This window comes from Runella sp. MFBS21 (assembly GCF_029433105.1).
Lineage (GTDB): Bacteria > Bacteroidota > Bacteroidia > Cytophagales > Spirosomataceae > Runella.
Window position 1 is genome coordinate 689,116 of the sequence record NZ_JARNTW010000002.1, and the last position, 42,510, is coordinate 731,625.

The 42,510-nt window shown below is 46.3% G+C and carries 64 protein-coding genes (1 of these 64 only partly in view); 6 read left to right on the forward strand and 58 right to left on the reverse strand.

Translation table 11 applies throughout. From position 1 onward, the window contains the following. The 17 genes from P1X15_RS07065 to P1X15_RS07145 all read right to left on the reverse strand — a co-directional run. Positions 1–159, reverse strand: the 5' end (the start) of a protein-coding gene (locus P1X15_RS07065; protein WP_277337441.1) for a tape measure protein. Its footprint begins 3,822 nt before the window's first position; only the first 159 of its 3,981 coding nucleotides appear in the window; its start codon is at positions 157–159; its stop codon lies beyond the left edge, outside the window. Between the two features lie 68 nt (positions 160–227). Continuing rightward, positions 228–755 carry a hypothetical protein gene (locus P1X15_RS07070; RefSeq protein ID WP_277337442.1) on the reverse strand — a complete coding sequence of 176 codons (528 nt, stop codon included), beginning with the start codon at positions 753–755 and terminating at the stop codon, positions 228–230. Continuing rightward, positions 752–2,752, reverse strand: a complete 2,001-nt coding sequence (locus P1X15_RS07075; protein WP_277337443.1) for a DUF5977 domain-containing protein — start codon at positions 2,750–2,752, stop codon at positions 752–754. Before P1X15_RS07075 ends, P1X15_RS07070 begins: the two co-directional genes overlap by 4 nt. After that, positions 2,736–3,197 carry a hypothetical protein gene (locus P1X15_RS07080; protein ID WP_277337444.1) on the reverse strand — a complete coding sequence of 154 codons (462 nt, stop codon included), beginning with the start codon at positions 3,195–3,197 and terminating at the stop codon, positions 2,736–2,738. The genes P1X15_RS07075 and P1X15_RS07080 overlap by 17 nt, the downstream gene beginning before the upstream one ends. A 91-nt stretch (positions 3,198–3,288) precedes the next feature. After that, positions 3,289–4,254, reverse strand: coding sequence for a hypothetical protein (locus P1X15_RS07085; protein WP_277337445.1), 966 nt, complete (start codon positions 4,252–4,254; stop codon positions 3,289–3,291). A gap of 41 nt (positions 4,255–4,295) precedes the next feature. Then, positions 4,296–5,111 (reverse strand): hypothetical protein, encoded by an 816-nt coding sequence (locus tag P1X15_RS07090; protein WP_277337446.1) that lies wholly within the window; start codon positions 5,109–5,111, stop codon positions 4,296–4,298. Beyond that, positions 5,108–5,548: a D-Ala-D-Ala carboxypeptidase family metallohydrolase gene (locus tag P1X15_RS07095; protein ID WP_277337447.1), complete on the reverse strand. Its 441-nt coding sequence runs from the start codon at positions 5,546–5,548 to the stop codon at positions 5,108–5,110. Before P1X15_RS07095 ends, P1X15_RS07090 begins: the two co-directional genes overlap by 4 nt. Next, positions 5,523–5,981 (reverse strand): hypothetical protein, encoded by a 459-nt coding sequence (locus tag P1X15_RS07100; protein ID WP_277337448.1) that lies wholly within the window; start codon positions 5,979–5,981, stop codon positions 5,523–5,525. The genes P1X15_RS07095 and P1X15_RS07100 overlap by 26 nt, the downstream gene beginning before the upstream one ends. Positions 5,982–5,998: 17 nt before the next feature. Next, on the reverse strand, positions 5,999–6,298 hold the full coding sequence (locus P1X15_RS07105) for a hypothetical protein (RefSeq protein WP_277337449.1): 300 nt from the start codon (positions 6,296–6,298) through the stop codon (positions 5,999–6,001). Then, positions 6,282–6,530, reverse strand: coding sequence for a hypothetical protein (locus P1X15_RS07110; RefSeq protein ID WP_277337450.1), 249 nt, complete (start codon positions 6,528–6,530; stop codon positions 6,282–6,284). Before P1X15_RS07110 ends, P1X15_RS07105 begins: the two co-directional genes overlap by 17 nt. Next, positions 6,527–8,800 (reverse strand): hypothetical protein, encoded by a 2,274-nt coding sequence (locus tag P1X15_RS07115; RefSeq protein WP_277337451.1) that lies wholly within the window; start codon positions 8,798–8,800, stop codon positions 6,527–6,529. The genes P1X15_RS07110 and P1X15_RS07115 overlap by 4 nt, the downstream gene beginning before the upstream one ends. A 20-nt stretch (positions 8,801–8,820) precedes the next feature. Then, on the reverse strand, positions 8,821–9,798 hold the full coding sequence (locus P1X15_RS07120) for a DUF6712 family protein (RefSeq protein ID WP_277337452.1): 978 nt from the start codon (positions 9,796–9,798) through the stop codon (positions 8,821–8,823). After that, positions 9,795–9,992 carry a hypothetical protein gene (locus tag P1X15_RS07125; RefSeq protein ID WP_277337453.1) on the reverse strand — a complete coding sequence of 66 codons (198 nt, stop codon included), beginning with the start codon at positions 9,990–9,992 and terminating at the stop codon, positions 9,795–9,797. The genes P1X15_RS07120 and P1X15_RS07125 overlap by 4 nt, the downstream gene beginning before the upstream one ends. Further along, positions 9,989–11,320, reverse strand: a complete 1,332-nt coding sequence (locus P1X15_RS07130; protein ID WP_277337454.1) for a hypothetical protein — start codon at positions 11,318–11,320, stop codon at positions 9,989–9,991. The genes P1X15_RS07125 and P1X15_RS07130 overlap by 4 nt, the downstream gene beginning before the upstream one ends. After that, positions 11,320–11,589 (reverse strand): hypothetical protein, encoded by a 270-nt coding sequence (locus P1X15_RS07135; RefSeq protein ID WP_277337455.1) that lies wholly within the window; start codon positions 11,587–11,589, stop codon positions 11,320–11,322. The genes P1X15_RS07130 and P1X15_RS07135 overlap by 1 nt, the downstream gene beginning before the upstream one ends. A 229-nt stretch (positions 11,590–11,818) precedes the next feature. Further along, positions 11,819–13,429 carry a hypothetical protein gene (locus P1X15_RS07140; protein ID WP_277337456.1) on the reverse strand — a complete coding sequence of 537 codons (1,611 nt, stop codon included), beginning with the start codon at positions 13,427–13,429 and terminating at the stop codon, positions 11,819–11,821. After that, a complete protein-coding gene (locus P1X15_RS07145) occupies positions 13,422–13,949 on the reverse strand; it encodes a hypothetical protein (protein ID WP_277337457.1) in 528 nt (175 codons plus the stop codon). The genes P1X15_RS07140 and P1X15_RS07145 overlap by 8 nt, the downstream gene beginning before the upstream one ends. A 279-nt stretch (positions 13,950–14,228) precedes the next feature. Between P1X15_RS07145 and P1X15_RS07150 the strand changes: the two genes are divergently transcribed. Then, positions 14,229–14,603: a hypothetical protein gene (locus P1X15_RS07150; RefSeq protein ID WP_277337458.1), complete on the forward strand. Its 375-nt coding sequence runs from the start codon at positions 14,229–14,231 to the stop codon at positions 14,601–14,603. Positions 14,604–14,661: 58 nt separating this feature from the next. Here the strand turns inward: P1X15_RS07150 and P1X15_RS07155 are convergent, their stop codons facing one another. From P1X15_RS07155 to P1X15_RS07320, 34 genes are all read right to left on the reverse strand, one after another. Next, a complete protein-coding gene (locus P1X15_RS07155) occupies positions 14,662–15,231 on the reverse strand; it encodes a hypothetical protein (protein ID WP_277337459.1) in 570 nt (189 codons plus the stop codon). Beyond that, positions 15,224–15,397, reverse strand: coding sequence for a SymE family type I addiction module toxin (locus tag P1X15_RS07160; protein ID WP_277337460.1), 174 nt, complete (start codon positions 15,395–15,397; stop codon positions 15,224–15,226). The genes P1X15_RS07155 and P1X15_RS07160 overlap by 8 nt, the downstream gene beginning before the upstream one ends. A gap of 67 nt (positions 15,398–15,464) precedes the next feature. After that, positions 15,465–15,623 carry a hypothetical protein gene (locus tag P1X15_RS07165; protein ID WP_277337461.1) on the reverse strand — a complete coding sequence of 53 codons (159 nt, stop codon included), beginning with the start codon at positions 15,621–15,623 and terminating at the stop codon, positions 15,465–15,467. Further along, a complete protein-coding gene (locus P1X15_RS07170) occupies positions 15,620–15,802 on the reverse strand; it encodes a hypothetical protein (RefSeq protein WP_277337462.1) in 183 nt (60 codons plus the stop codon). Before P1X15_RS07170 ends, P1X15_RS07165 begins: the two co-directional genes overlap by 4 nt. Then, positions 15,799–16,050, reverse strand: a complete 252-nt coding sequence (locus P1X15_RS07175) for a hypothetical protein (protein ID WP_277337463.1) — start codon at positions 16,048–16,050, stop codon at positions 15,799–15,801. Before P1X15_RS07175 ends, P1X15_RS07170 begins: the two co-directional genes overlap by 4 nt. A 142-nt stretch (positions 16,051–16,192) precedes the next feature. Continuing rightward, positions 16,193–16,993: an N-6 DNA methylase gene (locus P1X15_RS07180; protein WP_277337464.1), complete on the reverse strand. Its 801-nt coding sequence runs from the start codon at positions 16,991–16,993 to the stop codon at positions 16,193–16,195. A gap of 48 nt (positions 16,994–17,041) precedes the next feature. Next, on the reverse strand, positions 17,042–17,731 hold the full coding sequence (locus tag P1X15_RS07185) for a hypothetical protein (RefSeq protein WP_277337465.1): 690 nt from the start codon (positions 17,729–17,731) through the stop codon (positions 17,042–17,044). Positions 17,732–18,145: 414 nt separating this feature from the next. Then, on the reverse strand, positions 18,146–18,286 hold the full coding sequence (locus tag P1X15_RS07190) for a hypothetical protein (protein WP_277337466.1): 141 nt from the start codon (positions 18,284–18,286) through the stop codon (positions 18,146–18,148). Continuing rightward, positions 18,286–19,080 (reverse strand): hypothetical protein, encoded by a 795-nt coding sequence (locus P1X15_RS07195; RefSeq protein ID WP_277337467.1) that lies wholly within the window; start codon positions 19,078–19,080, stop codon positions 18,286–18,288. Before P1X15_RS07195 ends, P1X15_RS07190 begins: the two co-directional genes overlap by 1 nt. Further along, the gene (locus P1X15_RS07200) at positions 19,008–19,622 is read right to left on the reverse strand and encodes a hypothetical protein (RefSeq protein ID WP_277337468.1); all 615 of its coding nucleotides are present in this window, start codon (positions 19,620–19,622) and stop codon (positions 19,008–19,010) included. The genes P1X15_RS07195 and P1X15_RS07200 overlap by 73 nt, the downstream gene beginning before the upstream one ends. A gap of 17 nt (positions 19,623–19,639) precedes the next feature. Continuing rightward, positions 19,640–19,942: a hypothetical protein gene (locus tag P1X15_RS07205; RefSeq protein ID WP_277337469.1), complete on the reverse strand. Its 303-nt coding sequence runs from the start codon at positions 19,940–19,942 to the stop codon at positions 19,640–19,642. Continuing rightward, the gene (locus P1X15_RS07210; protein ID WP_277337470.1) at positions 19,939–20,610 is read right to left on the reverse strand and encodes a hypothetical protein; all 672 of its coding nucleotides are present in this window, start codon (positions 20,608–20,610) and stop codon (positions 19,939–19,941) included. The genes P1X15_RS07205 and P1X15_RS07210 overlap by 4 nt, the downstream gene beginning before the upstream one ends. A 28-nt stretch (positions 20,611–20,638) precedes the next feature. Continuing rightward, entirely contained in the window at positions 20,639–20,869 is a 231-nt protein-coding gene (locus tag P1X15_RS07215) for a hypothetical protein (protein WP_277337471.1), read from the reverse strand. A gap of 194 nt (positions 20,870–21,063) precedes the next feature. After that, entirely contained in the window at positions 21,064–21,348 is a 285-nt protein-coding gene (locus tag P1X15_RS07220; RefSeq protein ID WP_277337472.1) for a hypothetical protein, read from the reverse strand. Between the two features lie 160 nt (positions 21,349–21,508). Further along, positions 21,509–21,775 (reverse strand): hypothetical protein, encoded by a 267-nt coding sequence (locus P1X15_RS07225; protein ID WP_277337473.1) that lies wholly within the window; start codon positions 21,773–21,775, stop codon positions 21,509–21,511. Between the two features lie 53 nt (positions 21,776–21,828). Next, positions 21,829–22,374, reverse strand: coding sequence for a hypothetical protein (locus tag P1X15_RS07230; protein ID WP_277337474.1), 546 nt, complete (start codon positions 22,372–22,374; stop codon positions 21,829–21,831). A 76-nt stretch (positions 22,375–22,450) separates the two neighbouring features. Continuing rightward, positions 22,451–23,452 carry a hypothetical protein gene (locus tag P1X15_RS07235; RefSeq protein WP_277337475.1) on the reverse strand — a complete coding sequence of 334 codons (1,002 nt, stop codon included), beginning with the start codon at positions 23,450–23,452 and terminating at the stop codon, positions 22,451–22,453. A 33-nt stretch (positions 23,453–23,485) separates the two neighbouring features. Beyond that, positions 23,486–23,884, reverse strand: a complete 399-nt coding sequence (locus tag P1X15_RS07240) for a hypothetical protein (protein ID WP_277337476.1) — start codon at positions 23,882–23,884, stop codon at positions 23,486–23,488. Between the two features lie 15 nt (positions 23,885–23,899). Then, positions 23,900–24,778, reverse strand: coding sequence for a S49 family peptidase (locus tag P1X15_RS07245; RefSeq protein ID WP_277337477.1), 879 nt, complete (start codon positions 24,776–24,778; stop codon positions 23,900–23,902). Between the two features lie 130 nt (positions 24,779–24,908). Further along, on the reverse strand, positions 24,909–25,280 hold the full coding sequence (locus P1X15_RS07250; RefSeq protein WP_277337478.1) for a DUF1353 domain-containing protein: 372 nt from the start codon (positions 25,278–25,280) through the stop codon (positions 24,909–24,911). Continuing rightward, positions 25,277–25,594: a hypothetical protein gene (locus tag P1X15_RS07255; protein WP_277337479.1), complete on the reverse strand. Its 318-nt coding sequence runs from the start codon at positions 25,592–25,594 to the stop codon at positions 25,277–25,279. The genes P1X15_RS07250 and P1X15_RS07255 overlap by 4 nt, the downstream gene beginning before the upstream one ends. Positions 25,595–25,596: 2 nt before the next feature. Next, the gene (locus P1X15_RS07260; protein ID WP_277337480.1) at positions 25,597–26,412 is read right to left on the reverse strand and encodes a hypothetical protein; all 816 of its coding nucleotides are present in this window, start codon (positions 26,410–26,412) and stop codon (positions 25,597–25,599) included. A gap of 5 nt (positions 26,413–26,417) precedes the next feature. Beyond that, on the reverse strand, positions 26,418–26,981 hold the full coding sequence (locus P1X15_RS07265; protein ID WP_277337481.1) for a hypothetical protein: 564 nt from the start codon (positions 26,979–26,981) through the stop codon (positions 26,418–26,420). Between the two features lie 119 nt (positions 26,982–27,100). Beyond that, positions 27,101–27,568, reverse strand: a complete 468-nt coding sequence (locus P1X15_RS07270; protein ID WP_277337482.1) for a hypothetical protein — start codon at positions 27,566–27,568, stop codon at positions 27,101–27,103. A 135-nt stretch (positions 27,569–27,703) separates the two neighbouring features. Continuing rightward, a complete protein-coding gene (locus P1X15_RS07275) occupies positions 27,704–27,961 on the reverse strand; it encodes a hypothetical protein (protein ID WP_277337483.1) in 258 nt (85 codons plus the stop codon). After that, positions 27,948–28,364 carry a hypothetical protein gene (locus P1X15_RS07280; RefSeq protein WP_277337484.1) on the reverse strand — a complete coding sequence of 139 codons (417 nt, stop codon included), beginning with the start codon at positions 28,362–28,364 and terminating at the stop codon, positions 27,948–27,950. The genes P1X15_RS07275 and P1X15_RS07280 overlap by 14 nt, the downstream gene beginning before the upstream one ends. 3 nt (positions 28,365–28,367) lie before the next feature. Next, positions 28,368–28,682: a hypothetical protein gene (locus P1X15_RS07285; protein ID WP_277337485.1), complete on the reverse strand. Its 315-nt coding sequence runs from the start codon at positions 28,680–28,682 to the stop codon at positions 28,368–28,370. Between the two features lie 44 nt (positions 28,683–28,726). Beyond that, the gene (locus P1X15_RS07290; protein WP_277337486.1) at positions 28,727–29,125 is read right to left on the reverse strand and encodes a DUF3127 domain-containing protein; all 399 of its coding nucleotides are present in this window, start codon (positions 29,123–29,125) and stop codon (positions 28,727–28,729) included. A 285-nt stretch (positions 29,126–29,410) separates the two neighbouring features. Further along, positions 29,411–32,173, reverse strand: coding sequence for a BT4734/BF3469 family protein (locus P1X15_RS07295; protein WP_277337487.1), 2,763 nt, complete (start codon positions 32,171–32,173; stop codon positions 29,411–29,413). A gap of 125 nt (positions 32,174–32,298) precedes the next feature. Beyond that, positions 32,299–32,508: a hypothetical protein gene (locus P1X15_RS07300; protein ID WP_277337488.1), complete on the reverse strand. Its 210-nt coding sequence runs from the start codon at positions 32,506–32,508 to the stop codon at positions 32,299–32,301. Continuing rightward, positions 32,495–32,905, reverse strand: a complete 411-nt coding sequence (locus tag P1X15_RS07305) for a hypothetical protein (RefSeq protein WP_277337489.1) — start codon at positions 32,903–32,905, stop codon at positions 32,495–32,497. Before P1X15_RS07305 ends, P1X15_RS07300 begins: the two co-directional genes overlap by 14 nt. Continuing rightward, positions 32,889–33,023, reverse strand: a complete 135-nt coding sequence (locus P1X15_RS07310) for a hypothetical protein (protein ID WP_277337490.1) — start codon at positions 33,021–33,023, stop codon at positions 32,889–32,891. Before P1X15_RS07310 ends, P1X15_RS07305 begins: the two co-directional genes overlap by 17 nt. Further along, on the reverse strand, positions 33,007–33,288 hold the full coding sequence (locus P1X15_RS07315) for a hypothetical protein (RefSeq protein WP_277337491.1): 282 nt from the start codon (positions 33,286–33,288) through the stop codon (positions 33,007–33,009). The genes P1X15_RS07310 and P1X15_RS07315 overlap by 17 nt, the downstream gene beginning before the upstream one ends. Positions 33,289–33,412: 124 nt before the next feature. Continuing rightward, the gene (locus tag P1X15_RS07320; protein WP_277337492.1) at positions 33,413–33,772 is read right to left on the reverse strand and encodes a hypothetical protein; all 360 of its coding nucleotides are present in this window, start codon (positions 33,770–33,772) and stop codon (positions 33,413–33,415) included. Between the two features lie 67 nt (positions 33,773–33,839). Here P1X15_RS07320 and P1X15_RS07325 point away from each other — a divergent pair, with 67 nt between their 5' ends. Then, a complete protein-coding gene (locus P1X15_RS07325) occupies positions 33,840–34,283 on the forward strand; it encodes a helix-turn-helix domain-containing protein (RefSeq protein WP_277337493.1) in 444 nt (147 codons plus the stop codon). Between the two features lie 106 nt (positions 34,284–34,389). Further along, entirely contained in the window at positions 34,390–34,818 is a 429-nt protein-coding gene (locus P1X15_RS07330) for a hypothetical protein (RefSeq protein WP_277337494.1), read from the forward strand. Positions 34,819–35,053: 235 nt separating this feature from the next. Here the strand turns inward: P1X15_RS07330 and P1X15_RS07335 are convergent, their stop codons facing one another. Both P1X15_RS07335 and P1X15_RS07340 read right to left on the reverse strand, forming a co-directional pair. Beyond that, positions 35,054–35,749, reverse strand: coding sequence for a hypothetical protein (locus P1X15_RS07335; RefSeq protein WP_277337495.1), 696 nt, complete (start codon positions 35,747–35,749; stop codon positions 35,054–35,056). Next, entirely contained in the window at positions 35,742–36,269 is a 528-nt protein-coding gene (locus P1X15_RS07340; RefSeq protein WP_277337496.1) for a hypothetical protein, read from the reverse strand. Before P1X15_RS07340 ends, P1X15_RS07335 begins: the two co-directional genes overlap by 8 nt. Before the next feature lie 179 nt (positions 36,270–36,448). Between P1X15_RS07340 and P1X15_RS07345 the strand changes: the two genes are divergently transcribed. After that, a complete protein-coding gene (locus P1X15_RS07345) occupies positions 36,449–36,892 on the forward strand; it encodes a T9SS type A sorting domain-containing protein (protein ID WP_277337497.1) in 444 nt (147 codons plus the stop codon). Between the two features lie 288 nt (positions 36,893–37,180). Here the strand turns inward: P1X15_RS07345 and P1X15_RS07350 are convergent, their stop codons facing one another. Then, on the reverse strand, positions 37,181–38,413 hold the full coding sequence (locus P1X15_RS07350; protein ID WP_277337498.1) for a hypothetical protein: 1,233 nt from the start codon (positions 38,411–38,413) through the stop codon (positions 37,181–37,183). A gap of 712 nt (positions 38,414–39,125) precedes the next feature. On the opposite strand from P1X15_RS07350, the gene P1X15_RS07355 reads away from it, so the two are divergent. Then, positions 39,126–39,389 carry a hypothetical protein gene (locus tag P1X15_RS07355; protein WP_277337499.1) on the forward strand — a complete coding sequence of 88 codons (264 nt, stop codon included), beginning with the start codon at positions 39,126–39,128 and terminating at the stop codon, positions 39,387–39,389. Positions 39,390–39,440: 51 nt separating this feature from the next. Here the strand turns inward: P1X15_RS07355 and P1X15_RS07360 are convergent, their stop codons facing one another. From P1X15_RS07360 to P1X15_RS07370, 3 genes are all read right to left on the reverse strand, one after another. Then, a complete protein-coding gene (locus P1X15_RS07360) occupies positions 39,441–39,779 on the reverse strand; it encodes a hypothetical protein (RefSeq protein WP_277337500.1) in 339 nt (112 codons plus the stop codon). A 139-nt stretch (positions 39,780–39,918) separates the two neighbouring features. Then, entirely contained in the window at positions 39,919–40,134 is a 216-nt protein-coding gene (locus tag P1X15_RS07365) for a hypothetical protein (protein ID WP_277337501.1), read from the reverse strand. Positions 40,135–40,277: 143 nt separating this feature from the next. Beyond that, positions 40,278–40,691, reverse strand: a complete 414-nt coding sequence (locus P1X15_RS07370; RefSeq protein WP_277337502.1) for a hypothetical protein — start codon at positions 40,689–40,691, stop codon at positions 40,278–40,280. A gap of 478 nt (positions 40,692–41,169) precedes the next feature. On the opposite strand from P1X15_RS07370, the gene P1X15_RS07375 reads away from it, so the two are divergent. Beyond that, positions 41,170–41,577, forward strand: coding sequence for a DoxX family protein (locus tag P1X15_RS07375; protein WP_277337503.1), 408 nt, complete (start codon positions 41,170–41,172; stop codon positions 41,575–41,577). A gap of 151 nt (positions 41,578–41,728) precedes the next feature. Here P1X15_RS07375 and P1X15_RS07380 read toward each other — a convergent pair whose 3' ends face one another. Further along, positions 41,729–42,277: a hypothetical protein gene (locus P1X15_RS07380; protein ID WP_277337504.1), complete on the reverse strand. Its 549-nt coding sequence runs from the start codon at positions 42,275–42,277 to the stop codon at positions 41,729–41,731. Positions 42,278–42,510 lie beyond the last annotated feature (233 nt).

The window sequence follows — 42,510 nt, forward strand, 5'->3', positions numbered from 1 at the left end:
CATTTCCTTCCAAGTTTCACTGCCTTTTTCTCCGTTTAGCTCCATCAGGCGCAATTCGGAGTTGATGTCTTTGAGTCCCTTTTGGAGACCGTCGATGGTTTCGGCTGACTCATCCCCAAGGATTTCGAGCCTTAACCGGGCTACTTCTTCTAATGTCATGGCTGTATACGCAAAAAGGTACGGTGGCAAATTGCACCGTACCTTTTGGGTATGACAGGACAAGAATTTTAGCCTAGAGCGGCTTCTTTCATGGCTTGGAGGAGGAAGCCTTGTGCATGGTCGAGCATCCGGCGCCGCATCACATTCATGAAATCAGCTTTGGTGCGATTGTACCAAGTGTGTTGGGCTTTACGCCTGACAATGGGTACTTTTTTTCTAGCTTGGATGATTTGACGAGCTATCCGCCTAGCTACATTGATAGTAGTAGGTATTTCGCCATATTGATAGCCCGGCACGTAGGCAAAACGATCAATTCCTACTCTGTTGACGTACTCTTCAATCGCTTCTAAGGGCATGGGAGCTAAATAGTTGAGGACTTTCATGTCCTTAAAACGCCCGTAGCCTCGAAACTCAATCACACCCGCAACCGACAATTGTCCGGCTGTTTGGATGATTTGGTACTCAAAACTATTTCGGAGGTCACCGCTCAGGACGATACCTGAGCGTTCGACGGCTTTTTGGAAGTAGCCAATGGCCTCCCGCGTGATTTCTTCGGCCAAATCGGTGGCTTCTTTTTGCAGTTCTTGGCTTATCATAGCAGTTCTCCAATGATGATGAGGTTAGGATCGCCCCAATTGACGGTAATGTTGGCAATGCGATAGGTCTGGTTGCCCGACAAAGGGCCACTGTCAAAGCCTTTGGACGGGATTCGGAGGCGGAAAGTGGAAAAAGGCGTCGATGAATAAGCGACCCTAATGTCAATATTATAGGTTCCAGCATTCAGGCCCGTGGCGGCGTAGCGTACCGTTGGGGCATTGTAGCTGGTGTTGGTGATAGGTTCGTCGGAGCCTATCAAAACGGCAAAAATGGGATTAGTGGCCGCGTCGGGGCAAGCATTGGTCAAACCCAGCGGAATAGCCGTGGCGGTGATACAAGTGCCGTACAGGTTGGCATTGTCTTGGGTGTCGAGGGCGTTGGCCGCGCTCTGCGCTTTGGCGTTGGCATCGGCTTGGCTCACCTCTGAGCCGTATGAATTGGCCGCTACCGTAATGGTCCATTTGCCTCCTACTTTACCCGCCGTGCAGTTGTTACGTTTAAAAACGGACTGTTGGCTAATGGCCACGTTTTTGAACGTAGTAGTAGAGGCGGCACAATCGGCACTGTCCCAAGTGGGGATGTAGCCTTCGGTACCAGCGGTGTTGGCTTTTTGGATACGGGGTTTGACATCCTCACCCGTATCAGTATAGTATTGGACCAGCAAACCGTACCTTTTTTTGCCGTTTCGCAATCCGGTAGATTGGTTCAGCTCACAAGCCGGGGCGTCGCCTCGCCAACCCGTGGGTCGAGCGGGAGCGGCGGCCAAAGTGGGTAATTGACTATAGGACCGCTCACTATTGGTATAGCGGAATGTGAGGGTACGAGGAACGAGCTTTTCGCGGTCATCGTCGGCAAGGTAGGTGTCATTGACCAAGGTGAGCGGAAGATAGGCCCGTTCGGTGACCAGGAAAATTTGCTCGGCAAAAAACAGTTCCTGCCAGTACTGACGCAAGGCCGCGTTTTGGTAGCGGCCATAGCCCACGGCGACCGAAATCTCACGCTCACCCGTGACGCGATTGATGACGCGTTCGGCCACTTGGGGTAAGTACTCATAGCCCCGAAACTGTTCGGCGGTTTCGCGCTGGACCTTCAGGGTTTCGGTACCGTCGCCATAACAGTCAAGGGTATCCCACATTCCAAGGCTATTTTGGAAGAGGAAAAAACGGACGTTTTTGGTGTAACGGCGGTCAATCAGATAGGTACGTTCTTGCGAAAGGCGTTCATTGTTTTCGTTGGAAACCCATACCGTATATCTAATGACGGGCTTGTTGGCGGCATTGAGACGGTTGTGTAAGTTGAGCTGAGTGGGTCCCACGGGGATATTGTAAACGGCCATTGCCGCGATGTTGGCTAAGGTTTTGGCCGTAATGGTTTCACTCGACCAATCTTCGTAGGTGATTTCGACGCGTAATCGCAGCTCCGAGGGGCTAGGGCTGAAATTGGTAAGAAAACCCAAAAATTCGGGTTGGTTAGGCCGAATCATCACCGCGTTGGGTTTCCAAGTAAGAAACGCGCGGTTGGCTCCTAGATAGGCCGTAAAAAAGCGGTCTTTGTAGGAGCTGTAATAGCTATCCTCAAAGCCACCCCGAAACACAAAGGAGGACGGTAGGAGGTTTTCGTTAATGAGGGTGTTACCATTTTTTCGGATAGCCTTGGTGTAAAATGGCAATACGACGGCTTGGCAGAGGGTGATTTCGTCGATTCCGAAAGGGGGCACGGTGCTTTCGAGCAATCCATGCAGCAGCTCTTGGATTTCGAAATTAGCACCGGGTAAGGTGGTGATACCCGCCAAGGTAGTAGGCGGCTCCTCGCTTGCTTCGAGGGTCGTGAGCAGCTCAAAACTCCCTTGGTAAAACTCCGGGGCAAAGACCTGAAGATAATAGCGGAGCTGGGAACGGTTGGGATAGGCAACGGGGTCGGTGGCATCGACGTTGATGACGATGGGCAGTTTGGAGAGCTGCAAATCTAAGTGAGTGAGGTTAGCTAAGTAGTCCATTGGCGGTAAATCTAAGTTCAAATTCTAGTCTCCAGCCCCAATGGTCGCCTGCCCATCCACGGTCAACGGCGGTTTTTTTCATGCCGCTAATCGTGCAATCGAGGACGCCCTTGGCGCGGTTGTCTTGACGCATTTTTTTCTGAAGGGCCTGCAAAAGTCGCATGGCATTGATTTCGGTTTGTACCTGAGCGGAGCGGTCGTCGAGGGGAGCCGAGCCGATGACGCTGATGCCGCCGTAGTAAGCTTCGATGAGCTGCCCGGCGCCGTTGTCTTCGGAGATGATTTCGGGTTGTTCGAGCCAGACAAAGGGATAGGTGAAGCCCTCTTTGGATATGGCATACTGGATACCTAACTCTACGCCTCCGTAGAGGAAGAACATATCCTGACTTGTGGCCCAGGACTGGAAGTAGGCGATGTAGTTTTCAAAATCGGCAGTGATAAGCATTGCTTGGGTTTTTGCCCAAAACAAAAAAATCCTGCCGGGTTAGGACAGGACAGGATTTTTTAGGTAGATACGTGCTTTAACACAATGTATTTTAAATGAAATTTATCTTCCAGTCTTGTTTTACTTGTTCAAGGTTTTCTTTTGTTAACTTCGATGTGAAAAAATCATGTATACTTTGAGCTTTGGGAACTAGAGAGTCTAATTCTGTTTTATTAATTCCCTCATAGAGGTCATTGTAAAGGTCTTCTAAAGATCTACGTATAAAAAATGGCCCCCTTTCTTTAATTATAAAGTCTAAAATATCGGTATGACCTTTGCCGATATTTCTTACGAATACGGAATACAATAGGATTATTTCCTGCTCATCTAACTCTGCATTTAACAATATGTCTACTACTACGCTGATTATATTGTGAGTTTTAGATAAGAATTCATTAAAAGATTCTATGTTTTGACTGATTATTCGTACGATAGAGAGAACTGAATTGTAATTCTCTTTTTCCAATTCCATCATTGTACCTAATTTACTAAGAGATTTTGTTTTATTTCCTGGCTTTTTAGGTCGTTTTTTTAACAAAAGTGATTTAATTTCCTCATTATATAGGCTGCTTAATTGTGAAAATGCTTCTCTTCCCGTCAATGTTTTGTCCTCCATTTTGATTGAAAACTCTTTTATTGCATCACTGAATCTGTCTAATTGGCTGTAAATGACACTGGTAGCGCGATTAGCAAGGAATTCCTGCCTTGCATATATCATCCCTTTCCTTTGTAATTCAAATTCCTGCCTTTGTGTGCTGAGTTGTATTGCCTGATAACAGATACTAAGAAATAAACCTATAATTGTGATACCTGATAACAAAGCACTAAAAGCACCATAGGAATCGCTCAACTGTCCGTTTTTTTCAAGATTAAAAGGGGGAACTCCAATATTTGATGCGTTTGGGCTTTCTATCAAATAACGTTTTTCGTTGATTAAAACGGGGAAGTTTTGCCAAGCGCAGAAAATCCAATAACCTAAAATTATTGCGACAACTAGAGGAGGTAAAATTTTTGCCATTTTGCAGAGGTTTATAAATGAAAACTAAAAATAGAGGAAACTTAGTTTTCTGCCAACCTCTCCTGCTCATTTAAAAGTACCTTTCTATGCTTGAGCCACATCCACAGGGTGTGGGCGTTGGTTTCGCATACCTTTTCAAAGTTGCCATGTACCCCCGCTGAGGCCACATCTTCTAAGGTTGCTATCCAGCCTTCGCCATTGTGGAAGAGCGTACGGCCATTGCCTCCCTCATAGATTTCGCGGTAGATTTCGTAAAAGCGGTTGTTTTGGTTTTCCCAGTACTGAAGAATCGCAATGCACATTCCGAGCCGTAAAGAGCCCAAACGTTTGGCCCTGCGCTCTGCCTTTAGGGAGTTGTAGGTTTGGCGGTCGTCGCCGTCGTAGCTAGGCAGTAAGCGCCTGATAGGTGTGTGCCATTTGCACGGGCGGGCAATGGTGGCAATCAAATCAAAAATACGGGTGGGGTGCCCTTCCGAAAAAGCCAGGTAATGGATGTTGGCCATTGCCAGCTCAATGCCGCTGGTATCGGCAAAGTTTTCGCGGGGTAATAGATATTGCCTGCCACGGTGCCGAAAACTCCTGAAGGGGAGCTGCGTTGCTTTCTCGACCGTCGCCCAGCGAAGGGCTTCGATGATTTCGAACCGTTGATCAATGCTGAGGCTCTCCCAAAAAGCAGGGGTGAATTTTCCTAACAGGCAGGCAAGGGCTTGCAAGAGGACCATTGCGCCGTCGGCGTCGTTGGCTTTTTCTTGTAAGAGCAATTGCAGCTCTAAGCCTTCAATAAGTTGGGTTTGGGTACACTCACCCCAATGCTGTGGTAGTAGTAGGTGAGCTGTACCGAGGGTTAATGATTTCATGCCACTGTGAGAACTTGGTTTCGGTTGATACCCGTACGCTTGAAGCTGATATGCACCCAAGCGAAATTGTATTCGTTGATTAATTGGTCAAACTCAATGAGTCCTTTCTTATGCAGGTCAAGGATAAACTCAAAAAGTTGTTGATTGGCTTCACGGCTGCCCATGTCGAGGTCGGCAGCTTCGCCCGTGAGGTGTTGGCTTTTGGGGGCGCCACCAATGGCCCGATTGAGCCGTAAACAGCGATAGCCCGAACTCACGCGCATGGGTTTGCCGTAGGCATCACGGATGGGCTGGAGCAGCCGCACACACAAGACCGTCAGGCTATCAATGACGGTAGCGGGGGGATTGAATTGTTCAGAAAAGCCCTTGCGACTAGCGGTCGGGCTTTTCAACATTTCATCCAGCGAAAAGTTAGGCGTCAGTTGCTGAATCATCATTTTTCTTTTTTTGAGGTATCCACGATTTCACCCGGTCCCAAACTTCAAAAACCCAACCCTTCACAATAGGCCAAGCTTCAGCGTTGGCCCCCTTCATGATGGACCATCCAATGCTCCAAACCCACATTCCAAACCCTCCAGAGAGGTAGTGGCAGGGTAAGTTGTATTCAATAATCTCCCCAAAACCGAAATAACGGGAAAGGGCTGGAGCGGTATAGATACCGAAAGTATAGCCCGTGAAGGCGTTGAAGAAAGAATCCTTCGTACTTAGTTTTTCGTCACGCATGGCCCTGAAAACGTAGGTCATCGAACCTGACAAGACGGCAAACTTGAGGGTCAATCCATACAAATCGAAGGTAGGTAAGTGGATTTGTAGGAGAGTAGCCGTAAGGGCAATACCTACGTCAAAGCTGTATTCAAGTGATTTATTCATTTGTGCATTCATGGCTGTTAGTAAATAAAGCTTCCAATGGCAATACCTATCCCGATACCCCATGCTCCGTATTTAATACGTTGCCATTTGAGGCGTCGGATGCGCTTCCGTATATCCTCCATGTTCCAGTACTGAAGGTCGAGGTACTTCAGGATTTTGGTACGTTGGTCGGCGTTCAAAAGTGCTTCCGCTTTGATGAGTTCTTGGGCGGCTTGGTGCGCTTTTTTGAGGTAGGGGTATTCTTCCACGACCTTGAGCAAGGAGTCAATCACTTGGGTAGAATGGCAGATACAGGCCGTATCAGGGACGGATTCCACGAGCAAAATCTTGTAAAATTCTTTGGCGTTCAGCTCGGCTAAGAGGCTTGTTAGCCCTAATAGCCCGCACACTATCCAGCGTTTTTTCGGCGGCTTCATAATTGATTTTGGCGTTTTGGGTTCGTGTTTGGAGTTGTTGCGTCCGTTGGCGTTCGAGGTAAAACAACACCGCAAGGATGATAAATGACAGGACAAGAAAGGCCAATAATCCCGTCAGGATTTTGGTTCTCATAAGCGGGCGATGAATAAGCGGTTGCCTTCGGTGCGACCTTGGTAGCGGCGACCAGCGTAGGTAAACTCAAAATCGGTGAAGCGTCCGGGACGGCTCCAAACATCTTGGAAGAATACGACCTTTTGGCCGTTGTTCTCAAAAACCACACAAAACGGGCTATGCCCTATAAGTGACTTTACGTACCAACTTCCGTCGCGGATTTCTGGCACTTGTTGGCTAGCGGAAAGGCTACCATCTTTGGCGGCGCGGGCAAAACTGAAGCTGGGAGCCAGGCGGCTGCCGTCCATGGCTCCTTGGATAAGACTGTAAGTATAAGCGGCTTTGACGGTGGCATTGAGCGCCATGAGTTCTTTGCCGATGTAGAACGCATTGCTTTGAGGCGTCAAACCTTGCTCATAAGTCCAGACCGAAAAACCTTTGGTGTAAGCACTGTTGTAGGAGCTGACACTAGCGGGGTTCCAAGAAACGGGACCGGGACACCAATAAAAAAGGTACTTGGCGTTGGTGAGTCCTAGAGTGAGGTTGTCCTGCCAGTAATCAGGGGGATACAAGGGCTTATTGTCGGTGCGGCGAGCGCGGGCCTGAAATGCCGGAATTTCGACCACGTGATTGCCGGGAAAAGTGACAAAGTTTTCCTCTTGAAAAGCCCAAGAGAAATATACCTGGTCTTTGTCGGGCCATGCCCTACGCCAAAGTTCTGAGGCATCAAGCGCCTTGAGGTAGGTGAGCTGAGGGCTGCTGTTTTGGCCGTTGGCGTCGGTGGCCGCAAAGTTGTTGTCATAGCTCACGTAGCCAAAGCCGGTATTGATAACCGCATTGGGATTGTTGCGTTTTTGGAGGTCACCCAGGCGTTGGTAAGCTTGCTCATACTTGCCGACGTCGGCATTGTTGTGACCATAGCCGGCATTGGGTGAAAGCTTCAGGCCGTCGAGCTGCATGATGTTGGGGGATTGTCCCTCAATATCCATCCAGTTGTAGGCCAAAGCCCCCCGCTCCCGGAGCCGATGCAAGACCGTGGTCATGTTGCGCGAAAAGCCAGGAGAGTTGTAATCTACAATCCACGCATCCCCGCCCGGCTCAAAGTCGAAGGCCATGAGTTGGTCAGTGGCCAAGCTGTTGGCAAAGGCAATGGCTTCTTGCTCGCTGAAGTCATGGAAACCTTTGCGGCTGGGTAAAGTCTCAATGAAGGCCCGCAGGTCAGAGGCATAAATCTTCAGATGCCTTTTGCCCGGTTGCCAGTTAAACTGTATGCTGAGTTCCTTTTTACGGGCGTCGGTTTCGTCGAGCAAGTCGTATTCAAAGCCATACTGCCGATTGGTGAGCTGAAAGGGTGGAAGTTTGGCAAAGGCTAAGGGTCTCCCAATCGGGTTGGGAGATTCGCCCACGGGATTCCACGTTTCCGTTTTGGGGACGACATAAAAAAAGACCTCAGACCGGCGAAAATCGGCTTTGGGATTGGCGTAGAGGGCCATCCACGTTTCGCGCAAGCTGGGACGGGCCACGGAGTATTTGGACAAGTGATAGAGCCGATAAGGGATAATCGGCTCTTGGTCGAGCTTTCCGGCATTTTCGTCCGTCCAGCCGTTGAGGGTGTAAGAAACCGACGTCAAACTATTGCCCAGGTCGGTCAGGAAAAGTTGCCCGTCTTTTTCGGAGAGCTGCAAATCAAGGTGGTAATCGGGTCGGCTCTCGATGTAACGCAACTCATAGTTCCCGGTTTGGAAAGTCGAGGGCAATAAGGGGTCGGTAAGTGGCTCCAATCGAATAGCAGCCCCCTCGTCGTTTTTGGTACTGGTGGTTACTGCTTCGGCGGGAGGGGTGGCCACTACGGGTGCGACTACAAAGCTCTTTCGCCCTTTCTGGGGGTCACTGCTACAATTGGTAGCTTTGATTTGTAGCTCATAGTGACCCTCCAATAACTTGAGCGGTAACCGAACTTGGGCGGAAGTGAGTTTGCCCGTGTTGCCCGTCGCCAAGGAGACGCCCGCTTGGGTGACCGTCCAATCGATAGCCTGCACATCGACGGCCTGAAAGGTGAAATCAAGTGCCTCTGAGGTAGGGGTAACCGTGAGCAAATCAAGGCCCGTTTTACAGGGTGGAGTAGTAACCACTGCCACCGTAGTGGTGGGCGGTGTTGGGGAGGACTTGAGTTGTTGAGAAACATACTCCCGCACCCACCGACGGGTGGCAGTGGTGTCCTTTTTGGGCTTTTTTTGGGCGTAGCCCGACACTGCTAGCAGTAGCAGCAAGAGAGAAACTAACTTTTTCATGGCTGTATAGGAGTTAAAAATTAAAAAGCGAAATAGGGTTTTGAAGGGTCGTTTTCGATAGAGGTCGCCCTTGGCTTTTTGGGAGGCTGGTACATAGAGCTGAAGTATTCGGGAAATACCGTCGCCGATGCCACACTATTGAGATAGGTAAGCAAGCGGTTTTTGAACTCTTCGGCTTTGGCCTGACAGTTGGCCAACATTTCCTGACGTCGGGCGGCATCCAATTCATCCTCATTGACAATACCGTCGGTTTCGCTGACCAAACGCCAATCCTCGTTGATGTTGAGGTAAGGAATGCTTTCGGCAAAGGCTTGGTGAGCCAAGGCGTACCGAGCCAACTTCCATGCTTTTTCCTCTTGGGGGGAGGGAGTGACGTCATCGTCGGCCATGCGGGCTATCCAAGCGGTCAGTTGTGGCGTACCAATCAAGGGTTCTAAGAAAAATTCTTGGGCGGTTTCGATATAGTGGCGAAGCGATAAGTACAAACGCCGCGACTGCTTGGCGGCGGGAAAATACTTGGTTAACTCCGTGGCCGACGATAGGAAAAGCGAATGGTCCAGCGTGTAGGATTCGGATTCGGCCCAGGTGGAGAAAGCCTCTTTGTTCTTTTCCAAGTACTGTAAGGCATTCTCCAGCGCAAGGTCCGCTTTGGCAATTCCCTGCTTAATAGAGGTCACGGTCATCCATTTGGAAGGTGGCCCCATGTTGGGCATTTGGGGTACTTGCTTACCTGCATTCGAAGTGTGCATATACAACCTCATACCACCCAGCAAATCCGCGTATTCGGCAATGGCAATGCGTAACCACTCCAAAAGGTGGGTTTGTTCGGTGCTAAAGGCATTCAAGGCCTCCAATTCGTCGTACAACTCCTGCCCAATCGCCGGAATGATGTAGACCTTTTCGGCCTGACGTACGAAAGGCTCGAAGGTTCTCCAGTCCATTTGTTGTTGAATACCGCCCAAGGCCGCTTTCAACTGCTCAATGTTTTTGATGATCATTGGTGAAAGACGTTATAAAATCCACCCCACGCCAAGATGAGGTTAGCGATACCGTAATAGAGTAAAGTGCCTAATAGGTGTCCTACTTTTTCGGAGGTGTCTAGGGCTGAATTGTAGCGAATGCGTTGGAAAGAAACCGCTAGACGAATCGCAAAAAAAACGATGACGAGTAATTGGGGCAGGAAGTGTATCATGGCTGTTGGGTGGGGGCTTGGGGTTCTTCAGTATTGGGATTTTGAGACGAGCTTTCGGGGGTCACATCGTAGGTATAGCTGCTGATGCGGTAGACACACAGGTAATTTTCAAGCTCTATGCCGTCGATTCTTTGGGCGATGCGCACGGGTTTGAGGAGCATCATTTTGTCAAAATGCGTCATAAAGTCTTGGGCGTAGTTGGCAGAGGTGGCCAGCTCCTTGCCTGAGGTACCAAGACCACCGTTGAAAGCAACCCCCGCAAGGTCAGCGCGAACGCCGTGGCCCGAGGCTTGGATGAGGTTGATGCTTTCAAACATTTTCAAGAAAGCCTCATCGTTGATAGGGTTTTTGAGGGGCGTGATTTTGACCCCTTCAATGACGCGCCCATCCACCGAAAGTTTGGAGAAGGTGAAAAGGATTTTGTTGGCCTTTTCTAGTCCCATGAGGGTATTGGCAATTTGGTCCAATACCTCTTTCTTGAGGATTTCTTCTTCATCTTCCGTTAGTCCCTCTTTCTTGAAATAATTGTCGGGGATGTCCACGTGGTGGGTTACGAAAAAGCCATTGTCAAAAGCCGCTTCGTAATAGTCCGGCACGCGGTTGGTGATTTTGGTGACGCGCTCAGTACCCCACCAAGGCTCAAAGCCGTAGATGGTTTGCCCAGGAATGGGGGCGCGTACGTGGATGATAGCGACGGGATACTTGGTAGGGTCAAGCGGGTCGAAGGCCGGGACTTTGACACAATCCTCTTCCTTGACGGCTTTTTGGTGACCAAACTTGGCACTAATCCAATACTCTAGGATGCGGGTTTCGCCGTCTTTGGGCTTGCGGGCGCGGATTTGGAAAGTATCCACGACCTTGAGCGACTCTACCTTTTTATTAGGACCGAGTGCCAGCCTCACAAATAAGTCCCCACCAAACGCAATTTGGTAGCTGCTTGCGGCTAGGTAGTCGTCTAGCTCCAAACGTTCGTGCCATTCGCGGTACTGCGGGCTTCGGGCAATGGGCGTGTACTTCAGCTCTCCTTTGACGACTTCTTCTTGGTGAGGACCGATACCCAAGCCACCGATGAAGTTACGACGGGTCAAAACGAATTGCCATTTGTTAGGCGAATCGCTCAATACCTGATGGAGCTGGAGCAATTTGTTGTCGTCTTTGCCACGAGGAACATACCCCCCTTTGGAATTGCTACTTTTTCCACCAGCTTTCTCCATGTAAGCGGCATCGACGGCGGCTCCGGCATCTTTTCCAAAGGTAACGGTGGCCGCTTTCTTCTCGCCATAACTTACCAAATAGACGTTTCCTGCGACTTTTTTAATTGCAGCCATTAATTGAAATGATTGATAGGTTGACCATTGAACGTGAGCAAAAAGTCGATGAACACCTCGAACTGATGACCGTCGGATTTGCGCAGTAGCTTGAGCTTTCCAGAGCGATTCATTTTCTTGCGTTCGTTGAGGGCGTTATCGCCGCTCCGTCTGAGGATGCAACCTTTCTTCTCCCCGCATTCTCCGTTCTCTTTCCGATAGGTCAGATTGAAAACAGCGTTCGGGCGGTTAACTTCCGAGAGGACGGCGCTTAGATTTATCTTGCTCATATGCCACGTTTTTTGTGAGTGGCAATACTACAATTGAAAGCTCACGCCTGACAGGACACAATTTTTTTGCGGGAATAATGAAGGTTTTGCACTCGTTTTTTTGGGGGATGCTTGTTTGTCAGGGCGTTATGAAAAAAAAGCCCCTTTTAAAGGGGTGTTACACACAGGAAGGTAGCCCGCACTTTATCGGGAGCGGCAATTGCCACCTTCCAATTTTGGGAATATACGCTTAGCGGCCTGAGAAAACGAAAAGATGATTTTTTCTAGGAGCATGGTTCGATAAGTACTTTTTACATTTGACCCAAAGCCAGTAATCAAGGGCATCGGTGCCATCGGTAGCGTACTCTCGGTTCTTGGTGCTCCGCTCACTGCTCTTGTCCTTGCCTATGCGCCTTGCCTTCTTATAGGTCTTGTCAGTAGTGACGGGGGTCTGGGTGAGGTTGATGATGAGTACTTTATTAGTGAGTTTATTGATAGCTATATGTGGGGCCCTAGGATTACTTTCCTCAAATAACATATTGATGAGGTGGTATTTGTCCTTATGAGAGGGGTAGCTTGTAAGCTCCCTTCGGTAGATGACCCAGCCCTCTTTAATAAGGATGTCACATATCTGGTCAAAGAAGGGGCGGTTATCCACCTTGGTAGCGGCGGAGGTACTATTGCCCCCGGGGTCGCCGTAAATAAAGACCTCTTTTTTTTCGTGGTTTTTGTAGGTCTCACAAAACCATTTGGCCTGTTTTTCAATAAGGCTGTTTTTTTGGTCTTTTAAATTTTTCTTTTCTGAAGGGGTTACTTTTTCGTAGTGGGAATGAATGACTTTGAGGGTTTTTCCGGTATCCTGACCTACGACACCCCAAACAATATCGGCATTGAAATCAAGGCTATAATCAAGGGGTTTGTCGGTTTCATAATCGTTGGATCGGTAGAGGAGAATACCCGTTTTTTCGTCGGGAATGTAATCATAGCTTTTGGTGTAACAGTGGCGTTCGGGATTGAAGCCGTAGTAAAAGCTGTTGGGGAGTTTACCCATGCGTTCGTTTTCGACCTCGACGGCGTATTCAAGCGGGTCGAGTTGGTCGCGTAGTTGCTGCTCAAAATCGGGGGGCAATACGGCGGCATTGTCCCGAAAGGTAGATTCTAGGAAAAGAAATTTGGGGGGAATGGCCTTTAATTCGTCCGAAGTGAGCCTGCTCCGTTGCTCAATCATGGCATTGTAATGCTCTTCGGTTTCGTAAATCCACATTCCTTCTTGGGTCCAGCTTGCGGAGCTGAAGTCGAAGAACCCTTTGTTCCAAGGGTGGTTTGCCCAGGGAGCGTAGTTGTTACCACGCCTCGCGGGGAGCAGCACTTTACGGACAAAATCACTGCTGATGGTGGCTGATTCATCAATGAGCACGCCGTCGATGCTGAGACCTCGGTGGGTTTCGGCGCGGTCTTGGCTGCAAAACTGGAGCGTAAAGCCATTGATGAAGCTAAGACAATATTGATAGCCGAGCCTGCCTACTTTTTTGTAGGGAGTGGTCCAGTGATCGGGTGGCCGAATACCTACCACATACACGCCCGCCGGGTTTTGTTTGGGATGGTATTCGGAATAGCCCATAAAGCCTAATGCCTCCCGAATAGCGGGTAAAACAATGAGGTCGAGTTGGACATAGGTGAGTCCCCCTACGACCCATTTGGCACGGGGAAAATCATTGAACAATTTACCCACCACAAAGCCTAACACCGTAGACTTTCCGGAGGCACGACCGCCGATGAATGATTTGCGGTTGGCTCTGGACCGCAAAAATTTAATTTGTTTATCGTTGGCGTGTATTTTGACGACCTTCTCGTTATTCATCTAGTTCCTGTTGTTGCTGCTTAAGCACGTTTATGTTATTGACGAAAATGAATTTGGCCGCTTTGATGAAATCATCAGGGTTGAGCCCAGTTTCATCGGTTTCGTGGAGTTTGGCAAGTTTATCGGCTTTATCGCGGGCAGTGACGGCGGTTTCGTACTGCTTGTCTTTCATGGCCAAGTTTGACATGAGGTCATAAAAAGCGATGCTTGCCGCTCGGCGCCCGTCCTTATCGACTTGATCGAGGCGACCATGAATAAACTTAGACTCCTCAAAAATGTAACGGGCTTGTCGTTCCTGAAGGTCGTGTTTACGCATGAGCTGACTACGTACCATTTCTTCGGTACGGCCCATGCAGTAGAGTGCCCATGCTTCGCGGTATCGTTCGAGCATTTCTTGCTGGGTGGGGGTGAGCTGCTCCCACTCTACTTCGCGTCCATAGTACTTGAGGTAGATGTCCAATCGGTCTTCATCTATCTTGAGTACCCGTTTTAGTTTTCCAATTCCTAGTTTCTTTGCCATAATAAAATAAAAATCACACCCCAAGTTGAGGTGTGATTGTGAAGGACAATAGGACAAAGTTTTTGGAGGCTAGCTCTTGTCTCCTTGTTGATGCACGACAAAATGGGAGTTAAGAAATCTTCTTTTATTTGACTTAAACAGTAAAAAACAGTATGTAATAAATTATTGCAACTTTATGTATAGTCAATGAGCAGAAACTAATAAATAGTAATGTTCGATTAGTCAAATTATCTTCAAAATTTTCAGTCAAATAAATAAAAGAACAAAAAACTTATGATAATGAACTTTGAAATGCCTATGTCAGCTAGCCAGCTTAAAGATCAGATGATAAATATGCTCCATTATCTTGATAGTAACTTAACCACTGAACAACCTCGTATTCCTATTTTTTTTGGCGGGGATAAATTTTGGGCTAGCGGGAATAACACATGTTATTATCCTACAGAAGTAAAGGGAGTAATTCAAATTCGAAAGATGAAGAGGTTGTATATTATTTCTCCTGAACTTAGCGAAAAGGTATACTATATTAAAAATGATAAATGGTTTGATAAGAATAAGATAGAGGTAAGTTCAGACCATTTTGAGTTTCTTAAAATGTTATTTAATGAGATATTACAGAAAGATACTGAAGAAGGACAAGAGTCTGCCAAATAATAAGTTTAGAGTTACACCAAGAAATAGAAAAAGGGAGCGAGTGCCCCCCTTTTCTATTCTAAAACAAACTCATCCCACTAGGGTCGCTTATGGCTTTTTTGGCTCGTTCCTTAAACTCCTCTTCGCGGAGCATTTCGGCCTGATTCATTAGCAACGCTCCCTCCTCAAAAAAGTGTTTCCAACCTCGCCCGACTCTTCGACCGCGGTCATTGTGTTTATCGTACGCAAAGTCAGGGATTGGATTTTTTTTGAAAGGGTGAGTGAGCCATGCCCAAATCAACGCCCAATCTACCAAACGGCTTTTTTTGGACCGACAAAGCAACAAAACCGCGTGCGTCAGAAACAAGCGTTGGGGTTCGTTAGCATCATCCTTTTTCTTTGACTGCTTCTCAAACATGCAGTACAAAGCCCAAATCTCCGATGAAATCGTCGGGTCTGCCAAGCCCACATCTTCGCTCGACATGATGCGGAGCCGCTTCCAGATGTATTCGCTAAAATTGCTTTCGTACAGCTCCACGGCCCAATACAGCGCCTCATCTTCCATGCCACGGCGGATGCACTTTTGCAACGCCGAGCTACACTCAAAAAAATCGTATCCTTTCTTTGTGATGATTTCGTACTTACCCATTGGTGATGATGATTTTATTGTTCAAAACTTCGACCTCTACAATTTGCCCAATCTCAAACCCGTGGAGCTGGAGCCATTTGCCGCTCAAGCGAATTTGTGGGAGCCGTCCCGCCGATGTTCTCCAGCGGTAGTTGATTTTTAAATGTCTTTTTGCGTTATTTGCCATTGCTTAGAATATTGGTCTTAAAAGATTGGTATTCCGAATGCCGCTCGTCCAAGCGGCATTCGTCATTTTAGAACAGTTTGGTTTGTTTATCTTCCTGAAAAAGGGGTAAGTCTGACCATCCCTTATTTCCTACTCTGCGGACAGTTACATTGGGGTTGGCTTTCACTGTCTCCTGCAATAATTTTTGTTGAATTGGGGGTAATTTCTTGAAATCCTTCTTTTTCATTTTCTGCGTTTTTTAGGGTTAAACATGGCCGCTATTTGCGCCTCAGTGATAAGCCCTTTGTCGAGCTTCCAGCTCACTCTCAAGCTAAGACTTAGGCTAAGTAGCCCTTTGCGAAAGAGACCCCAAGCGCGTACCATTACCGTGCGTACTCGCTCCATATGAACTTGCCACTTGCTCATTTTGCCCATTTGTTTTGAATGTCCGACAATGTATCCTGATTGGCTCTGATGATGCTCTCCATGTATTTTGAAGACTGAGACAATGTTTTTTCGATGTCGCCTAGGGCAACCTCAAAACCGTAGTGAAGCGAGTTCATAAGAATAGCCTTACGCTCCATCCAGTAGTGTTGTGGTTCAAAAGCCCACTTGATTCGACGATTGCAACGGGAAATCTCTTTCTCAATTTGCCGTTTTACTTCTGTGTCCATTTTGCTTAGAATTTTGTATTTAAAAGATTGATTATCAAATAGTTGTGTGTGTTATTTGATAGTGTAAATATCTCCCGACAGAACGGATTAAAAAAGCGTTTTCCCAAAAATATTTTTATAAAAACGCTTGATTATCAGTGATTTACAAAAATGATAGTTGACCAAATTTCCCCACCGTAGGTGCTTCCTTGACGGTCGTGGTAGCTATTTTTGCCGCTTCTTCAGCTTGCGCTTTTTTCTTGGCAAACTCCTGCTTGTCTTGCTGATATTGTTGCCACTGCAGGCATTGTTCTTTCTGAATCCTGACGATGTGAGGAATACCCACGACACGTATGTAAGGATTGATAGCGAAGCCAAAACGCCAATCATCGGGGTGCAGGCTGTCGATACAAACGGCCTGCCCTTCGCAGCCGTGGAGCATCATATTGAGGGCCGTCATTTTGGCACAAATCGGGTCTATGTCGCCCGCAAAAGTGTAGTTGCCCGGAAAGTGCGCATGAAACGCAATCAGCATGCGGCCACTGCCCGAGCAAGGGTCATTCATTCGGGCTTTAGGGCCTGCTTTCTGCTCACCCGTAATGATCGTGAGGAAGTCCACCACATCGGGCGGGGTGAAAAACTGCCCCAAGGCACTTGCTTTGTGGGTGGAAGAAATCACCTCATAAAAAGCCCCCAAGGCATCATACCATTTTTTGCCCCTATGGAGCATCTTATGTTGGAGCTGCATCCATTCCCTCATGAGCCCTTGAAAATCGGGGTAGCAGTCGCCGTAGCGTTGTTGGAGTTGTTTGGCTTTTTCGGCATCGCCCGTGTCCAGGAAACAAGCAATGGCATAATCAATAAAATCCGTGAATACTTCACCGTAGCCGTGTCGGTAGGCGATTTTTTCAAAGACGTAGTTAAACTCCCGGAGTTCTACCGGGACATCAGTCGTTTTAGGCATTGTTTTGGGGAATAAAAAAGCCCCTCGGTCGTGAGGGGCTAGGGGTTCTTAAAAGGGGACTTCTTCGAGTTGGGGTTTGAGCACGTAGCAGATTTTGAGGAGGTGTTCGACGTAGTACTCTTTGATGCCAAACCCGGTCACTTCCCTAAACCTTTCCTCTATCCGTTTGAGCTTCACTTCCGCCGGGTTTTTGTAAGTGCGTGGCCGGTACTTCATCACAAACTCCACGAGGTCTTGCACGGTGATTTCAAAGCCACTGTTTTCGCTCATTTCTTGGGCTTGGGTGTCGAGGTTAAGGCCGTCTTTTTTAAACCATGTACGGCTTACATCGGCGAGGTGATTTTTATCGCCAAATTGCTCAAAGTCACTTTTAGGGAAGAATGCCAAGCTATTGGCAATGGTGCTTTCCTTACAAGTCCATGCGAGGGCATCGGCTTTGGTTTCGCTCCAGAGTTTACCCAGCTCGTAAGGGTTTTGGCTGTTTTGGATAAGGTACTCACTTACCTCATTTTCCGAAATACCCAAAGGAAGAGGCGTAGGAACATGGATAAGGTGGGCGGCTGAATAGATATTAAGTTTGGCACATACCAACTTATCCAAGGTATTGATGTGCATTTTACGTCCTACTTCCGACGCCCATTCCAAATATTCCTTTTCGGTTTTGCCCGTAGTGGCGATGAAGCGGTCCAAGTGAGTAGTGACCCGATTACTTTTTTGAGGGATGCTTTGTTGTTCCATTTTGCTTAGAATATTTACTTTAAAATATTGATTATCAAATAGTTGTGTGTGTTATTTGATAGTGTAAATATCTCCCGACAGAACGGATTAAAAAAGCGTTTTTCCTGATTTTTTTTATTTTTTTTGAGGATCCTAGAACATTAAAAAGTGCGTTTCCAGCGAATAGAAGCACATTTTTTAGTGAAAAGAAAGAAGATATAGAAGGATACAAAAAAAGCCACTGAACACATCGTTCAGTGGCTTGCTGTAATTTGGACTTTTGGTGGACAAGGCTACAATCTCAGATGTTCAAAAACAGCATTTTAAACAAATTTAGTCGGTTATCCTTGTTGTACCCGACTGATAATCCGCTCACCTTTTTAGTCCTTCTTGTTCGTATATATGGAATGAGGATTAGCGTTCGCAAGTTCAAAGTTATTTTAAAATCTCAATAATCCAAATCAACAACCCAATCAATGCGGCCACCCCACCAATCAAAGCAATAAAAGGCCAAGCTTCTTCTAGCCCTTTAGCTCTTTTCTGCGGACTCCAATTATTGTTATATTTATTCTTCATCAAAAAGGTATTCTTAAGGTTTTCTGAAAAGGGTGCTTTGTATTCTGTTTAGACTTACGAAGCTCCACTACGTCTCCAAAAACTCGTTGAAGTAATTGGAAATCTTTTTCCTCGGCATCAATGTTCCTAAATTCCGCCAATCCTCCACGATTGACAAAGGTGTCTTTTTGTTTCCAATAAAAACGCGTATCCTTCCAAAGGAGCCGATGATGATGCGCGTTGAGGAGGCTTATCCAATAATCCTCATTGCAGATGATATCGGGGTTGTACCACAGCTTGGAGCCTTCCAGTACCCCGTGGGCGCAACCCGTCACGTAGCCACTGAGCCGAATGGGATTAAACGCATCGTAGCTAATGGGAGCCGGTGAGGAGCTAAAACCAAAGAGGTAGGCACCGGCCTCGTGAGCCGCGTGCGCGGTGGCTTGGATAATGTCATAAGCCTCGTCAGGTTCTACCGTCGTGGGCTCTCCTTTGCCTACATAAATTCGACTCAAGCCTTCAACATCATCATCCAGCATAAACACATTTTTGAAATGCTTGATGATCCAGTCCCGCTTCCGGGCAAGGCCAATCACGCTGTCGGGATGCGTCACGATTTCTACGCCCTTGTTACATTTTTCGTAGAGACTCCGTTGGCTTTCGGCCACGCACAAAATCGCATTGTCCACGGCCATTGTCGTCAGCACTCTATCCCAGCGCCGATGCGACGGTATCACTACCTTTACTTCCATCGCTCTATCACTTTTTGAGAGTCTACCACGTGCATCATGCCCACCTTGGAGCTTTTGTAGCATTTGCCCCGCTCGATGCCCAGCTTTTCGGCGATGTGATTGGCGTCAATCTCATTAGGGCACACTATCACAAACGACGTATACTTTTCGCTCATCACCGCCACAATCGGTAGCTCAGGCTCCTGAGCCGTCTCTTGGGTGGCCTCAGCAAGCTGCTTGTCTAGCTCCGAGAAGTCAAAACCAAAATCCCCAAGGTCTACATAGCGGTCAAACTCTGCCTTGAGCATTTCCAAATCAAACTCTCCCGCGTGGCTATTTTCGATAATCATCACCTCCCTTAGCTCCTCTTCGGTGAGCTTACGGGTGGCGGTACGTACATCTAGCTCGTAGTCGCCGAGGCCATTTTGTACCAGTAGCTCACACCGCTGATGCCCACTGAGCAGGGTGCCGTCAGCATCGCGGATAGGGATACCTATCATCCCATATTTTTGGAGGCGTTCCCAAAGCTTACGTTTTTGTTCGGCTTTGATTTTACGCGGGTTTTTGACGTGAGGAACCAACTCGGAGACCCGCACCCGGTCGGTTTGAAATAGTTCATTTATCATGATGGCTGTATTTAAGTTTACTCAGTTAAGTCCTCAAATGCTTCAGACTTCCAGTTGCGTCCACTTCTCTGCTGAAAATACCAATCAAATTTATGCCAGGCTTGGGCTATCAGGCTTGGTATATCCACATAAAACACCCCGTATTTTTTGGGTTCTATGGGTTTGAGCATCACGTTTAAGGTGTGCATTTTTTGCCATTGGGTTCGTAGCTCAATGGTCAAAAGCCCACCTCTTGGCACGTCATGAGAGTTGTGAACCTGAAAAAATAAACGACGCTTGCCGCTTACGACTTTCTTCGTAATCAAATGTTTTACGTTCATTTCAGTGCATTGAATTGTTGTTGGAGAATACTTAGCTCTATTTCGCCCTTCGAGATTTTGGTCTGATATTCGGCTTTTTTGGCTAGGGTATCGGTTTGAGCCATGCGCTTAGGCCACTTGTAGCGTACATTGATGCTGAGGTTGTCTATCATTTTGCTCAGGGTGTAGCGGTCGGTGGGTAGCTGACTTCGGTAGGCTTCGGCATCCCATTGCGGGGGCGTAGTGGAAGCTTCCTGAGGGCGCTCCCCGTGCGTGACTACGTAGCGAATATCATCACCCAGCGCCATCCACTTTTCCCGCAGGGCTAAGATCGCCTTGGTGAGTTCGGGGCAGGGGGTATTGTGCGGAACCGCTTGGAGTTGCATCGAGAGCGACCGCTTTTCGTAGTCAATCTCTGCCTGCTGTTTGCGTAGCTCTTCTACGATAGGGGCCACGTGGGGTGGAAGGGTGTCGCCGTGGGGTGTCCAAGGCGATTCGTTTTTAGCCAGGGGATTGGTTTGGCCTACTTGCTGGAGCGTAGCGGAGGGGGCCGCTTTGAATTGCGCCAGTGCTTTTTCGGCGAGCTGCAATTCTTCCTGGGTGGCTTTGCCTACCCTGAGCTGTAAGCGCAGAAAATTAACGTTGGCCTTGAGCTTGAGTCGCTCGGCGTTGGTCTGGTCTTCAGTCATGTTTTTTTTGACCAAGATAGCCAACGGCCTACATTTTTCGCGGGACACTTTCTATGATAAGTAGTTCGAGAAAATCCGTGATTTTGTCCAGATAAGTAGTGGCGTCGATGTAGGTATCGGGCCTTTCGTAGTGGTCAAAATGTTCGGCTGGATTCCGCTCCCGGTAAGTCTCCAACATTTCAATGAGCAATGGAACATCCACTTCGTGACGACGAAGAAAGTCAACAACTGGAGGCAGCTCAGGGGGGCGAATGTACATAGTATAAAAAAGCCGATTGGTCGCTGCGAACCCTTTACCTAAACACAGGCAAGCGTGTGGTACTTGCAACCACGCGCCAATCGGCAAGCCCTTGAGCTTGCCTACCTGTGTATTTACTAATAAAGGATTCGCGTCACAAATAAACAAAAAGCCCCCATCATTACGAAGGGGGCTTTAAAAAACTTTGCATTGAATTAGCGTTGACGGGTTTCCGAAACCACCTCTACTTCGTTGGCTTCTGCTTCGGTTTGCCGGGCTTCGGTCAAAGCTTCGAGCTGCTTCTTGGCTTTTTGCCTGATACGCTCGTTTTCATCATCCTCTTCTGACGGGGCTTGATGATTTTCAACGGGTTCTAAGCCTAGGTAAAAGGCTTTGATAAGGTCATCCACCTGTTCAAAAAAAGCGAGTTTCTGCTCAAAGGCTTCGGTGGTGTGGTCTAGGTCGCACAACTCCTTGTAGGTCTTGAGTCTGATTTCCATCAATTCATTGAGCGTACAGTCACTAAGCGGTTTTGCCGAATTATCTTCGGGCGCTGCGGAAAATATCGCGCTCTCTTGCGCTGCTTGCTCCGAATTATCTTCGGTGGCTATCGAAGCTATCGCGTTTTTTTCTGTCGGCTGCTCCGAATTATCTTCCGTACTAGGCGTTACGAGTGGCTCGTTTGGCGGTAGGGGTATTGGTGGAGTTGGTGCCGGCTTCGGCTGCTTCTCCGTCTGGTTTTTGGCCATTGTTGTCAGTGGTTTGAGGTTGAACAGATTCCGTTTCAAAGTAGGAGGTGACCCCTGCCTCGATAAGGGCCTCGATGTGGCGTTCGGACATATCCTCGCGGATGGTGATAAGCCCCTCGCCGGGTAATGCGTGGCGTGCTCCACCCGTGGGCACGTTCACTTTGTACTTCTTTTTCATCACTAAAATTAGGGGAAATAAAAGCCCTCTCCACGAAGGAAAGGGCTTATGAATTAAGCTTCAGGTTGAATTGGGATGGTGGCGATGAGGGTGTCTTTAAGCGGTAAAATATCCCACATAAAACCGTCCTGCTCACCCTTCAAGGTAAAGCCGCGTTTGTCGTTTCCTTTCTTACCCCCCTTGAAGCTCTGTTTCACAAAAATAGGGTTGTCTGAAGAACCTACGACTACGTATTGGCCGCCGTTCATTTCCAAAATATACACCGAACCCGCGTTCATGTTTTTGGCAAGCTCGGCTTGAATCTCTTTGGAGAAGCCCGCAAACATAAACTCAATAGAGTGCTTGTAGCTTTGGAAACCGGGGTCGCCCTGCTTTTCGCTCGAAATCTCCACGGTACCGTCGGGGCATTCATAAGCGGCAAATTTAGCCGTGGCTACCATGGTCGGTAAGGTGGTAATTTCGCCCGCGGTAATGTCGGCCTTTTTGGGCCATACCCCGTCGATAAAACGTTTTTCGGCCACCAAGAGCGTCCGGATACCACCGGGGTTTCCCTCTTGCTCACTGGTGGCGTTGAGATTCGCAAAATTTACATTTGCCATTGTCTTAAAAAAATTAGCTGTTAATAGGCGATTAGAAAGAGAAAAACTCCCTCACGGAAGGAGGGAGAGAGAAGCATTAAGGCACGTCGCCAAGCCAGAAAAGGCTATCCAAGGCCCAATCAAACCCTACTTGGAAGTCCATGACGTAGGCCAAGGAGCGGTCGCGCTTCGAGTAGTCAAACTCCAGACGCGTTTGCGCACTTTCGTCATCATAGAGCCACGCGAAGTTTTCGCGGGTGGTGATGATAGGCGACTCAAAACCTGTGAGTCCGGTAGTGGCCATCCCTGGTTCTACCAAAAACTCAATCATGGTGCCTTCGATTTCCTGTTTGTTGTAGCCCGCATTGTAGGGCGTGGTGCCGTAGGTGGCGCGGTAGTGGCGCTCATAGGCTTTTTTGTAAGCCAAGGGGCAAAGACAAATCAAGTCACTGTAGAAGTACTCGGTCGGAATCTTGTCTACAATCTTCTCAAACTCGGTCACGGCGTTGGCCGCAGTGATCGCGGCAATGGTGGCGATTTGGGCGGCGGTGATGGTACCGGCTGTTTTGGCGGCGGCTAGCTTCACAAACAAACCGTCCATTGCCTGTTCAGGCGTTGTGCCCGCATCGTTGCGCGTCCCATTGATGAGGGCCTTTTGACGCAGGTCGGTGCTTACGCGCTTCAATACGTGCTCAATCACCCACTCTTCAAAGGGATAGCTCGTTTTGTCGATTTTACCACCGCGTACCTGTCCGTACCAAGATTTGTAAAGCGACAAAATCTTTTGCTCCGTGAAAAGCAAATCCACCTTGCAAGGTTTCACTTTGGCCTTTTTGGGTTTGATTCTTACCGCATCATTGGTCGGGTTGAAGGTGCCTTTGGCCCCTGACTGTACGACACTTTCCAAGTACAATTCGGTCAACACCACCTCGTCATTGCCCGGAATCATCATCATAAACTCATCAATGGGCTTGATGGGAGTGTTGGGCAAACCACTCAAGCCGGAGCCAATCAACTTAGAGAAAATGGGTGCTTTTTCGGCACGCGCATAATCGGTGGCAGTTGTGGCCAATAAACTCAAATCTAAAGCGTCTGGCATAGCTGTATAGGTATTAAAAAAATGAAAAAATCATTACTGGTTCCAAGGCGCTTTTTCCCAGCTCTTGGCTTGGGTGCTGCTGTTGGTGTCCGAAGCATCCTTGCCCACGGTTGGCCCTTCCCCTTTCACGTTCTGGTACCAAGTGTTCAAAATCTCGTACTTGGGCTTCAGCTCGTTAAGCTCCCGTTCCATTTGTTCGAGTTTGGTATAGCGGTCTTGGGTGATGCTCACCATGGCACCCGCTTGGGGCGTGGTAGTTTCGGTGGTCGTGGTTTCGGTGGTGGTCTCGGTCGTGGTTTCCTCCGTACTCTCTTCCGATTCTTCGGTGGTTTCGGTCGTCGTGGTTTCGGCGGTTTCTTCGGCTTTGGGCTGTCCCACCACTACGACGGCGCCATTGGCTTTTTTGAAAAAACTTGACAATTGCTTGTGCATAGCTGTATAAAAAAATTAGTTGGTAGTCGCTTGTTTGCGGGCCAAAAGGTCGGCTCGTTGGATGGCATCGCCTAGGTACCCAATCCGGTCAGCCATGCCCAGCTTGAGGGCCTCTTTGCCATTGTACATCTTTCCCGTGAACACCTCACCGATGTTGGGGCGTCCTGCTTTGACGGTCTTGATGAATTGGTTTTTGATGGGGGCAAGGTCGGCTTTGACCTGCGCAATGAGCTGCTCACTCAGCGGCTCCACGTCGTTGAAAAGGGCTTTGTCGTCACTGCCTTCTGAGCGGATAATCGTGACCTTCAGTCCCTCCTTGGCATAGTACTCTGAAGCATCGACGTGGACCGCCAAGACACCAATCGAACCTACTTCGCTCGATGTCTCGCTTTCCATGATGATTTCGCGGGCTTGGCTAGCTATCCAATATGCCGCACTCGCGGCCATGCCTTGCACATACGCCACCACGGGTTTTTGGCTGGTCCGTATCACTTCGCCCAGGAGTTCGGTACCGTTTACCTCTCCACCGGGGCTGTCGATTTGCAATACAATCGCACTGATTTCGTCCAAGCTGTTGGCCTCCCATATCCAGCTGGCCATGTCTTCGGAGCCGTAGGAGCAGAGGTCGCCGTAGCGGGTCATGGCTCCCATGACGGGGATGATCGCTACCTTGCCACTTTTCTGAGCGGTTACATTCCACCCAAAGTGGTCTACGCCTTGGTTGTCGCGCCAATAAGCCATTGGTTCTATGGCGGAGGGTTCGACGCGTTCGGGTACGACAATCGTGCTATCACCTTGGGCAATACGCCGGGCCAGTAGCATCGACAGGGCATTGTGAAAACGAGGCTCAAGCGCCCAAGTACGTCCTATCAGGGATTCAATCGTGGTATTCATTGGCATACAAAAAGATGCCACGAACATATCCCAATCTTTAGCGGCACCACAGGACGCAAAAAAGCCCTTGAGTATGACCCAAAGGCTTTCCAACTACGCATGAAAAAACAATCGGCTCACCGATAGTATCTTAATTTCGGTAATTGTTGATGTCGATGTACTTGGCATTTTTCCACCACCAGCGGCCAAAAATCCGAACGGCTACATACCTCAAGTAATTTCGGTGAGGTGTATGAGGCGCGTAGGCATCCAGCAGATTCCAAAACAACCAGTCGGCGTAGGCCCGGCTGTAGATTTTGGTTTCGTAGAGGTAGTCGTGAATCAGCCCAGGCACCAGATAAGCACCTAGGGGCGGAAACCACCACCAAAGCCACATCGGGACAGAGCAGCCGTCGGAGACGTAGCCCGCTGGTACGTAGAAAAAATCTTCTTCCAGTACGTACCAGTCGTCTTTGGGGGCATCTAAGAGGTGCCTAATGGCGGGCGTAGGGAGCGCACTCATCCCCCAGCGGCCACCATTATCATGCCCATTGCGGCTTGCATATCCGCTTCTTTGATGGGCATCAATTGCCGCTCCCCGTGGATTACCACCACATTCTCGGCGGGTAGCCCTTCGACCATGGTCACTTCTTTGGTGACTACTTTGTTGACATAAAACTCGTGCATGGTCACTCCCCGCGACATGGTGCCTTTAATGGAGACCTCAAATTCGGTGTCAACGCCAAAGCCTAATTCGGCAATGGCCTCCGTGCGTTCTTCTTCGGTCATGCTCTCATAGAGCTTTTTAAATAGACCTTCTGTTAGGTTGATATTCATGGTTACCAAGTGGTTACGGATTGAGTGAGGGTGCCCCTCAGTTTCATGTTTCCTGAATTGTCCACATAAAACATGGGCGGGTATGTATTAAATTGGGTAGAGTCAAACTCTACGGTTCCTGAAGGGGCGGTGGTGGTCGTAGCTTCGCTGGGGTAAAAGGTAATGTTGTTGGCCGAAACTACGTTGAAGCGTACAAGGTTGTAGGTAGGACTTACCTTTATATAGATGTCCACCTCTCCGGTGGTGGTATTTTTTACGCACAAAATTCCCGCTACAATGTTATCCGCAAGGGGACCTTTTCCACCCGTGATGTACCATTTGTACTTATGGGTGGCTGAGGTACTGCCCCGGTTGGCCAAAATGTACCGGCTGATGAGCAAATGGTCAGCCGCCCAGAGCCGGGTAATAACCAGGTCCACGATGATGTTATCGTAGTTAGCACTACTCTCAAACTCCCGTAGCTTGGCAATCTTCAGATAGGTGGTGGCACCAAAAGCATTGCCCATGTCTTTGCTCATCTGGATGCCATTGATGACACCCGTCACGTTGAAGTTACCATTGACCGTGGCCACGCCCCCTGTCTCAGAGATGAGACTATCGTCAAAGCCCCCCGCCCCATTTTTCTTGGGGAGCCTTCCAGTGGTAGGGTTGACGGGAGCACCACCGATTAACTCCGACATGTAAGTGCCTGCATCAATGAGCGCGGTCAACACATCTGATGCCCGCACGCCCTCCGAACCGCCAATACCCCGTCTGGGTTTGGTGAGTTTAGCGGTCACGCTTGCGATAAAAGAAGCTAAGTTGGGGAAAGTTGGCATAACAATTAGGCGTTAAAGTCAAACGAAAATTCAAAGCTGAAGTCGGCTACGGCAAAAAGATCGGTAAGGTTGATGGTCTCAAGGTAGTAGGAAGGAAAGCCAAAACGCCCCGTAATGGATAGGGTGACTGCATTGCGGGAGGCCACTGAGCGAGACGACTGTACTTCTAGTCCCATTTCATGGCAGCCCGTCAGGTAGGCGGTACCGTTGTAATCTTCCCAAATGGCCGCATACTCACGGTAGCGCGTAGCTTGAACCCAACTCAAGACCTCCACCCGGTCGCGGGGGAACTCCAGCACGAAGTTGGCATCGTAATAGATACCATTGGCATCGCGTCCGGTGGTTTCGGTAAAGAGGCAGCTTTTGGGCTGAAAACCGAGTTTGTCTACGTTGCACCCGACGGGGATAATCAGTCCGTTGCTAGGAATGGTGAGACTATTGAGGTGATTGGGAAAAGTCAGCGGGTCGATGATGCCTTCCAAATGAGCTATATCAAGCAAGTACAGCGTACGCACGTACCCGGCGTTCGTAGCTTGCTCAAAACCACCTATTTCATTTACTGTAACCATAACAGACAAAGGTCAAAAACTAGGTTTAGAATTGGAAGGACACGTTTTTGAAGACCCGAAGCAGGCAGGACACAAAACCGCCGAAATAGGACAGCTTTTTGCCAAAACAGGACATAAAATCATCGGGCATCTTTGGCGCGGTTCACCACTTTGAAGGCCGCTGAGGTGTCATAGTCGTCGGTGTCAATGCCGTATTCTTTGTAGAAACAGTTGACGGCGCCTTGCTCACTGTTGAGCAATGACATCCGGCCACGGGCATAAAAAATCAAGGCGTGCTTAAACATCACCTCCATCGATAGCCCTACTTTGTTGAGGTGCTCATCGGTGAGGAGCTGACGATTAATTCGGAATTTGGGGATGATTTCGACGGTCGGTAATTTGACCGTTTTTTCGGGCAGATAATCCGCCGGGATTTCTGGCTCAGTGAGGGGATGAAAACTGAAAATGGCCGTAATCAATTCCCCTAGCCAATGGTCTTTCCTGATTTCGTAGGGACCTTTGCCTAGGTTGGAAGAATGTTCAAGAAAAGTCTTAACGTGCGGCTTGACGGGAATCGCAATAATTTTGTCAGATTTGGGAGCAGACATAAAATGCTAAGCGTTATATTTGAATTGGGATGTAGCGCTCAGCTATCAATAGGCCCCGTGCTGGTAACACGGGGCTTTGTTGTACAAAAGTATCTCTATCTTACAGTTTAAACCTAAGACTATAATTTAAGAACATTACTCTCTTTCACAATTTCGACAAAACTGCATGACACCCATCCTGAGGAGGTTTTCGACGAGTTTGGCCGATTTGGTGTATATCTTCATTTCGGGAATAACCAGTAACTCAAAAAACTTGACGTTAACGGCATTTTCCCAAATAATCCGAAATACCACAATGGTACGCTTCTTATCATCCAGCCAAATGCTCCCTTCAGTCAAGCGCCAAATACTCCCTTCGGTCAGGAGCCTGATTTGATGACTATTGTTTTCCATTTTCAAATAGTAGTTTTAATTGGTGTTGCTCATGATGTTTGCCATACTTGCGCCGCCGGGCATTGTCTTGGCGGTCGTGATTGAGGTGGCATCGCTGGCAGAGTGCCTTGAGGTTGCTCATTTCGTTGTTGGTCACGTCATGGTCGAGGTGGGCTATGGTGAGGACGATGATTTTCCAATCACCGTAGAAATGAGAGGCTTGGGCTTCTATCAAAATGGACCGGGCTTTTTTGAAGCTTTCAGGTTGTTTTGGGCCGTAAGATTGATAGGTGTTGTTTTCCCACCTCACTACCTGATAATTTCCCACCCCGCAGCATTCACAAGCATTCTGAGCCCTGAGCAGGACGGCGGGCCTGATTTCCGATAGCCAATTGGACGGATAATGGTTATAGTCAATAGGCATATCTTAACCCTTTCCTTGCTCCTTATAAGTTTGATAAAATTTATCAAAAGCGGACTGTAAACCATGAAGTCTCAAAAACTCATAATGAGCTGCTACCAACTTGTTACGTAGCCTTAATTTTTCTTGGGTATCGTTCAGTTCGATGTGGCGTTTTTTTAGACGTCCATGTAAGATTTTAAGGTCTTCATTCAGGTCATCCACCAACTGAACGTGCGTCTTGAGGTGACAAGCCAACAACCGATTTTGAACCTTGAGAGGCAGACTAAGAAAACTCATTTCTGAATTATCTTGGGGGTTCGAAGCTATCATTAAGTCCATGCGTAGAAAGTTTAGGAGGAGCCTTTTACAGGCCCCTCAAGTGATTAGAATGGTACGTCAGATTTAGGGGTATTGGGAGCAGGATTGGCAAATGTTCCGACGGCAGGGGTGGGAGCTGCTTGCCCTGGTACTACAAAAGCGGCGCTGGTACGTTGGATAGCGTTAATTTTCCACACGTCCACATTGGTGTATACTCTCTCTACGCCGTCTTTGTCTACTCCTTTACGTCCCTTTAGCCGGGCAAAAACTTCAATTTCTTGACCCAGCGTAAGATGTTCTACCAAAGTGCATTTGTCGTTGATAAGCTGCATCTCTGGAGTGTTGGGATACTCTGGATTGTCAGAAATATCCACATAAAACTGCCGAATCTTTGTCCCATTGGTGCCTACCTCTTTGATTTGGGTTGCTCCTAGATACTTACCTCGTAATTTGACTTCGTTCATAATTGTACTTTTTAAAGGTGAAAAATTGAATTGAAATAAAAACTATCTTTTCAAATCACCCCCTGTTGGAGTACAACACTACAACACTTTTGTATTTTGTTGATATACAGCACCTTAAATGCTTTTTGCTGTTGTAAAAGTGTTGTAGGCAAAACTACAATTACAACACCACAACACTTTTACAACAGTTTTACAACACTTTTACAACACTATAAATATTGATTATCAGATACTTATATATCATTGTTGTATTGTTGTATAAAATCAGAGGGATGATTTTATATTTTAATTTCTGTTTACTTGCTCAAAATCAAGCCCAAATTTGTCGGAGATTCTAGGGTAAGTGATTGACCAAGAATTTGTTACTACTTTGGTAGCTCTACTGGTATCATCCAAATCGTCGGGCGAAAAACGAATACCTTTTATGATTTCTTTTTCGTCTCTGCCTTGCTCAAAAGCCAAAATCTCCTGACGAAGCGTGTCTCTATCGGCACCAGGCTTAAAATTTATCTGCCGATATTTTTGCTGATAAATTGTATAAACCGATGGAAACCGCAGGTAAAGCATTTCTCCCTCAATGCGGAAATGGACCCCCGGATAGATAAGATTCTGCTCATAGGCGTACTGAAGAATCTCAAAAAACTCACTCAAGGCGGTTTTCTCAGATTGGATGTGGTTTTGGCGGCGGATGTTGGCCACTCCCATTTCTACAAATTCCTCCAGTATGCTTTCGGGGTCACATACCTCCAGTCCTAGGTTGATATGCTCATAGGTTTGCAGGATATAAGCAGGCGTCATCACCCGGGCCATGTTGGAAACCAGACGTTCTACCACACTCTCACCAGAGAGCGAAAATTTAATGCTCGTATAGAGGTTATCGTAGGCTTTCTGAAAGGCGTTTTCAATCAGTGTCCGGTATTGCAATACTTCGACAGTAACAGCCCCAAAACCTACTTTTTCGAGGTCACGTAGGCGGTTGAAGGCATCAATTTGTTGGGGGGTCTTTTTTTGCTCCGTAATAGGAACAAAAATACACCTTGAGAAAAATATGGGGTTGTCGGGCAGGTAATTGGAGGTAAGGGCCAAGGCGCTGAAAATATCGACCGAATCCGTCGCGTGGCTTGTGGTATCGCTTGCTCGGTGGTAGCCGTCGTTGTCGTAAGCTGCTTGCAAAAGGCCCTCGTAAGGAAATTCATTGTTGTACTCATCAAACCAAATCACGGTATTAGAGGCTTGTGACATGAGCCTTACCAGTGCCGCTTCAGTATTTTTGTTTTTGAGGTTAACACCCTGTTGTTCAAAACCGAATAGGTTCGAAATGCTTCTAATGATACTACTCTTTCCGGTCGATGCTCCTCCCTTCAAATACAAAATAGGGCTTGCTTTGGTATGAGCCACCACCAAATCCCGAAATACCGACATCAAGTAAAAACAAGCGGGAATGAAGGCATTTTCTTGCTTGTGAGCTTCGGACAGCATCGAAAACCATCGGTTAAAGCTTATATCGGATTCGGTAAGAGTAAAGCGGTTGAGTTTCTTCTTGTTGGTGATTGGCATAGAGAGGTACTTTTCTCCCGCTTTCACGATACCAAACTCATCAGGTTCGGCAAGCATTTGGGGACCTACTACGGCTTTATTGGCAAAAAAGAACACCTTGGATTCGGGATGCCACCCAAAACGTGAGACTTTCTCGGCGGTGGCAAAATCGGTACCAAACAAGTAGGAATGAAGCTCCCCCAAATAGGCATCGGTGATTTTGAGGCTAAGGCGTTTGGCAGCAATGGCGTCTTTGAGGCGTTTGGCCGAACAAAACTCCTCATGGCTCACTTCGAGATAGATAGGGGGTTTGGAGGGTTGGGTAAGTTCGAGTATCCAAGTAAGTTCCTCATTTTCATCTTCCGTGCAGTATTTGATAAAAATTTGGAAGTTGTCAGCGACCCTTACCCAGTTTTTGTTGCCGTAGATAGAAATCCCCGTGGGATAGTGGTACCACACTTTTCCATCTGCGGAGCTGTCATCATAAGCCTTTCTCTTTTTGGATTTTTCGGTAGGCTCTTCAGATTCAGAGGTTTTGGGGTCTTGGGTTGTCGAGACCTCCTTTTTCTTTTTTGGTTTGGCCTTGTGGGGCAGGATGATTTCTTGGCGAGGTTTAGAGATATCAATGCCATGTTGCTGGGCGGTGCTGAAAAAATAACCGGGTGTAACAAACCGGGTAGTTTTAAGGAAATTATCAAATTTTTTATCGTACTCATGGCCTTCATATTCGGGATGAAAAACCGCAATCCGGTGGTATAAGCTCCGGCCTACTTCGCCCAAAGTGGCAAGGGCAAAGCCCAAAAGCAGGCGGTTGTTGTAACTACTGCCTGGCTCACCGCAGATGTTTATACGTGCCTCTTCGATGCGCTTGACCACCGCCTCGGCATGAGCTGCTACATCATCCATCGGACCCGTGTAAGGTAGAGGTGTATGTTTCTTTTTGGGCAGTGCCAAGCCTTTGATTTTATACTCCAGACTGTCGGGGTTGTAATACACCTCCGGGTCATGACTCAAGAAACAAGCGCGGGTGACGTCGCAGCACTGTGCATCGGCGCTGGGGGAGCAAGAATAGGTTTGCTGAAAGTACTGACTCAGGTCGTAGAAGTACTCTTTGTGCTTTTCGGAGCTGCAAGCTTTAATCTGCACAACGATTTTGAGGCCATTGCCGCGCGGACTCACAAAACACAGCCTAACGTAAGGGTCAGACTGGAGCTGCATCCGGGTTTCGTCGAGGCTGCCTACATTGTCAAAATCAAGGCTCATTAGCCCACTGTGCTGAACAAGGTTTGTTTCAAGCCGGGTGGGCAAAAAAGTACCAGAAAAGGTGACATAAGGCAGCTCTTTTTTAGCGGCTTTTTGGCTTTTTTTGTCCGTAAAAGCTCGTATAGCCTGTATGAGTAAGGCATAGGTATCACCCTTGATTAGCTCCACAACCTGTTCGATTTGGAGCGTGTCAGAGGGGATTTGTCCCGCGTTAGTACCTATATTTTGGGTGAAAAAACTAATCATCATATATACTTTAAAAAATGAAATCAATCAGATAAAATCCCCTGCTCTCGTCCCCGACAACTGCCGGGGGGAGAAACTTTAATTAAACCCTTAACCTTGTTTCCACTACGGGAGCAGGGGGGATTGTTTTAGTCACCGAGTTGGGAAAGAAGCCGCTCCAGTCGGGTTTGTTCACGCCTAAACTCACTGAGCTGCCAAGGGTGGGCGTATTGCTGTGGGAGCGATTCTATGGCTTCTCTGACAATGCGCCTGCAAGCGGCCATTCCCGCCGCTCCTAGCTTCCATGAGCTTTTGGTACGGAGCATGTGTTCGACCTGAGCGACATTAGTAGGCGTCATCAACACGGTCGTTTTGGGCGACATTAGTTTTCTCTTTTGCATGTAGCATGAGGTTACGTTCGATATGCTCCACCTGTGCGTACTTTTTCAAATATTCGTTAGGAAGCAGCTCAGCTAGCCAATGAAGGCTCGTAAGATATCCTTTGAACCACAGAATGAGCCGTACAATTAAGTCCACATCTTTTGCCAACAAAAGGACGGTAATAGCCTCTTTGGAATTTCCTTGTTGGGGGAATTGAAAGATGATATCCTCAAAGATGATGAGGAGTTGTCGTTGCTCACTTTCGGAAAAATGTTGAGCCCTTTGCAGAGGGTGACAAGACAGTTCCAGGAGCATATCGTAAGTGGCCACCCACTCAGAAGGCCGTTGGGTTATTTGCTTAGTCGTTGTAGTCATTGTGATAGGGTTCATCCGAATTGGGGGTGAAAAAGTGGAGTAGAAAAAAAGCAGCTAGCATAAGAGCCATTAGCACAATGTTGCCAGTTTCGTAGAGTAAATCACACAGTTTTTTCATGAGCATTTCGGCTAAAATCGTTTGGTAGGATTCCCTTAAATATGAGGTAGCGTTCTACGTCATTTTGAGCCACACTTGAGCTATGTCTTAGTATCAGCTCGCGTTTGGTAGTTGCCAAAAAAGCCCAACCCATTGAGTAATTGTTAGAGGTATCCACCCCTCCGAGTATAGTATCATCCCAGGCAGGCATACCGTCTTTTTGAAGATACTCTTTACGGGCTACGATGAGCATACCACGCTCTGTTTCAATCCATAGATGTTTCATTGTGCTTAGAATTTGAATGTTAATTGATTGGTTTATTTATCCTTGTGGTGGGGGATTCGGAGCAGGAAAGGAGCCGCGATAAGCAGTCCAAGGGTTAGGAGTAGTTTAGTTAGGAGCATAGGGCCTATCTTTTGTTTTGGTCAAACTTCTCTTTTAGCTTTTGTGTCGTGGAGAACTTTGGCTGATAAGCTTCCACAATCCCCATTTTTTTGAAGGAATTGTTAAGGCGACTAGAGGGGGTTTCAAAAGTCTTTGACTTAGCCAGAATTTCCATAGCATTGATGATTCTAATCATCGCTTCTTCTCCAGCCTTTTCCCTCTTGGCGTTTCTTATGTCGTTGTAGCCACTGACGGAATCGAAATAGTGATCAATGAGAGCAAGCCTTTTAGACAGACGTTCTGCTCCACCACATTCACTTAGCAGTTCACGAAACCGTCGGCGTAGCTTCTCGACCGTTCGCTCAATAGATTGATTCTTTATCATAGAGAGTTTTGGTTATCAATCCTTACACTGTATTTTTACCATGTAAATTTTACCGTGTAATAATTACATGGTAAATATCCAACTTGTAGTTGGATTATCCAAATTAAACCAACAATTTTTTACAACTATGACGGCATTTTCTAAGAACCTAATAAAGTTTAGGAATGAAAAAGGATTGACACAGAAAGAGTTAGCCGAAAAGCTAGGGATTAAAAATCAGTCCGTATCAAAATGGGAAAAAGGCGAAGCTTTGCCTAAAGGTGAAAGACTAATGAAGTTGTGTGAGATACTAGGAGTCACGCCCAATCAACTGAGTTATGAACAAAATGGGTCCGGCGATGGGGTAATTGACTTGGGTGAAAAGGTGGTACTTGATAAGGCGGTTTGGGAGGCTAAGGAAAAAGAACTTGAATATCTTCGTGCTATTTATGATTTGAATAAACAGAAGGAAGAGCGAGATAAAAAAATTGAAAGTCTTAAAAATATTGAAACACCTGTGGACAAGCCCTAATTAGGGGTAATTCCTAAAAAAAACGATTTTGAGTGTTTTTACTCAAAAAAATTATCAAGCTGTAATTTATTTAATTGACATAATTTAAACCTTAAAACCTCTATTTATGAAGAAAAAAATACTAATAGGACTCTTTGCCCTAGTGATTGCTTTTTTGGCTTATCAAAGAATATTTCATGGAGAAGAAATTGATAAACGCAATGCAGAAAGGTTAGCTGAAACCATTAAAGAAGATTCATTGCAGCAAGCAGAAATGGTTGAAAACGTTCCTGCTCCTAATAAAGACAAGGCCTTGACAGAAATAAAAAAAGAGCCTAAAGTATTAGATGCTGTCATCACAGAAAGCAATGTACTCTATGCTTCAGTAAAAGATGATGGTACTCGAAGAGACGGATATGCTGAGTATCTATGCCAAGTCTTAAAGGATAATGGCTTAACTAATGTCCGTGTAAAAATCGTAAAGTACAATTCGAGTAAAGATGCTAAAAGAGACAATGCCTATGGTGTATTGCTAGGACAGTCAGATTGCCAATAATGGTGGCAAAACCGAAGAAGTATAATTGATTGTTTAACAGGTGCTTACATGTATTTTTCTAGGGGAATGGTTGTGAGTTCGAATCTCGCCATCCCGACAATTGAAAAGCCTGTAAGCCAAAAACTTACAGGCTTTATGTTTTTAAAGTGGCGAAACTACGCAATCTTGCAAAACTATAGTAATAAAAATGTACTTGGCGTGTTCAAGCGGGTTGAGTTGGTGGGGTAGTTGTTGTTCAAAATCCGGGGGGAATGGCCTTTAATTCGTCCGAAGTGAGCCTGCTCCGTTGCTCAATCATGGCATTGTAATGCTCTTCGGTTTCGTAAATCCACATTCCTTCTTGGGTCCAGCTTGCGGAGCTGAAGTCGAAGAACCCTTTGTTCCAAGGGTGGTTTGCCCAGGGAGCGTAGTTGTTTCCACGCCTCGCGGGGAGCAGCACTTTCCTTACAAAATCACTGCTGATGGTGGCTGATTCATCAATGAGCACGCCGTCGATGCTGAGACCTCGGTGGGTTTCGGCGCGGTCTTGGCTGCAAAACTGGAGCGTAAAGCCATTGATGAAGCTAAGGCAATATTGATAGCCCAGCCTGCCCACTTTTTTGTAGGGAGTGATCCAGTGATCGGGTGGCCGAATACCTACCACATACACGCCCGCCGGGTTTTGTTTGGGATGGTATTCGGAATAGCCCATAAAGCCTAATGCCTCCCGAATGGCGGGTAAAACAATGAGGTCGAGTTGGACATAGGTGAGTCCCCCTACGACCCATTTGGCACGAGGAAAATCATTGAACAATTTACCTACCACAAAGCCTAACACCGTAGACTTTCCGGAGGCACGACCGCCGATGAATGATTTGCGGTTGGCTCTGGACCTCAAAAATTTAATTTGTTTATCGTTGGCGTGTATCTTGACGACCTTCTCGTTATTCATCTAGTTCCTGTTGTTGCTGTTTGAGCACGTTTACGTTATTGACGAAAATGAATTTGGCCGCTTTGATGAAATCATCAGGGTTGAGCCCGGTTTCATCGGTTTCGTGGAGTTTGGCGAGTTTGTCGGCTTTATCGCGGGCCGTGACGGCGGTTTCGTACTGCTTGTCTTTCATGGCCAAGTTTGACATGAGGTCATAAAAAGCGATGCTTGCCGCTCGGCGTCCATCCTTATCGACTTGGTCGAGGCGACCATGAATAAACTTAGACTCCTCAAAAATGTAACGGGCTTGACGTTCCTGAAGGTCGTGTTTCCTCATGAGCTGACTACGTACCATTTCTTCGGTACGGCCCATGCAGTAGAGTGCCCATGCTTCGCGGTATCGTTCGAGCATTTCTTGCTGGGTGGGGGTGAGCTGCTCCCACTCGACTTCGCGGCCATAGTACTTGAGGTAGATGTCCAATCGGTCTTCATCTATCTTGAGTACCCGTTTTAGTTTTCCAATTCCTAGTTTCTTTGCCATAATAAAATAAAAATCACACCCCAAGTTGAGGTGTGATTGGGGGAGTAAAAAGGACGGAATTTTTAGAGCGCTATTGACTAGCTACACTTTTACACGCTTGGTGTTAAGCTATTTCAGGGATATACAATTCTCCTCCTCCGGCCGAAATCACCCCATTAACAACCGGCAATGACAACACCTTGTTTAAAGTCACTCTTCAAGCCAACAAAGGAGAACGATTTTCGTATCAATGGCAAAAAGACAATCAGGACATAGAAGGAGCCAATCAGGTAGCTTATGAGATTTCCAATTCGGGAAATTATACCGTGAAAGTCACTCACAATGGCTGCAGTAACGTTTCTAAAGCCATATATATAGTTATCAGCCCTATATTGAGTACAGAGCCAAGCAGTGCAGAGAACAATTTAAGCGTTTTCCCAAATCCTAATAACGGCACCTTTAAAATGGAAATACCCACTGATTTTAAAAATGGGAAAGTAGCACTTTTTGATATGATGGGGCATGCTTTACCACTACAGCAGCACGACGGATATTTTCAGATAAACACTCCCGCCAAAGGAAGTTATATTATCAATGTAAGCAATGGACTGAAAATAGTTACCACCAAAATTTTGGTTGAATAGTGTTTTAGTGTACCGGCATCTTCTCACTTGATGCCATCTCAAAAATGCCGGGCCGATTTCTATGGTTTAAACAAGCAAGTCCGGAATAATCTTACTTAGTTTCAAAGAGACAGCCAGGTAAATTGTAATAGACAATGGTTCAATTTACTTGGCTGTATATGTTGGTTGATTTGCACAAGGGTAGGGAAAGAACCGGAACTTTATTTCCTTCATCAGGGTTCGAACTTCGGTCACCACATCAGAATGGTTTGTGGTCCGGCATAGGTTGTAACATATGCCCTACGAAAATCAATATTCCTTAAATTTAAGAACCGGCGTTATTCCGTAGCTAATCAGGATATTTTGGCGATCCCTGTCCGTTTTCCATTGTTTTAATTGCACAAATGTCCCGTAGTCATCATAAATATATTCTTCGATAAAATAGGCGTTTTTTGATCCACCGTCCCAACTATCCAAAAGTTCCCTCCTTTCCAGTTTTCCCCGATTATTCAGGACATATTTATCGTCTCTAAGTGAGTTAACGGCAACTACTTTGCCGTCAACGTATTGAAAATCAAAAGAATATTGATCCGATGCAAAATAAACAAGATTGTCTTTGGTGTAAGAATTGATATGAAAATAGTCGGTTCCCTGATCAAAGTCGGTGGAAACCAGTTCGCCAACCCTCGGAGGCATAATAAATTGTTGGAATCCGGGGGAGCTTAGATTCCCGATTTGTTTTGTTAATCTTCCCTGTGCGTCGTACTGATTTTCTTCATAAAATTTAGTACCGGAAACTTTACGATGAATGAGTCTGCCGGAATTGTCATAGTTGTATTCCCAGGTTTGGATATCAGGCCCTCTTTTTTGAAATACCGGGTTATTGTATTTATCATAAACAGCTTCAAATATGGTTTCTTTTGCATTCCAAGCTTTTAAAAGTCTTCCCTTGCCATTAAAAGTGCGAAATATTTCGTAAACAACCTGCCTGTTTCCGGTTTTGATATTAAGATAATATCGAAGTTCATGTTTGATGCGATCGGATTCGCCGTCATACTCATATTCCTGATGAATTTCACGATCCGGATCTAATGTCTTGCCATCCGGAACCGTATAGCTATGTGGTAAAACAAGATCATTAAACCTCTGGATGGACTTAATAAGTCTAAAGTGGTTATCATAAGTTAATTTGACCGTGCTGGGATATGCTCCCCAAAGCCCGGGAAACCCTTCGCCATATCCTGCCTCAATTTTCGCTACTGTCGGAAAACCGTTTTCATCGAAATCTGTTACGTTATATTTAGGGCCAATTCCGCCGGTGTACATCCCATACTCACCATAGACATTAATGTTTTCTCCATAAACCAATATTCGCCGGTTTCTTTGGACATTGAGTGTGTTGTCCTGAAGCTGATTCTCCATAGGATCGACGAGGTTCTTACTATCATTGCAGGCGAATAAGAAAGTAAACCCCATAATGATAACAAATACTGATTTTGAAAATTTCATAGTATAAAATTTTAGTTCTAAGGGATTAGACATGTTTTATAAAAAAACAGTTGTATCAGGCTATTAAATTTTTTCAATCAGTCATTGTTTTCTTTCATTGGCTAAACAAACCAAGAGTATAGAAATCATGACTTTGTCTGACAATTTCTACTACTTTATTGTCTCACCAAACGGGCGTTTCACAAGACAATCTTCGACGTTAAAAAACTTTCAGAAATAGCTACTAAAATGTCTTTTAGTGTTATCTCACGAATCAAAGTCTTCTTAACTCATTGCTCAATGAGTTAAGAAGATTTAAAAAGCAGGAAAGCTACTATTTTAAAACAAACTCATCCCACTAGGGTCGCTTATGGCTTTTTTGGCTCGTTCCTTAAACTCCTCTTCGCGGAGCATTTCGGACTGGTTCATTAGCAAAGTATTATTCTTTGTGGTAAGTAAGAGGTTATTTAGTAAGGCTTTACCTGATTTTTATAGAATAAAGTTTTTTTAAAAAAAGTAGAGAACTGTGGAACTAACTGAATGCTGTAAATGTATCTCAACTAACGCAATAACAAAGTTTTGTTCTATGATGCATCTCTCGCCATTTTACTCCGACCTTATTAAGTCCATCTCGACTGGACGAGTGGGGAGTGTGCATTACATAGAGCGAAAATGTAGATAGACTAAAAAAACTATTCATATTTAAGAGCTCAGATAATTATTAATTTCTGAGCTCTTTTTTTACTTAAACCAAAACAAAACGCCCATGAAAAAGCAACTCGCAGCCCTTATAGTTGTAACACTTGTACTTGCAGGGAACACTTTATTTGCAAAATCTGAAAGTGGTTCTCGTTCGCATGGAATCATCGAAGGAGGTGTAGGCCGCAACCTTGTATCGGTAGAATCGACTCTTGACCTAATTCTTTTCGCAAAAAGTGGTGGTTTTGAGCGTGTAATTGTAGCCCAAGGTGGTAGTGGTACTAAGGGTGGCTTTGCCGCCAAGGGAGGCATTTCTTCAGGAGGAGGATAAGTGATTACATCAAGAAATAGAAAAAGGGGGCATTCGCTCCCCTTTTCTATTTTAAAACAAACTCATCCCACTAGGGTCGCTTATGGCTTTTTTGGCTCGTTCCTTAAACTCCTCTTCGCGGAGCATTTCGGTCTGGTTCATTAGCAACGCCCCCTCCTCAAAAAAGTGTTTCCAACCTCGCCTAGCTCTTCGACCGTGGTCATTGTGTTTATCGTACGCAAAGTCAGGGATTGGATTTTTTTTGAAAGGGTGAGTGAGCCATGCCCAAATCAACGCCCAATCTACCAAACGGCTTTTTTTGGAACGACAAAGCAACAAAACCGCGTGCGTCAGAAACAAACGTTGCGGCTCGTTAGCATCATCCTTTTTCTTTGACTGCTTTTCAAACATGCAACAAAGTCATTTTTAGGAAAGAATGTCAGGCTATTGACTTTTACATATTCATGTGAGGGCATCGGCTTTGGTTTCGCTCCAGAGTTTACCTATCTCATAAGGGTTTTGGCTATTTTGGATGAAGTACTTACTTACCTCATTTTCCGAAATATTTAAAAGAAGAGGCGTAGGCGGCTGAATAAATATTGAGTTTGGCACATACCGATTTGTCCAAGGTATTGATGTGCATTTGTCGTCCTACTTCCGATGCCCATTCCAAATATTTCCTTTCGGTTTTGCCAGTAGCGGCGATGATGTGTTCTAAATGAGTTGTGACCCGATTGCTTTTTTGGGGGATGCTTTGTTGTTCCATTTTGCTTAGAATGTTTACTTTAAAACACAGAATATCAAATAATTATCTATTATTTGATAGTGTAAATATCTCCCGGCAGAACGGATTAAAAAAGCGTTTTTCCTGATTTTTTAATAGCTATTTTTAGATAGTTACTGCCCTAATTATGGTTGTGGTCTTAATTTCTTAAAAATCCATGCGGCAAGTGCCCCCAAAAATCCAAGTAAAGCACATATGGCCATCATACTCACAATAGCGTAAATCCACACAGTAGGCGTTAGTTCGAAATTCATTATAGATGCTTTTGCTTTTAAAAGCATGGAGATAGTCCAGCCAATAGTTGCATCAAACGCACCTAGCAGAGCTGCATAGATGACGGCGGTTCTTTTGTTTGTTTTCAGCGATATAAAAAAGGGGATTAGAATGTAAATGGTGTAGGATAGAGGGTAAAAAGAAGAGTATTGGATATCATACACTCGTGAAATAATGGAGCAGATGGAATCTACTAAAGTGATGGAAAAAATCCCAATGTAGAAGATTGGGAGTCCTTTCTTTAAAGTTGTGCGAAATTGTGGCATTTAAAAAGGTAGTTTTAAGGTTTTCTGGAAAGGGTGTTTGCTATTCTGTTTGTTTTTCCGCGATTCCACTACCTCCCCAAATACTTGACTGAGGAAATGGAAGTCTTTTTCTTCAGCCTCCAAATTACGAAATTCTACCAAGCCCCCACGATTGACGAAGGTGTCTTTTTGCTTCCAATAAAAACGCGTATCCTTTCAAAGCAGTCGATGACGGCGCGCGTTGAGGAGGCTTATCCACTAGAATGAGGTACGGTCATCTTGACCGTACCTCTGTGTTAAGACTCATAACAAATTTTTACCCTTAGTCCTTTATCAATTCCCGCAAATTAACCCCGGCAAAGTTCAAAACGTTGCCGGGGTTTTGGACTGTTTGCTGAGCAATGATGCTTGACACAATTCCTGGAGGCGGCCCCCCCCAATGCCTAGAATAGGCTGCGGATTCTTCTTACTTTTGCTGTTACAACAAATTCTGTAAGATATGCTTCAGTTTTTCAAACCTTCTTCCCTCCACAATTACACCGACTTGGGATTGCTCATTTTGAGAATAGGAGTGCCTTTGCTTTTATTGACCCACGGCTATGACAAATTCCTGACATTTTTGGAGGGAGCGTCTGATTTTCCCGATCCGCTGCACGTGGGTGCTAGGTTGTCGCACGCTTTGGCCGTGCTAGGGGAGGTGATTGCCCCTGTTTTGGTAATGTTGGGCTTGCTGACGCGGGTAGCGGCTGGAATCGAAATCATTCATTTTTTGGTGGTTGCGTTTCTGATGCATGCCCACGAACCACTGAGCGAAAAAGAACACGCTTTGCTTTATTTGTTGCCTTATGCTACTATTTTTTTGGCAGGGGCGGGGAGGTATTCAGTCGATAGGCTGATTGCTAAATAGGCCGACTATCGTCAGTCACAAAAACGTAAAGGCAAGATTTTAATTAGGAATTTTTGGCCTATTTTTAAATATACGCTATACTAAAAAAGCGCTTCCTCGAAAGCGCTTTTTTGTTTGATAAATGATTGTTGGGAAGTTTTCCGACTTCAAATTATTCGCTAATGCGGTAAAACAACGAAACTCGGAAAGGAATATTTATTTTGGTAAGACTGCCTAAAATAGGAATGCTTTCTTCGAGATCTACTTTTGCTCCCGTTTTTATATCATTGTATTTGTAAATAGGATTATAGCCCAAGCCGCCTTCTACGCTGTAGCCTAGGCGTTCCCAAATAAAGCCTTTTTGACCAATCATCAGACCCGTAGACAAACGAGTGTGTCGGGTAGGCTCTTGAAAATCAATTTTGTCACTTCTAAAAATGGCGTAAGGGCTGACGTAAAAACCCGTGAGGTCATCGTGGTGACCAAAATAAAAATTACCTTTGAACCCCGCAATCCAGCCAAATCTTTTGACCGAAATATCCTGCCCATTTATGCTTGTGCCGTCGGCCCATTTGCGAAAATTAAGTCCTACAATGGGTTCGAGGCCGATATTGGGCAGAGCCGGAATTTCATAACTTACTTCTAATCTTTGACTAGTAGCACTCATCAAATTGAGTTTTACATCTTGCTGAGCCAAAGCACCGTAAAGGGTGCATTGCAAATTGTCGTTTAAGTTAGTAATTTACATTCTTTTAATTATGACACGAGAAGAGTTACATAAACTAATAGATTCCGAGTACGATAAACTTGAATCAATGCCCTTGGGCCACACATTGTACGATTTAGAAGTAAGGGTTGAAATGATCAAGCAGAAGGTTGGTCAAGCCCTGCTACAGAGCCAAAGCGGTGCGTGTAATGATCGTCGAAAAAAAAAAGATACTGACACGCAGCGGG

What these genes read in the sequence shown, in the direction of transcription:
- P1X15_RS07070 (WP_277337442.1), bottom strand. Translation starts at nt 755, where the DNA reads ATGATAAGCCAAGAACTGCAAAAAGAAGCCACCGATTTGGCCGAAGAA.
- P1X15_RS07075 (WP_277337443.1), bottom strand. Translation starts at nt 2,752, where the DNA reads ATGGACTACTTAGCTAACCTCACTCACTTAGATTTGCAGCTCTCCAAA.
- P1X15_RS07080 (WP_277337444.1), bottom strand. Translation starts at nt 3,197, where the DNA reads ATGCTTATCACTGCCGATTTTGAAAACTACATCGCCTACTTCCAGTCC.
- P1X15_RS07085 (WP_277337445.1), bottom strand. Translation starts at nt 4,254, where the DNA reads ATGGCAAAAATTTTACCTCCTCTAGTTGTCGCAATAATTTTAGGTTAT.
- P1X15_RS07090 (WP_277337446.1), bottom strand. Translation starts at nt 5,111, where the DNA reads ATGAAATCATTAACCCTCGGTACAGCTCACCTACTACTACCACAGCAT.
- P1X15_RS07095 (WP_277337447.1), bottom strand. Translation starts at nt 5,548, where the DNA reads ATGATGATTCAGCAACTGACGCCTAACTTTTCGCTGGATGAAATGTTG.
- P1X15_RS07100 (WP_277337448.1), bottom strand. Translation starts at nt 5,981, where the DNA reads ATGAATAAATCACTTGAATACAGCTTTGACGTAGGTATTGCCCTTACG.
- P1X15_RS07110 (WP_277337450.1), bottom strand. Translation starts at nt 6,530, where the DNA reads ATGAGAACCAAAATCCTGACGGGATTATTGGCCTTTCTTGTCCTGTCA.
- P1X15_RS07115 (WP_277337451.1), bottom strand. Translation starts at nt 8,800, where the DNA reads ATGAAAAAGTTAGTTTCTCTCTTGCTGCTACTGCTAGCAGTGTCGGGC.
- P1X15_RS07120 (WP_277337452.1), bottom strand. Translation starts at nt 9,798, where the DNA reads ATGATCATCAAAAACATTGAGCAGTTGAAAGCGGCCTTGGGCGGTATT.
- P1X15_RS07125 (WP_277337453.1), bottom strand. Translation starts at nt 9,992, where the DNA reads ATGATACACTTCCTGCCCCAATTACTCGTCATCGTTTTTTTTGCGATT.
- P1X15_RS07130 (WP_277337454.1), bottom strand. Translation starts at nt 11,320, where the DNA reads ATGGCTGCAATTAAAAAAGTCGCAGGAAACGTCTATTTGGTAAGTTAT.
- P1X15_RS07135 (WP_277337455.1), bottom strand. Translation starts at nt 11,589, where the DNA reads ATGAGCAAGATAAATCTAAGCGCCGTCCTCTCGGAAGTTAACCGCCCG.
- P1X15_RS07140 (WP_277337456.1), bottom strand. Translation starts at nt 13,429, where the DNA reads ATGAATAACGAGAAGGTCGTCAAAATACACGCCAACGATAAACAAATT.
- P1X15_RS07145 (WP_277337457.1), bottom strand. Translation starts at nt 13,949, where the DNA reads ATGGCAAAGAAACTAGGAATTGGAAAACTAAAACGGGTACTCAAGATA.
- P1X15_RS07150 (WP_277337458.1), top strand. Translation starts at nt 14,229, where the DNA reads ATGAACTTTGAAATGCCTATGTCAGCTAGCCAGCTTAAAGATCAGATG.
- P1X15_RS07155 (WP_277337459.1), bottom strand. Translation starts at nt 15,231, where the DNA reads ATGGGTAAGTACGAAATCATCACAAAGAAAGGATACGATTTTTTTGAG.
- P1X15_RS07160 (WP_277337460.1), bottom strand. Translation starts at nt 15,397, where the DNA reads ATGGCAAATAACGCAAAAAGACATTTAAAAATCAACTACCGCTGGAGA.
- P1X15_RS07165 (WP_277337461.1), bottom strand. Translation starts at nt 15,623, where the DNA reads ATGAAAAAGAAGGATTTCAAGAAATTACCCCCAATTCAACAAAAATTA.
- P1X15_RS07170 (WP_277337462.1), bottom strand. Translation starts at nt 15,802, where the DNA reads ATGAGCAAGTGGCAAGTTCATATGGAGCGAGTACGCACGGTAATGGTA.
- P1X15_RS07175 (WP_277337463.1), bottom strand. Translation starts at nt 16,050, where the DNA reads ATGGACACAGAAGTAAAACGGCAAATTGAGAAAGAGATTTCCCGTTGC.
- P1X15_RS07180 (WP_277337464.1), bottom strand. Translation starts at nt 16,993, where the DNA reads ATGCCTAAAACGACTGATGTCCCGGTAGAACTCCGGGAGTTTAACTAC.
- P1X15_RS07185 (WP_277337465.1), bottom strand. Translation starts at nt 17,731, where the DNA reads ATGGAACAACAAAGCATCCCTCAAAAAAGTAATCGGGTCACTACTCAC.
- P1X15_RS07190 (WP_277337466.1), bottom strand. Translation starts at nt 18,286, where the DNA reads ATGAAGAATAAATATAACAATAATTGGAGTCCGCAGAAAAGAGCTAAA.
- P1X15_RS07195 (WP_277337467.1), bottom strand. Translation starts at nt 19,080, where the DNA reads ATGCTACAAAAGCTCCAAGGTGGGCATGATGCACGTGGTAGACTCTCA.
- P1X15_RS07200 (WP_277337468.1), bottom strand. Translation starts at nt 19,622, where the DNA reads ATGATAAATGAACTATTTCAAACCGACCGGGTGCGGGTCTCCGAGTTG.
- P1X15_RS07205 (WP_277337469.1), bottom strand. Translation starts at nt 19,942, where the DNA reads ATGAACGTAAAACATTTGATTACGAAGAAAGTCGTAAGCGGCAAGCGT.
- P1X15_RS07210 (WP_277337470.1), bottom strand. Translation starts at nt 20,610, where the DNA reads ATGACTGAAGACCAGACCAACGCCGAGCGACTCAAGCTCAAGGCCAAC.
- P1X15_RS07215 (WP_277337471.1), bottom strand. Translation starts at nt 20,869, where the DNA reads ATGTACATTCGCCCCCCTGAGCTGCCTCCAGTTGTTGACTTTCTTCGT.
- P1X15_RS07220 (WP_277337472.1), bottom strand. Translation starts at nt 21,348, where the DNA reads ATGGAAATCAGACTCAAGACCTACAAGGAGTTGTGCGACCTAGACCAC.
- P1X15_RS07225 (WP_277337473.1), bottom strand. Translation starts at nt 21,775, where the DNA reads ATGAAAAAGAAGTACAAAGTGAACGTGCCCACGGGTGGAGCACGCCAC.
- P1X15_RS07230 (WP_277337474.1), bottom strand. Translation starts at nt 22,374, where the DNA reads ATGGCAAATGTAAATTTTGCGAATCTCAACGCCACCAGTGAGCAAGAG.
- P1X15_RS07235 (WP_277337475.1), bottom strand. Translation starts at nt 23,452, where the DNA reads ATGCCAGACGCTTTAGATTTGAGTTTATTGGCCACAACTGCCACCGAT.
- P1X15_RS07240 (WP_277337476.1), bottom strand. Translation starts at nt 23,884, where the DNA reads ATGCACAAGCAATTGTCAAGTTTTTTCAAAAAAGCCAATGGCGCCGTC.
- P1X15_RS07245 (WP_277337477.1), bottom strand. Translation starts at nt 24,778, where the DNA reads ATGAATACCACGATTGAATCCCTGATAGGACGTACTTGGGCGCTTGAG.
- P1X15_RS07250 (WP_277337478.1), bottom strand. Translation starts at nt 25,280, where the DNA reads ATGAGTGCGCTCCCTACGCCCGCCATTAGGCACCTCTTAGATGCCCCC.
- P1X15_RS07255 (WP_277337479.1), bottom strand. Translation starts at nt 25,594, where the DNA reads ATGAATATCAACCTAACAGAAGGTCTATTTAAAAAGCTCTATGAGAGC.
- P1X15_RS07260 (WP_277337480.1), bottom strand. Translation starts at nt 26,412, where the DNA reads ATGCCAACTTTCCCCAACTTAGCTTCTTTTATCGCAAGCGTGACCGCT.
- P1X15_RS07265 (WP_277337481.1), bottom strand. Translation starts at nt 26,981, where the DNA reads ATGGTTACAGTAAATGAAATAGGTGGTTTTGAGCAAGCTACGAACGCC.
- P1X15_RS07270 (WP_277337482.1), bottom strand. Translation starts at nt 27,568, where the DNA reads ATGTCTGCTCCCAAATCTGACAAAATTATTGCGATTCCCGTCAAGCCG.
- P1X15_RS07275 (WP_277337483.1), bottom strand. Translation starts at nt 27,961, where the DNA reads ATGGAAAACAATAGTCATCAAATCAGGCTCCTGACCGAAGGGAGTATT.
- P1X15_RS07280 (WP_277337484.1), bottom strand. Translation starts at nt 28,364, where the DNA reads ATGCCTATTGACTATAACCATTATCCGTCCAATTGGCTATCGGAAATC.
- P1X15_RS07285 (WP_277337485.1), bottom strand. Translation starts at nt 28,682, where the DNA reads ATGGACTTAATGATAGCTTCGAACCCCCAAGATAATTCAGAAATGAGT.
- P1X15_RS07290 (WP_277337486.1), bottom strand. Translation starts at nt 29,125, where the DNA reads ATGAACGAAGTCAAATTACGAGGTAAGTATCTAGGAGCAACCCAAATC.
- P1X15_RS07295 (WP_277337487.1), bottom strand. Translation starts at nt 32,173, where the DNA reads ATGATGATTAGTTTTTTCACCCAAAATATAGGTACTAACGCGGGACAA.
- P1X15_RS07300 (WP_277337488.1), bottom strand. Translation starts at nt 32,508, where the DNA reads ATGACGCCTACTAATGTCGCTCAGGTCGAACACATGCTCCGTACCAAA.
- P1X15_RS07305 (WP_277337489.1), bottom strand. Translation starts at nt 32,905, where the DNA reads ATGACTACAACGACTAAGCAAATAACCCAACGGCCTTCTGAGTGGGTG.
- P1X15_RS07310 (WP_277337490.1), bottom strand. Translation starts at nt 33,023, where the DNA reads ATGAAAAAACTGTGTGATTTACTCTACGAAACTGGCAACATTGTGCTA.
- P1X15_RS07315 (WP_277337491.1), bottom strand. Translation starts at nt 33,288, where the DNA reads ATGAAACATCTATGGATTGAAACAGAGCGTGGTATGCTCATCGTAGCC.
- P1X15_RS07320 (WP_277337492.1), bottom strand. Translation starts at nt 33,772, where the DNA reads ATGATAAAGAATCAATCTATTGAGCGAACGGTCGAGAAGCTACGCCGA.
- P1X15_RS07325 (WP_277337493.1), top strand. Translation starts at nt 33,840, where the DNA reads ATGGTAAATATCCAACTTGTAGTTGGATTATCCAAATTAAACCAACAA.
- P1X15_RS07330 (WP_277337494.1), top strand. Translation starts at nt 34,390, where the DNA reads ATGAAGAAAAAAATACTAATAGGACTCTTTGCCCTAGTGATTGCTTTT.
- P1X15_RS07335 (WP_277337495.1), bottom strand. Translation starts at nt 35,749, where the DNA reads ATGAATAACGAGAAGGTCGTCAAGATACACGCCAACGATAAACAAATT.
- P1X15_RS07340 (WP_277337496.1), bottom strand. Translation starts at nt 36,269, where the DNA reads ATGGCAAAGAAACTAGGAATTGGAAAACTAAAACGGGTACTCAAGATA.
- P1X15_RS07350 (WP_277337498.1), bottom strand. Translation starts at nt 38,413, where the DNA reads ATGTCTAATCCCTTAGAACTAAAATTTTATACTATGAAATTTTCAAAA.
- P1X15_RS07355 (WP_277337499.1), top strand. Translation starts at nt 39,126, where the DNA reads ATGAAAAAGCAACTCGCAGCCCTTATAGTTGTAACACTTGTACTTGCA.
- P1X15_RS07360 (WP_277337500.1), bottom strand. Translation starts at nt 39,779, where the DNA reads ATGTTTGAAAAGCAGTCAAAGAAAAAGGATGATGCTAACGAGCCGCAA.
- P1X15_RS07365 (WP_277337501.1), bottom strand. Translation starts at nt 40,134, where the DNA reads ATGGAACAACAAAGCATCCCCCAAAAAAGCAATCGGGTCACAACTCAT.
- P1X15_RS07370 (WP_277337502.1), bottom strand. Translation starts at nt 40,691, where the DNA reads ATGCCACAATTTCGCACAACTTTAAAGAAAGGACTCCCAATCTTCTAC.
- P1X15_RS07375 (WP_277337503.1), top strand. Translation starts at nt 41,170, where the DNA reads ATGCTTCAGTTTTTCAAACCTTCTTCCCTCCACAATTACACCGACTTG.